Consider the following 56,564-nt stretch of genomic DNA (forward strand, 5'->3'; position numbering starts at 1 on the left):
CGGCGGCGGTAGCTGGCCGGTTTCGCCACGACGGAGTTTCATAAACGCCTGCTGCATCGAGGTGAAAAGAAATTCGGCATCGCGATTACTGTCGGCGGCAATGATGTTGATGCATACCATTGCATACGGCTTTGCCAGCCGCGCCGAAGGTTTGAACTGGCTACGATACAGATGCAGCGCCTGATGCAGCATATCCGGAGCAAAGTGCGAGGCGAAGGCAAACGGCAGGCCAAGCTGTGCCGCCAACTGTGCACTATACAAGCTGGAACCTAATAACCAGACTGGGATCTGCTCGCCGTATCCAGGCACCGGGCGTACATGGGGGTTCGGGTCGCGGGCGTCGAACCAGTCCACCAGTTCGGCCACGTCGCGTGGGAAGTTATCGATATCTCCACTCATATGGCGGCGCAGCGCGCGCATCGTTGGCTGATCGCTCCCCGGCGCGCGGCCAAGCCCGAGATCGATGCGTCCCGGATACAGTGTATTTAGGGTACCGAACTGCTCGGCGATCACCAGCGGCGAATGGTTGGGCAGCATCACGCCGCCAGAACCCAGATGCAGCGTGGTGGTATTGGCAGCCAGATAACCAATCAGAACTGAGGTTGCGGCGCTGGCGATGCCAGTCATGTTGTGATGTTCTGCCAGCCAGTAGCGGTGATAGCCGCGCTTTTCAGCCAGCCGGGCGAGATCAAGCGAGTGCGTAAAGGCTTCTTTTGCCGAAGATCCTTCAGGGATCGGTGCCAGATCCAGCACCGAGAACGGAATAGTTTTGTCAGTCATAACGGCTCACTTTGTTACCGGTTAATCATTTAATACTGCATTAAAATTTGATTAACGTTGTTAACAAAGTGAGCTTTATGAGACTGACGGCAAAAACAAGGCCCGATGGCGCTGCGCTTATCGGGCCTACGGGATCGCTATTTGTAGGCCGGATAAGGCATTTATGCCGCCATCCGGCGAGGTTTTATCAGGATTGCAGCTCCAGCCCGGCCAGACGTTTCCAGTAACCGTTGCAGTCGCTATGAGCGGCGAGCGGTAATGGGGCAGTGCCATTTTCATTGGCGCGGAAGGCATCAAGCATATCGAATGTTTCCGTGCCAGAAGGTGACAGGCGCACAATATCCACCAGACCCTGCATGGATGTCAGCTCGTTACCGAGGTTATAAACATAGCCGCTCATGGTCTGGATCCCGTTGAGAACAAAGACCTGCTGATTCTCCTGCGACAGCACATCTCGCCCGTTCGGGTATTTGATGCAGCAGGTTTCACATTCGTCTTTTGGTCGGTCTTCGGAGCGCGCCGTAAAGCAGCGGGCAGAGTACGCCAGCGGCAGATGGCCGTAGCTCAATACCTCTACTTCAAACTTATCGCGGATAGCCAACTCTTCACATTGGTTGAGCAGATTGATCAGCCAGTCGCGAGATAATTCTACCGGCATACACCAGCGCACCATCCCTTGTTTGAGCAGTAAACGCAGCGTCACCGCGTTGTAGCAGTTGAGCGCGTGTCCGGCGACAAACGGCAGCTTACGCTCGGCGCACATGTTTACCACGCCGAGATCGCTGGCTTCCAGCAGGAAGTCGCCGTTTTCAACGTAGCGCTTTAATTCGCCCAGCTCAGATGAGGCTTGCACCAGCGCCAGCGTCGACAGTACCACCTGTTTACCGCTACCAGCGAGCGACTTCGCCATATCGATCCAGTCGCCCACTTTGGTGGCACGGCGTTTACTGCATACCGCTTCGCCAAGATAGATAATGTCGGCCTGGCTGGCGGCGGCCTGCTGATAAAAATCTTCCAGCGTTTCTTTTGGCCAGTACCATAGCACCGGCCCTAAGGAATATTTCATTGCTTCTCTCACTGCCATTTACGGTGATACGCGCCAAGCGTGGTCTGCGTGCCTTCGGACATGGAACCGAGCGTTTCCATCCATGCCGCCTGTGGTGCGTAGTTTTGCGGGTCGGCTATACAGCGATCGATCGCCTGACGCCACACTTTCGCCACCTGGCTGACGTAGGCAGGGCTACGCTGGCGTCCCTCGATTTTTACCGAGGCAATATTGGCCGCCAGCAGCTCCGGCAGCAGCTCCAGCGTGTTCAGGCTGGTGGGTTCTTCCAGCGCATGATAGCGCTCGCCGTCAACCAGATAGCGGCCTTTACACAACGTCGGATAACCGGCGTTTTCTCCGTCCTGATAGCGGTCAATCAGCACTTCATTCAGACGGGATTCCAGGCCCTGTTGGGTCTGCTGCCAGCGAACAAAACGCGCGGGAGAGCAGGCGCCAACCGTGTTAGGCGATTCGCCCGTCAGGTAGGATGAAAGATAACACCGGCCTTCCGCCATAATGCACAAACTACCAAAGGCGAACACTTCGAGTGGAACAGGCGTGACGCGAGCGAGCTGTTTCACCTGATGAATAGACAACACGCGCGGCAGCACCACACGGGCGACATCAAAGTTGCGATGATAAAAATTAATCGCCTCTTCGTTGGTAGCAGATGCCTGAACAGAGACATGGCGCTCAATATGCGGATAGCGCTCTGCGGCATACTCAAGCATGGCAAGATCGGCAAGGATCAGCGCATCCGCACCCAGTTGCGCCGCCATATCTACGGCACGCTGCCAGCGCGCATAACCATCCGGATGCGCAAAGGTGTTAATCGCGATGTGCAGCTTACGGCGGTGTTGATGGACAAAACTCACCGCTTCCTGCAATTTTTTCTCGGTAAAATTAAGGCCGGCGAAATGACGGGCGTTGGTATCATCTTTCAGCCCGATGTAGACAGCATCAGCGCCGTTCTCGATGGCCGCCTTAAGCGCCGGGAGATTTCCGGCAGGGCAGAGCAGCTCCATAATTTATCCTGAACGTTGCGCCGTGAAAGGCGCAGAAATGTTAACGAAGAGGGATTTTAGTTAACCTTGCTGAGACAATTTTTGATTTGAGGCAGTTAAAGTCGTATTGGTGACAGCAATAAAGAGGTAACAATTTCGCATCGAATTGTTGATTTATGCCGCTATGTCGTTTATTTGATATGGCAAAATAGCAGGACTATTGAAACAGGGAGTAAAGCTCGTGTTGGATAAACTGCGTTCACGCTTAGTACATTTTGGTCCTTCTCTGATGAGTGTACCGGTTAAACTGACGCCCTTTGCGCTGAAGCGCCAGGTCCTGGAGCAGGTTCTGAGCTGGCAGTTTAGCCAGGCGCTGGCTGATGGAGAGCTGGAGTTTCTCGAAGGCCGCTGGCTAAGCATCCATGTACGTGACATTGGTCTCAAATGGTATACCTCTGTTGAGAACGATAAACTTATCGTCAGCCAAAATGCCGATGCGGATGTGAGTTTTAGCGCTGACGCCAGTGACTTACTGATGATTGCGGCACGTAAGCAGGATCCGGATACGCTTTTCTTCCAGCGTCGCCTGGTAATTGAAGGTGATACAGAATTAGGGCTGTATGTAAAAAATCTGATGGACGCCATCGAGCTGGATCAGATGCCTAAAGCGCTGCGCGTCATGCTGATGCAGTTGGCGGACTTTGTTGAGGCGGGAATGAAAACAACGCCAGACACCAAACAGACCTCGGTAGGTGAGCCATGCTGATTCGAGTTGAGATTCCCATTGATGCCCCTGGTATTGATGCGTTGCTGCGTCGTTCATTTGAGAGCGATGCGGAAGCGAAATTAGTGCACGACCTGCGTGAAGATGGTTTCTTAACGCTGGGTCTGGTTGCGACCGATGACGAAGGTCAGGTAGTGGGTTACGTCGCGTTTAGTCCTGTCGATGTTCAGGGCGAAGATCTGCAATGGGTCGGCATGGCGCCGCTCGCGGTGGATGAAAACTACCGGGGGCAGGGGCTGGCGCGTCAGCTGGTCTATGAAGGACTCGATTCCCTGAACGAGTTTGGCTACGCCGCAGTGGTTACGCTGGGCGATCCGGCACTGTACAGCCGCTTTGGCTTTGAGCTGGCAGCGCATCATGACCTGCGTTGCCGCTGGCCGGGCACCGAAAGCGCGTTCCAGGTTCATCGCCTGGCGGACGATGCGCTGGAGGGCGTGACGGGCCTGGTGGAATACCACGATCACTTCAATCGTTTTTAACATCCGGGGCTTGCAGGCTGCTCAGTAGAGCCTCAAGCCCTTCGCCTTCTACAAGGCGCTCTTTCTGACGCTTTGTGAGCTGTTTGACGCGATACTCGATGCGCAGAGCCAGCGAACGGTCGCCGACCTGCGCCGCAAATGCCAGGGAGAGTTCCCCCTTTCCACGCAGCGCCTTCGCGCCTTTCCCGCTCTGATGTTGCTTATATCGGCGCTCCACATCGGTGGTTATTCCGGTGTATAAGGCGTTGTCCGCGGTACGGATCAGGTACAGATACCAGGGTGTCATTGTCACCATCGACGTGATAATTTTCAGGCCTACAGTATAAAAGAGAACAGAAATGGAAACACTGACTGCGGTGACCCGCTGGCTGGCGAAGCAGCATGTCGTGACCTGGTGTGTACATCATGAGGGTGAATTGTGGTGCGCGAATGCGTTTTACCTGTTTGATGCTCAGAAGATGGCATTCTATGTGCTGACCGAAGAGAAAACGCGCCATGCTCAGATGTCCGGCCCGCGCGCGCCCGTTGCCGGCACGGTAAACGGCCAGCCCAAAACGGTCGCCCTGATTCGTGGGGTACAGTTTAAAGGGGAAATCCGCCGTCTTGAGGGAGAGGAGAGCGACGTTGCGCGTAAAGCGTATAATCGCCGCTTCCCCGTGGCCAGAATGTTGCCTGCACCCGTGTGGGAGATTCGGCTGGATGAAATCAAATTCACCGATAACACGCTGGGCTTTGGCAAAAAGATGCTCTGGCTACGTGATTCACGCCCCGAGAATACGTAATGCCTCACGGTTAAACGCCGGAAGATCGTCCGGTGTTCGGCTGGTTATCAGCTGATCGTTATCATTCACCATTTCCTGATCGTAAAATTCGGCGCCCGCATTTTTTACATCAATGATGATAGGTTTCACGGCGGTAAGTTTACGGCCACGAATGACATCCGCGCTGATCAGCAACTGTGGGCCATGGCAAATAGCAAACACCGGCTTGCCGCTGTTAACAAAATCCCGGGTAAAGGTCACGAAACGATCGTCCCCGCGCAGGTAGTCCGGCGAGTGACCGCCTGGCAGTAGCAGGGCGTCAAAATCGGCAGGGCGCACATCCTCGATCGCTTTATCGATGGTGACGCTGGCTTCACCTTTTTTCCCCTTCACCGTTTTTCCTGCCTGTTTTTCAATGGTGATGACTTCATGCCCGGCCTGGCGGAATTCTGCTGCTGGTGATGTAAATTCTGAATCTTCAAACTCATCAGTGATTAAAACGGCAATCTTCTTGCTCATGTTTCCTCCGTTGAGTTGGTTGCGAATAAGGCAGAATTTCCATGTTGACGGATAATTACCTCACGGACTATTAAGTCTGGTCGCTAAGGCTGAGAGTGCAAGACGGACAATTCTGTAAAGGAGCGAGGATGAGTCAGGTGTTAATAACAGGCGCAACGGGGCTGGTAGGCGGAAATTTGCTGCGTATGTTGCTTAATGAACCCCGGGTCAACGCCATTACGGCGCCGACGCGTCGACCGCTGGCTGATACGGTTGGCGTTTATAATCCCCATGATCCGCAGCTAACCGATGCTCTGGCACAAGTCACCGATCCGGTCGATATCGTTTTTTGTTGTCTGGGAACCACCCGACGTGAAGCCGGCTCGAAAGAGGCGTTTATCCACGCTGACTATACGCTGGTGGTGGACACCGCCCTGACGGGACGTCGGTTAGGCGCTCAGCATATGCTGGTGGTGAGTTCGATGGGCGCGAATGCGAATTCACCGTTTTTTTATAACCGGGTGAAAGGGGAAATGGAGCAGGCGTTAATCGCGCAGAAATGGCCGCGCCTGACGATTGTCCGACCTTCGATGCTACTGGGAGAACGGGATAAGCAGCGGACGAATGAGAAGTTTTTAGCGCCGTTGTTCAGGCTGCTGCCGGGTAACTGGAAGTCGATTGACGCGCGGGATGTTGCACGGGCAATGTTGGCAGAAGCGCTGGCGCCAGGAGATGAGGGCGTTACCATCCTGACCTCTTCCGAGCTACGCGAAAGGGCAAAATAAAATGCCGGGTGGCGCTGACGCTTATCCGACCTACAAACGATGACGTCCTGTAGGCCGGATAAGACGCTAATGCGTCGCTATCCGGCATCGGTATTACTTAATAAACGTAAAGGCCGTAGTGACGCGTTTCACGCCGCTTACCCGGCTGGCGATATCTGCCGCCGCCTTCGCTTCACGTTCAGTAACCAGACCCAGCAGGAACACTTCCCCGTTCTCGGTGGTGACTTTCACGTTAGAGGATTTCACCTGATCGCTGGTCAGCAACTGGGAACGTACTTTGGTGGTGATCCAGGTATCGTTGGACGCATCGCCCAGACCGATTGGCTGACCCTGACGGATCTCATTAAAGACCTCAGTGGTACCTTCTACGCCCATTGCAATCTGTTTTGCCCGCGCAGACAGTTCGCTATTCGGTGACTGACCGACCAGCAGAACCTTGCCCTGATAGGCGCTAACGTTGATACGCGCTTCTTTCTTGATCTGGGCATCTTTCGACAACGCCGTATTGACGCGTAATTCCAGGGTTCCGTCATCTACCTGAGTGCCGACACTACGCGGATCCGTCGCGGCTTTAGTCCCGACGGCTGCGGTTCCGACCACGGCGGCAGCTACACAGCCTTGCAGCAGCAGTGCAGCGATAATCACAGCAAGCGGCGAAAATGCCTTCATGTGTACTCCTTAATCATCCTGGTGAGGAAAAAGCGTGTTATCGATGAGATCGCAAAGGCAGTTGACCGTCAGCATATGCATTTCCTGAACGCGGGCACTGTGGTGTGAGGGAATGCGGATTTCAACATCCTGCGGCCCCAGCAATCCGGCCAGCTCCCCTCCGTCATACCCGGTCAGCGCGACGATTGTCATGTCGCGTGTCACGGCGGCTTCAACAGCTTTTACGATATCGCGGCTATTACCACGCGTAGAGATTGCCAGCAGAACATCACCTGCATGTCCCAGCGCACGGACTTGTTTTGCATAAACTTCGTCGTGCAGGCGATCGTTGGCAATCGCAGTTAAGACCACATTATCAGTATTTAGTGCAATAGCAGGTAAACTTGGTCGTTCCGTTTCAAAACGATTGATCATGCTGGCAGCAAAATGCTGTGCGTTGGCAGCGGACGTCCCATTACCACAACAGAGAATTTTGTTGCCATTGAGCAGGGACTGAACCAGCGTCATGGCTGCACGGGAGATCGCATCCGGGAGCGCTTCAGCCGCAGCTATCTGAGTTTGAATGCTTTCTGTAAAGCAGACTTTAATTCTATCTAACACGCTAATCCTTAAGAACCAGGCTCTGAATCTTCAACTATGAGCGGTCGTTGAACGCGTCTTTAAACCACTCAACATCATTTCCGGTGAAGGCTAACACATCGAACCGGCAATCCACAGTATCAAAACTCCCATTGTGGCGCGCAAGCCACAAGCGGGCGGTCTGTAATAATTTGTGTTGTTTGCTCCGGGTCACACTCGCCGCCGCGCCGCCAAACTGGGCTGAACGCCGATAGCGAACTTCAACAAATACGGTGGTGTTGCCTTCACGCATTATCAGGTCGATTTCGCCGCCACGTTCGCGCACGTTGGCGGCGATGAAATGCAGTCCCTTGCTGTGCAGCCAGTCACGCGCAACAGCTTCCCACGCGTCACCGGTCTGTTTACTCGTTAACTGGCGGGGACGACCTGTCCTTGCTGGTATTTGAGCCATGATAACTTCCTGTTAATCACACAATCCTGATTTGCGGTTAATGCGCCAGTGTTGCCGTTAATTTCGAAGCCCTGCACCTGACGCATTTGCGAGAAGTGGTTGGCAAGCGACCAGGCATCGACACCCATTGCGTACATACGCGCCAGCGAGTAGTCGTTACGCACCGCGCCAAGCGCCTGCTGCATGAGAGGCGTGTTAGCGCCTGCCAGCATTGGGATTTCGCTGTACTGCAAGCCTTCCATTTCCAGACGGAAGTCCGGGCCAGCGGTTCCCTGAGCGCTACGGGAGCTGGCATACAGCGATGCTCCGCTCTGGCTGCCGTTACGCATAGCGATCATCGGTTTTATAAAGGCGATTTCTTCCGGCGTCGCCAGAATATACACGGCGTCAACACGACCACTGCCGCCGGTGATTTGTGCATCTGTAGGCGCTGCCGGAATCGTCAGACCGCCAATCGTCACGCCAGGCTGCGCAGGTACAGAAGAGGCTACCGGGCTGCCCGTCAGGGAAATGCCAGAGCCGCCGTTGACACCCATTTTCAGCTCAGCCGTGGAGCCGAACTTCTGCTGCAGCACTACGCCGCCGCCCAGTTTTTGCCATTCCTGTGCAAAAGCATTAGCCACGCGATCGCCTAACGAACTGCGTGGGAGCAACAGCAGCGGCGTTTGTTTGCCTTGATCACGGATGTGGCGTGCGGCATCGCGCGCTTCATCTTCTGGCGACAGGGCAAAGTAGCAGACGTTCGGCAGGTTTTTCACCGCCTCCGGCTGGTTAAGCGCCAGGACGTTCAATGGCGTGTTGCTTTTCATCAGCTCTTCAACATTATTCTTCAACAGCGGGCCAACCACGATGCTGGCGCCATCCTGCTGTACCTGGGTCAGGATCTGATTCAGCGGCTGCGACGAGGTGTCGTAGATTTTCAGCTCAGCGGACGGATTTGCCGGCGCGCTGGCGGTTGTTGGTTGTGCAGGCGCGGTAGGCTGTGGGGCTGTCGTTTCTGGCTGTGCAGGCTCCTCATTGGTCAGATCGCTTACTGATGCCTGAGAAGGGCTGGCAACACCGTCTGTCGTTTGCGGTTGTTCCGTAGTCGCAGCAGCAGAGGCATCCGCAGCAGGCGCGGCGGCAACAGGAGCTGCTACCGGTTGAGTGCCCATGTTTTTCGCGGCTTCAAAGCCTTGCTGAATAGTACGACCAAATACAGCGGCCTGACCGTTCAGCGGCAGCAGCAGGGCAATTTTGCTGGTGGAAGCTGGCTTAAAGCTCTGCACGTTAACCAACTGCGTTGGCAGCAGTTTTGCCCCCGGGTTTTGTGGGTAACGTTTTTGCCAGTCGGCAATACCGGCTTTCATCATGTCCGGGTCGTTACGGTTATCGAACCAGACGCGCTGGAGGTCCAGCCAGCCTTGCAGTACGTTTTCATCAGCATTGATGACCAGCGTCTGAGCTTGTTCCTGGGTCATGGACGACAGCGCTTGCCAGGTTGCATCTATGTTTTTCTGCTTAGCGTTCGCGGCCAGCAGTGGTTCCTGTGCGATCAGGGCGCGCAGCAGAGTCAGCGACGGGCGGCCCTGATTGGCGTCGATTTGCGCCTGCCAGTAACGCGCCTGCTGGTTTTGGTCGAAATCGGCGGGCGTGAGTTTATCCAGCAGGGCCTGTGCTCCCGCGACATCTTTCTGCGCGAGCTTGATCTCGACGGCCAGCAGTGACTGCTCACGACGCTGGGCATCGTTTAGCTTCTGCGGTAACTGGTTGAACAATTCGATAGCCTGCTGGCTCTTGCCTTCTTTCAGCAGTGCACGAATGGCGAGTAATTGCCAGTTGGTCTTGCTATCATCTGAGCTTTGCTGCATCTGTTGCAGATAAAAGCCGGAATCAGCCTGCGCAGTGCCCTGCATATGGGCTGCACTCTGGTCTGGCGCCTGGGTGCCACAGCCTGCGAAAATCAATGCTGCCAGAATGACTGGTAGCGCGCGCGCGGCTTTCAAACGAGAAAATGTTGAGGGTACCATACTGTATCCAGTGATATTTTTTTACGCAATGCTCAATATTAAATCGGCAATACGGACGACACAATGAAACAACACGAATCGGCGGATAATTCTCAAGGCCAACTCTTTATTGTACCTACTCCTATCGGAAATTTGGCTGATATTACCCAACGAGCGCTCGAAGTTTTACAAGCCGTTGATTTAATTGCCGCTGAAGACACCCGACATACCGGATTATTGTTACAACACTTCGCGATTAACGCCCGTTTGTTTGCCTTACACGATCACAATGAGCAACAAAAAGCCGAGACGCTGGTGGCAAAGCTTAAAGAGGGGCAAAACATCGCGTTGGTTTCCGATGCCGGAACGCCGCTGATTAACGACCCAGGCTACCACCTGGTGCGCACCTGTCGCGAAGCAGGCATCCGCGTGGTACCGCTGCCTGGCCCGTGCGCGGCGATTGCCGCGCTGAGTGCTGCTGGTCTGCCATCTGACCGCTTTTGTTACGAAGGCTTCCTGCCTGCGAAATCAAAAGGCCGCCGCGATGCGATGAAAGCCATTGAAGCAGAACCGCGTACGCTTATTTTTTATGAATCCACCCACCGTTTACTGGATAGCCTGGAAGATATGGTCGCCGTCTGGGGAGAATCCCGTTATGTGGTGCTGGCACGCGAACTGACCAAAACCTGGGAAACCATTCACGGCGCGCCGGTCGGCGAACTGCTGGCGTGGGTCAAGGAAGATGAAAACCGTCGTAAGGGCGAAATGGTGCTGATTGTCGAAGGGCATAAAGCGCAAGAAGATGACCTCCCGGCTGATGCGCTGCGTACGCTGGCGTTGTTACAAAAAGAGCTGCCGCTGAAGAAAGCGGCGGCGCTGGCAGCGGAAATTCACGGCGTGAAAAAGAATGCGCTGTATAAATACGCGCTGGACCAGCAGGGGGAGTAAGAGTGAGCACCTACCAACCACCTTTCGTCGTCACTCCAATGATCCTTAATCAAGTCATTGAAATTGGTGAGTTGATGGGGCATTGGGCCGCGATGGCTGGTAGGGCATCTCCTCTTTTGCGCAAAGAGAATCGTATTCGCACCATTCAGGCCTCTTTAGCGATTGAGGATAATTCATTGACTACGGAACAAGTCACTGCACTGATGGAAGGAAAACGTATTCTGGCTCCTGCTAAAGACATACAGGAAGTGAGAAATGCGATTCTGGCCTATGAAAAGATGTCGGAATGGAAAAGTGATCAATTATCCGACCTTTTACAAGCACATCGGGTCCTTATGCTCGGTCTGGTCGATAATCCAGGCCAGTTACGCACCGGCAATGTTGGTGTTTACAGGGAAAAGCAGCTTATTCACATGGCTCCTCCGGCCTCACAAGTTTTACGTTTGATGAATGATTTACTGGGCTGGTTAAAAACGACAGAGCTCCACCCGCTGATTGCTGGCGCTGTTTTCCATTATGAATTTGAATTTATTCATCCTTTTGCCGACGGTAATGGACGGATGGGGCGGCTGTGGCAGACATTAATCCTCCGTGAGTGGCGATCGGAACTGGCGTGGTTACCCGTAGAGACACTGATCCACTACCAACAGGACCGCTATTACCAGGTGTTAGGGCAGTGCGATCGGCAAAGTAGCTGCACGCCCTTTATAGAGTTTATCCTGGAAAACATCATCTCTGCTTTGCAGGAGGGATTGGGAAAACCATCAACCCTGTCGGAAGAAATGTCGGAAGAAATGTCGGAAGAAATGTCGCCTGATTTACTGGATATTGAAAAACGCATTCTACAAATCTTGTCGAACCAGCCGGGCAGATCTGCCAAAAGTATCGCTGAAGAGTGTGCAATCTCAGCCCGCACCGTAGAGCGGTATCTGAAAGCGTTGCAGCTAAAAGGCAAACTGCAACGCGTTGGCGCGACAAAAGGGGGGATGTGGCGGGTAGTTTAAACGACCAGCAGTTCGACGCCTGTTTTGGTCAGCGCTGTTTTATCTTGTTTGCTGATACTGTCGTCGGTTATTACGCAGTTAATCTTCTCCATCGGCAGCACCTGATTAAAACCTCGTCGGTTAAACTTCGTCGCATCCAATACGGCAATGACCTTATGTGCCGCAGCTGCCATTACGCTGCTAATCGAATAGCCCTCGTTGAATGTCGTAATACCATTTGTAGCATCAATTCCGTCAGCGCCCACAAACATCAGATCAGCGCTAATCCCTTGCAGAGAGCGTTCAGCGATAGTGCCATGCATCGAATGCGTTTTGTGGCGCACTGTTCCACCACAGACAACCAGCGTAATGTCTTTGTTTTCCGATAACGTAAACGCAGCGGGCAGACTGTTAGTAATAACGGTGATATTACTTTTTCGGTTTAGCGCCTCAGCGATCAGTAAGGTAGTGCTTCCGCTATCCAGAATCACGGTCATTCCTTCCTCGACCATTGCCGTTGCAGCCTGGGCGATCCGTTTTTTAGGATCGCTGGCAAGCTGATACCGATCTTCCAATACCACTTCCTGATTGTCGCCTTCAGCCAGATGGCTTCCTGGTTTAGCCGCACCGCCGTGAAAACGAGTGACCAGACCTTTCTCTTCTAATAACCGCAGGTCGGCGCGAATGGTGACTTCAGATATACCAAAGGTATTCGAAAGGTCCATTACCAATACGCTGCCTTGCGTATTAATCAGGTCGACAATTTTATTCCTTCTCTCAAATGAGTTCATATTGATTTGCCTGATAATTTGACTATCACTAGTTTAATCGAAGGATTGCGAAAGGTGAACGCTAAATTTCGAAAGTAAATGTGAGCCAGCGCAGGTTGCTGGCTCGTGGGTTCAGGAGAGTTTGAGTAAAATTTTTCCCTGCATCGGTGCGCCATGGAGTGACTTGACGGCGCTGGCAAAGCTTTCGGCATCGCCACTGTGGGCAATTAATGGCCTCAACTGCAAGCGTTTTTCCGTTAGCAAGCGCGCAGCGGTTTCCCATTCTTCTCCAGGCCATGGGCTGGAATAATTCATCCAACTGCCAAGAATGGTTAACTCTTTACGCAATATTTGTCCAAATACACCTGCAGAAAGCGCAAGATCGTGATGCAACGTACCGACTAACGCCAGTTGAGCACGAGGCCCAGCAATCTCAATCGACAGAGCCACGGTTTGTGGGGTTCCCGCGGTTTCCAGTATGAGTTGGTCAAATTGAATATCCTCCAGACCTGTGTGGATCTCAGCCGCACTCATCTCCCGACTATTAAACACATGGGTTGCCCCCAGTTCTTTTGCTAATGCCAGCTTTTGCGGGTTGATATCAATCGCTGTAATACTTTTTGCACCGAGTTCACGAGCACATTGCATTGCCAGTAAACCGATCGTACCCGCCCCAACGATAATGACGTGTTTGCCTTCGCATCCCTGCGCCAGGTGAAATGCATGCAGGCCGACGGTAATGGGTTCGATGAATGCGCCATCATCAATCGGCATATCTGAAGGCAGGCGGAATAAGTTAGCGCGTTTTACCACTACATATTCTGCGTTGCCACCTTCGCTGCGTGAACCAACAAACTGATATTGCTTACACAATGAGAAATATCCACGCTCGCACTGAGGGCAATGGAAGCAGGGAAGTAGTGGTACGCAGGCAACAGCATCGCCGGGTTGTAAGTCGGTAACGGCTGCACCGTAGGACTCAACATAGCCGCTGAACTCATGCCCCAGCGTTATCGGATAATAGTGAGCACCATGATTAAAGATACGGGGAATGTCTGAGCCGCAAAGCCCTGAGCTAACCACCTTGACCAGTACATCTTCATCAGCCTGCAGTTGCGGAATAGGACGTTCTTCAATGCGTACGTCGCCCTCAGCGTGAATCACCACTGATTTCATAAATGTCTCCAGAAATGTGAAGGGGAGCAAATGCTCCCCAGAAATTAAGATGCGGTCTGGCTTTCTGTTATGGCTGCTGCTTTTTCAGCCGCCACGAAATTACGTGCCCGACGCCATGTCAGTAGTACACCCAACAGGTAAATCGCAGCGATGATGATGAAGCCCACAACGTTCTGCCAGGTGAAGAGTTGAATCAACAGCCAGGTGATTGGGGAACCGCCCTGATCCATCGATGCAACCATGCCACCGGCTTTCAGTGCGCCTGCATTGGCAGCAAGCTGGGTATGTAGACCAATAGTTTGCGTGGCTATCCACAAGGTGATACCCATGATGATGACGCCGGAGATCAACGTACGGAACAAGTTCCCCTGATGAACGGCTACCGCCATGGCAACAAAGAAACCAATGGTCGCGAGATCGCCGAATGGCAGTACCTGATTACCTGGTACGAGGACGGCAATCAGAATAGTCAGCGGAATAAAGATCAGGCTGGCGGAAACCACCGACGTATGGCCGAGCAGCAGCGCAGGATCCAGACCAATTAAGAATTCCTGTCCGCCAAATTTCGCCTGCAGGCGTTTACGGGCGTGTTTCGCAATGGGGGTTAAGCCATCCATAATAGGTTTAATAACGCGTGGCATCAGCAGCATAACGGCAGCCGTTTTCACCGCCAGTTGTAGAACGGCTTTGACGTCATATCCTGCCAGCATGCCGATCACTAAACCCATCACGAAACCGACGGTCACGGGTTCGCCGAAGGGGCCAAAGCGTTTCTGCACATCATCCGCGCTAAAATGAATACGATTCAGGCCGGGGATTTTTTCAATAATAGTATCAACCAGGACGGCAATTGGACCGAGGTACGCTGATGAACCGTGTGGAATGGCAATACCTTCAAGGCCAAAAAAGTCACGCGTGTCCTTTGCAAACCAGTCGCCCAGTTTGTAGACGAAGGCGGCATGAACAACCACGCCCAGAATGCCCAACCAGTATGAACCGGTCGCCAGATGTAACATCGCGCCGGTAAACGTCATATGCCAAATGTTCCAGATATCGACGTTTACTACGCGGGTCATGCGGGTGACCAGCATCAGGATATTCACCCCAATGGCGACAGGAATCGCAATTAATGCAATTTGTGAAGCCCAGGTCATTGGTGATGAACCCGGCCAGCCAACGTCGATCACATGCAGGTTGATTTGAAACTGTTCCGCCATCGCTTTTGCGGCAGGGCCGATAGAGTCAAGCATCAGGCCAATGACCAGTCCGATACCGACAAAGCCAATACCAATATGTAGGCCGGATTTAAAACAATCCCCGAGCTTCATTCCCAATAATTTGGAGAAGATGATGATCACTAACGGCAGCATAACCGTTGGACCTAAGTCGAGGATATAACGCATTATTTCGCTAAACATGGCGTTACCCCACGAGGATAGTCAGTATTTTTTGCTGCAACGCTTCGATACCCACGCCTGAGACAAAAGGCATGCCGTGAACGACCGGGATATCGCCAAACGTACGGTCAACGCGGGCTGTGGTACAAATAAGATCCGCGCCATCCATATAGGTTTCGATTTCTGTTACCCGGCACTGAACCAGGTCGAGTTGGATATTGTTGGCTTCACAGAGTTCTTTAATTTCTTCAGCTGCCATTGTTGAAGTTGCTACAGCACCGCCACAAGCCACAATTACTTTACGTTTCATAGGGTATTCCTTTTATTATCAGTATCTTTTCAAGCCTGTGCGCAGGGCTCAGACTCAAGGATTTTTTCCCGAAACAGCATTGCCAGTTCTGCATCGGGCGCATTCAACAATGCTTCAATGGTGTTCGGGTTTTGTAGCTCACTAAACAGACGACGCAGGAGCTTCAGTTGCGCCGTTGGGTTCTCAACAATCAGGGCAATAATTAAAGAGACGGCTATCTTTTCGTCATCATCCGCTTGTTGAAAGTTGACCGGTGTATCCGGGCGAATCAGATAGATTGCAGGCGATTTCGCATGAATAGCTTCACAATGCGGAATCGCGACGGCATGACGTTCCAACGCTATTCCGGTTGGAAAAGTTGCTTCACGCTCAATCAGGGCCTGCGGATAGCTTTCATACACGACCCCTTTGGCCAGCATCTCCTCTCCAATATGTGTCAGCGCATGCTGACACGAGCTAAAGTTAATTCCTGTTCGAACAAAAAGTTGGCTCATATATTCTCCAGATTTCAGGCACTTGCTGGTGCGCAACCAAAGCGATAGGCGCGCAGAACGTCCTGGATTTTGTCGATAATCAGATTATGTGGTGTGGCGGTTAACGTCCCTTCAGTCAGGCGTTCAAATTGCACGGGCATAAACTGGCTAATGAGTCCCAGTGGTAAAGCAACGTCATTAAGGTTGGTGATTAATTTCTCTACACTTTGACGAATGCGAGGATGCGGCCAGTAGTAACGAATACGGTCGGAGAGGCTGAAGTGAATATCGACCATCGCCTGGCTCCAGGTTGGACGATAGTATTTTTTCCAGTAGTCCGGTTCATTCAGCATAACTTCGTCAATTACTTCCATAACCCGGCTCCGTTGCTCTGGAGAAACCAGTTCATTTTCCATTTGCGCTAGCGCAAAAATGGCTTCACGCAGCGCGAAGGTCAGCGCTGGACCCACTTTTAAAATTGCATAGTGATCGCGTACCAGGGCGCGGTATGCCTGGCGGGTTTGATAATCTGTTGAATGCGCTTCATAGACCATTGGAGTTTCTTTAATCCAGGCTGAAAGCGCTTCTGCAGCCTGTGGCTGATAATGAATGATCTGAGTGTGATCGAATTCGACGCCGGGTTGGACAACAATAGCGATCACGCGAGTTAGCGCTTCTTCAAGTCCTAATGCTCTAAAGGCAATTTGATGGGTTTCCAGTGTACGGGCGGCATCTTCTTCGCGTGTGACATGAACGGTGCCAATGGTACTGGCTTCGCCACCGGGAACAGGAACCTCAGTACCAATCACATAAGTCAGTTGGTGTTTCTGTTCTTCGGTTGCCGTAGCTTCTGCGGCCTGGCAAAGTACGGCAGCTCGCTGAGCAACAACCATAGGGTCCAGCGGCGTGGGATCGTCAGCACAGGACATTGAAGCATCGAGGTGGATTTTGCTGAACCCTGCGGCAACGTAGGCTTTAATTAAGGCTACGGATTTCTCCATCGCTTCCGCCGCAGGTTCATTTTGCCAGCAGTTAGGGCCGAGGTGATCGCCACCCAGGATCAGCCTTTCACGTGGGAAACCAATCTCTTGTGCGATGCCATAGACAAAATCACGGAAATCGGCGGGTTTCATTCCGGTATAACCACCAAACTGATTAACCTGATTAGACGTTGCTTCGATCAGAACTTTACTATCCGTGTCGAGATCAAAACGTAATGCGGATTCAATGACCAGCGGATGTGCTGAACAAACAGAACAAATACCTAAATGTTCACCTGCTTTATGACGAGAGATTATTTCTTTCACTTCTATCTCCGATATCTTTTGTTTATCTTCATAATATTTTTGGATTTAAGGCAAAGGGTAAAAGCATCTTTCGTGATCCAGCTTTAAAAACAGTCCTTTGTCAGAATCCGTCCAATTCAAATCGATTACAGCTTTCCTTCGCAGCCGCAGTCAGCGATGACTTTACGTACAACTTCTTTCATGGCGGCTTTTGCGGGCATCATGTAATGGCGTGGGTCATTTGCATCAGCATGCGCACTCAGGTAGGTTTTGAGTGCGCCAGCAAAGGCGATTTTGAGTTCGGTAGCAACGTTGACTTTACAGATTCCTAAGGAGATCGCGCGTTTAATATCATGTGCAGGTAGGCCAGATGCGCCATGTAAAACCAGCGGAATATCAACGCACTGACGAATCTCTGTAAGCCGTTCAAAATCCAGTTTTGGTTCTGCGCTATATAGGCCATGAGCAGTGCCAATTGCGACCGCCAATGAGTCGATACCTGTTTTTTCTACGAACTCGCGAGCCTGTTCTGGGTGGGTATAAAGCGCATCTTTTCCGTCTACGATCAGATCATCTTCCTGCCCACCCAGGCGTCCCAGTTCAGCTTCCACGCTGACGTCATAGCGGTGGCAGTAATCTGTCACCTTTTTAACTAACGCAATGTTGTCGGCAAACGGCAGATGGGAACCATCAATCATGACGGAGCGAATACCTGTAGCGACTTTCGCTTCAATATCAGGGACGCTTTCATGGTGATCGAGATGGATGGCGAGCGGGTGATTCCAGTTTCTTGCCAGTTCACTGGCGATAGCAACTATGTTACCAACCCCGGCATAGCTAAAAGTGCCAGGCGTGCCGGCGACGATCAACGGAGAGCGTAGTTCGGCAGCTGTTTCCACAACAACCTGTAAGGTCTCCAGGTTGTGAATGTTAAATGCTGGTACGGCATAACCTTCTTGCTGCGCCTTCTTCAGCATTGTTTTGCTTGAGATGATAAACATACTTCCTCCGAAGTCTTTCGATTTCTTTCTTCGAAATAAAGTATAGGGTTTCGTAATGTTTTTTTGTGATTTTGATCTGATAAATGAAAGTTTCGAAAGAAAGGGGAGGGTTGCGAAAGTTATAGCGAAAAAAAAGGCATGTCAGAAGACATGCCCTTGAAGAAAATATTGCGGACAATCAGGTCACTGGCGCCGGGTTAAACACCGCCAGTTGGTTATGCAGTCCCCACTGATCCGAGAAGGTTTTCTTACGCCCGCTGGCGACGTCGAGAATAAACTCGAACAATTTCAGCCCCACGTCTTCAATGGTTTCTTCTCCGGTAGCGATGGTACCTGCGTTGATGTCCATCAGGTCAAACCAACGATTGGCCAGCTCAGTACGCGTCGCCATTTTTATCACCGGCACCGCCATCAGGCCGTACGGCGTACCGCGACCGGTGGTGAATACCTGCACGGTGATCCCGGAAGCAACCTGCTGCGTACCGCAGACAAAATCGCTGGCGGGCGTTGCGGCGTAAATCAGACCTCGTTTGGTTGGACGCTGGCCCGGCGACAATACTTCGACGATGGCGCTCTTGCCAGATTTGGCGATTGAGCCCAGCGCTTTTTCCACCACGTTTGCCAGACCGCCTTTCTTGTTGCCCGGTGAAGGGTTGGCGCTGCGGTCAGTCTTGCCCATATCCAGGTAGTTATCGTACCAGGCCATCTCTTCGAGCAGGCGCTTACCTACTTCTTCGTTAATCGCGCGCGGGGTCAGAAGGTGGATGGCATCGCGCACTTCGGTCACTTCCGAGAACATCACGGTCGCGCCGCAGCGTACTAACAGGTCGGAGGCATAACCCACCGCTGGGTTGGCCGTCACGCCGGAAAAGGCATCGCTACCGCCGCACTGCATTCCGACCACCAGTTCTGATGCCGGGCAGGTTTCACGTTGGCGTTGGTTGAGCTTTGCCAGATGGCGTTCTGCCACTTGCAAAATATCAGCAACCATCGATTGAAAGCCGACGTGCTTTTCATCCTGCAGACTGACGATGCTGGCGCTGTCGACCGGGATACTTTGGACATCATGAGTTCCTTCCAGCAGTCGCTCCGGTTGCAGTTTTTCGCAGCCGAGGCCAATAACCATCACTTCACCGCCAAAGTTGGGGTTCAGCGCAATATTATGGATGGTGCGAATCGGCACAATGGCGGCCGGAGCGTTAATCGCCACCCCGCAGCCGTACAGGTGATTAAGCCCCACCACGCCGTCAACGTTCGGGTATTTGGGGAGCAGATCGCGCTCAATGATTTTCACCACATAATCCACCACGCCCGCAACGCAGTGCACGCTGGTGGAGATGCCGAGCAGATTCTTGGTGCCGACGCTGCCGTCTGCATTGCGATAGCCTTCGAAGGTATAACCCTCAAGAGGCGGCAGCGGCTCTGGCACTTTGGTTGCCAACGGCAGCGTCTCCAGCGGCGGGGCTTTGGGTAGCTCAACCATGGATTCATCAATCCAGCTGCCGCGCGGGATATCGCGAACGGCATAGCCTATCACTTCGCCGTAACGCACTATTTCGCCGTGAACAGGAATATCGCATAGCGCCACTTTATGACCCTGGGGAATATGTTCAATGAGTTCGAGTCCGTCTGGAAAACGCGTTCCGGCTTTCAGACCATTGTCATTGACAATAATCGCCACATTATCTGTTGCGTGAACTTTAATATAAAACGCCGTTGGCGATTGTTGTCTGATTTCGATGTCGGCCATTGTCCAGTATTCTCCAGCAAGGTGGTGATAATAGTGTGGATATTTATATTTTGAATCTAATTATTAGTAATAAATATTCGGTATCGTGAAATAAGAATGTCAGGAGTTTAAAATTAAGAATGTGATCATGATCACTTAAACTCAGCAGGACCGTACCACCAAGGGGACTAATCAGTAAATGTGTGCATTAGCGCCCATGGGTGTGTGCATATGCCCAAAATATTGTTTTAATAAGGCGTGATTAGTGAGCTTCTGCACAATGATTAACGTTGCTCTGCTGATTATACTAAATCACGGTTTCATAACGTCTGATAAATTATTATGTGTTTTTATTATCGGTAATTTATCACCAGGGATAGCTAACAAATAATAATAAAAATTTTTATGTGCCCGAGGTAAATAGAATGATTCTGGATGCAATTGTCGAGCAAAAGAAAGTTACACATACCCGCTATTTAATATTACTGATAATTTTTATTGTTACTGCCGTTAACTATGCGGACCGTGCGACGCTGTCAATTGCCGGCACGGAAGTGGCGAAAGAGTTGCACCTCAGCGCCATCTCAATGGGTTATATTTTTTCCGCTTTCGGATGGGCTTATCTGTTGATGCAAATCCCCGGCGGCTGGCTGCTCGATAAGTTCGGCTCGAAGAAAGTCTATACCTGGAGCCTGTTCTTCTGGTCACTATTTACCTTCCTGCAGGGCTTTGTCGACATGTTCCCGCTGGCCTGGGCGGGTATTTCAATGTTCATCATGCGCTTTATGTTGGGCTTCTCGGAAGCGCCTTCCTTCCCGGCGAACGCCCGTATCGTGGCGGCCTGGTTCCCGACCAAAGAGCGCGGTACGGCATCCGCGATTTTTAACTCTGCACAGTATTTTTCCCTGGCGCTGTTTTCGCCGCTGCTGGGCTGGCTGACCTTCGCCTGGGGCTGGGAACACGTCTTTACAGTGATGGGAGCGATTGGTTTTGTGCTCACCGGGCTATGGGTAAAGTTTATTCATAACCCAACCGATCACCCGCGTATGTCGCAAGAAGAGCTGAAGTTTATCTCTGAAAACGGCGCGGTCGTGGATATGGACCATAAGAAGCCGGGCGATGTGAAGTCAGGTGGTCCTAAGCTGCATTATATCAAGCAGTTGCTCACCAACCGTATGATGCTTGGCGTGTTCTTCGGACAGTATTTTATTAACACAATTACCTGGTTTTTCCTTACCTGGTTCCCGATTTACCTGGTACAGGAAGAAGGTATGTCGATCCTCAAAGTTGGTCTGGTGGCGTCTATTCCGGCGCTATGTGGATTCATTGGCGGCGTACTGGGTGGGGTGTTCTCTGATTATCTGATTAAACGTGGCTCCAGCATCACCCTGGCGCGTAAGCTGCCGATTGTGCTCGGCATGCTGCTCGCATCGACCATTATTCTGTGTAACTACACCGATAACACCGCTCTGGTAGTAGCACTGATGGCGCTGGCGTTCTTCGGCAAAGGCTTCGGGGCGTTGGGCTGGCCGGTGATTTCCGATACCGCGCCGAAAGAGATTGTCGGTCTGTGTGGTGGCGTCTTTAACGTATTTGGCAACGTGGCCTCCATTGTTACTCCGTTGGTGATTGGGTATCTGGTGAGCGAGTTGCACTCATTTAATGCCGCGCTGATGTTTGTAGGGTGCTCAGCGCTGATGGCAATGGTTTGCTACCTGTTTATTGTCGGTGACATTAAACGTATGGAATTGCAGAAATAAACAAAGGTATAGGCGATGAATAACACGATTTTCCCGAATAAATTTAAAGCGGCCCTCGCGGCGCAGCAGATTCAGATTGGCTGCTGGTCTGCATTAGCCAGTCCAATCAGCACTGAAGTTTTAGGTCTGGCGGGTTTCGACTGGCTGGTGCTGGACGGCGAACATGCGCCGAACGATATCTCGACGTTTATCCCGCAATTGATGGCGCTTAAAGGTAGCGCCAGCGCGCCGGTGGTACGTGTGCCGACCAACGAGCCGGTGATCATTAAGCGTCTGCTGGATATCGGGTTTTACAACTTCCTGATCCCGTTTGTTGAGACCGAAGAAGAGGCGGTGAACGCGGTGGCGTCAACCCGCTATCCACCGGAAGGGATTCGCGGCGTGTCCGTATCCCACCGCGCCAATATGTTTGGCACGGTGCCGGACTATTTTGCGCAGTCGAATAAGAACATCACCATTATTGTGCAGATCGAAAGCCAGCAGGGCGTTGATAACGTTGATGCAATCGCGGCGACTGAAGGCGTTGACGGTATCTTCGTCGGCCCCAGCGATCTGGCCGCGGCGTTAGGCCACCTCGGCAATGCGTCCCATCCTGACGTGCAGAAAGCTATCCAGCACATTTTCGCCCGCGCGAAAGCCCACGGTAAACCAAGCGGCATTCTGGCCCCGGTAGAGGCGGATGCGCGGCGTTATCTGGAGTGGGGCGCGACGTTTGTTGCCGTCGGCAGCGACCTTGGCGTGTTCCGTTCAGCCACGCAGAAACTGGCTGATTCTTTTAAGAAATAACCACCATCGACAGTAGAGAGAGATAAAGACATGACAATGAAAGTTGGTTTTATTGGCCTCGGTATCATGGGTAAACCAATGAGTAAAAACCTCCTCAAGGCAGGTTACTCGCTGGTGGTTGCCGACCGTAACCCAGAATCTATTGCGGAAGTGATTGCCGCAGGCGCAGAAACCGCCGCCACGGCGAAAGACATTGCCGAGCAGTGTGATGTGATCATCACCATGCTGCCGAACTCTCCGCATGTGAAAGAGGTGGCGCTAGGCGAAGGCGGCATCATTGAAGGGGCGAAACCGGGGACGGTACTGATCGATATGAGTTCCATCGCACCGCTAGCCAGCCGTGAAATCAGCGAGGCGCTGAAAGCGAAAGGTGTGGATATGCTGGATGCGCCGGTCAGCGGCGGCGAGCCAAAAGCGATTGATGGCACGTTGTCGGTGATGGTCGGCGGTGATAAAGCGATTTTCGACAAGTACTATGATCTGCTGAAAGCGATGGCGGGTTCCGTGGTGCATACAGGTGAAATTGGCGCGGGTAACGTCACCAAGCTGGCGAATCAGGTGATTGTGGCGCTGAACATTGCCGCGATGTCTGAAGCGCTGACGCTGGCAACCAAAGCGGGTGTGAACCCGGATCTGGTGTATCAGGCGATCCGTGGCGGGCTGGCGGGCAGCACCGTACTGGATGCGAAAGCGCCGATGGTGATGGACCGCAACTTCAAGCCGGGCTTCCGTATCGATCTGCACATTAAAGATCTGGCCAATGCGCTGGATACCTCGCATGGTGTTGGCGCTCAGTTACCGCTGACGGCTGCAGTCATGGAGATGATGCAGGCGCTTCGCGCAGATGGTTTGGGCTCCGCCGATCACAGCGCACTCGCATGCTACTACGAAAAACTGGCGAAAGTGGAAGTCACTCGCTAACAAGAAGGGCGCGGATGCGCGCCCTGTATTTCTTGCCTTGCGCGGCACTGTCAGGCTACATAACTATGAAAATCGTAATTGCCCCAGACTCTTATAAAGAAAGCCTTTCTGCCACCGAGGTAGCTCAGGCAATAGAAAAAGGATTTCGGGAAATTTTCCCCGATGCGCAATATGTGTCTGTTCCGGTTGCCGATGGCGGCGAAGGAACGGTCGAAGCCATGATTGCTGCCACGCAAGGGCGTGAACATTCCGCGTGGGTGACGGGGCCGCTGGGCGAAAAAGTGAATGCCTGCTGGGGCATGTCCGGGGACGGTAAAACCGCGTTTATCGAAATGGCGGCAGCCAGTGGTCTGGCGCTGGTTCCTCCTGAAAAGCGCAATCCGTTAGTCACTACGTCGCGTGGTACCGGAGAGTTGATTTTGCAGGCGCTGAACAGCGGCGCACAGAGCATCATTATCGGCATTGGCGGTAGCGCGACCAACGACGGCGGCGCGGGTATGGCGCAGGCGCTGGGAGCGAAACTCTGTGACGCCAACGGAACTGAAATTGGCTACGGCGGTGGTAGCCTGATGAGTCTGAACGCCATCGATATCTCGGGCCTGGATCCTCGCTTAAAAACCTGTTCAATTCGCGTAGCCTGTGATGTGACCAATCCACTCACCGGCGACACTGGTGCTTCACGTATCTTTGGCCCGCAGAAAGGGGCAACGGAAGAACGTATTCTCGAACTGGACCGTAATCTGTCTCACTATGCTGAGATCATTAAAAAATCGCTGCGGGTCGACGTGAAGGACGTTCCCGGCGCCGGTGCGGCTGGTGGGATGGGCGCAGCGTTAATGGCTTTTTTAGGCGCGGATCTGCGCAGTGGGATAGAGATTGTGACTCAGGCGCTTAATCTGGAAGAACATATTCACGATTGCACGCTGGTAGTGACTGGCGAGGGGCGGATCGACAGCCAGAGTATTCACGGCAAAGTGCCGGTAGGTGTGGCGAATGTCGCGAAGAAATACCACAAGCCAGTGATTGGTATTGGCGGCAGCCTGACGCATGATGTGGCGGTGGTGCATCAATATGGTATCGATGCGGTGTTTAGCGTATTGACCAGTATCAGCACACTGGAAGAGGCGTTCCGTGGGGCATTTGATAATATTTATCGTGCTTCAAGGAACATTGCCGCCACGCTGGCGATAGGAATGCGCAGTGCGGGGTGACATTGCCCCGCAAACCCTCTATACTGCGCGCCGAAGCTGACCAGACAGTCGCCGCTTCGTCGTCGTCCTCTTCGGGGGAGACGGGCGGAGGGGAGGAAAGTCCGGGCTCCATAGGGCAGGGTGCCAGGTAACGCCTGGGGGGGAAACCCACGACCAGTGCAACAGAGAGCAAACCGCCGATGGCCCACGTAAGTGGGATCAGGTAAGGGTGAAAGGGTGCGGTAAGAGCGCACCGCGCGGCTGGTAACAGTCCGTGGCACGGTAAACTCCACCCGGAGCAAGGCCAAATAGGGGTTCACAAGGTACGGCCCGTACTGAACCCGGGTAGGCTGCTTGAGCCAGTGAGCGATTGCTGGCCTAGATGAATGACTGTCCACGACAGAACCCGGCTTATCGGTCAGCTTCACTCTTTATAAAACCCCGCTTCGGCGGGGTTTTTGCTTTCTGAGTAGGTTGTCATGCCTGATGGCGCTGCGCTTATCAGGCCTACTGGGTGTATGGAACGGGTTTTGTAGGCTGGATAAGGTGGTTACGCCGCCATCCGGCAAATGTTTTCCTGATGGCATTGCGATTGATTCACCACAAATCTGACGTTTATTTCCCACTCATCTAACCTTTATTTCGTTCTTATTAATGTTCCTGATTTCTTTTATAAGAGGAAATGTCTCTCGGGATATTTCTGGTTTTGTGATGAGCAACACAAAACGCTATGCGATACGTTTTTATCGAGAATAATCACGCGAAATCGATCGCCATCACAAAATTAGTTGCTGACAAAGCGCGCAAAATCAGTGTTAATATAATGTTGCATATGATGATGGTTTGTTTTCATTGGTTTAAATATTGATAAATGCAATGTTTTTTTACAAACAAACAAGGCAAAAAAATGTGATGCATGGCGTTATTTAAACACCATAAACGATAAAATATAATTATATTTGATAAATTACTTATTAAATTTAAACGCATTTTTTACCGGTAATTACTCTGTAATTGATTGAAATATAGCCTTTCATGGTTCGAAGAAATAACAGAGAAAATGATGTCGTTATAGCCATAAAAAATCGTTATCCCCCCATCTTTTTTTGATTAAAGTCAGGGTTAAGTGAGATTAATATTTTCTATCTCTATGATTAATAAGCAATTATCAATTTAATAATAATCTTACAAAATGTAAGGGAAGGGGATTTGTGAGTGGTCGCACATATCCTCGTTTGCTTAATTTGGTACACTTCCTGCCGTCAACAAAGTTATTAGAGCAGGACGATATGAATACTATTTCTCTCCCTAAAACACAGCACTTAGTGGTCTTTCAGGAAGTCATTAGAAGTGGTTCTATCGGTTCGGCTGCAAAAGAATTAGGTTTAACTCAACCAGCGGTCAGCAAAATCATTAATGATGTTGAGGCTTATTTTGGTATTGAGTTAGTGGTGCGTAAAAATACCGGTGTTACTTTGACTCAGGCAGGCCAGGTGATGCTCTCATGGTCTGAATCCATTACTCGTGAAATGAAAAACATGGTTGATGAGATGAACAGCATGACGAGTAACGCGGTGGTTGATGTGTCGTTTGGCTTTCCTTCACTGATCGCCTTCACCATCATGTCCGGCATGATTAAAAAATTTAAAGAGGTGTTTCCGAAGGCGCAGGTTTCCATGTATGAAGCGCAGCTCTCCTCGTTCTTACCCGCGCTTCGTGATGGGCGCCTCGACTTCGCTATCGGTACGCTGAGTGATGAGATGAAACTACAGGATCTCCATGTTGAGCCGCTCTTTGAGTCAGACTTTATACTGGTCGCCAGCAAGTCCCGAACATGCACCGGCATCACCTCGCTGAGCGCGTTGAAAAACGAACAGTGGGTGTTGCCACAAACGAATATGGGATACTACCGCGAACTTCTAACTACGTTACAAAATAATGGCATCAGCAGTGAAAACATCGTTAATACTGACTCCGTCGTCACCATTTATAATCTTGTTCTCAATGCTGATTTCTTAACTGTAATTCCCTGTGACATGACCACACCGTTTGGCTCAAACCAGTTTATTACTATCCCGGTACAAGAGACGTTACCCGTCGCGCGTTATGCCGCCGTGTGGTCGAAAAATTATCGAATTAAAAAAGCAGCATCTATTTTGGTGGAATTAGCCAAGGAATATTCATCATATAATTGTCGAAGACGAAGGCAATTAGTTGAAGTTGATTAAAGATTGAATTTGTTTTAACACGGACTCAACGCCATCTGTCTATATCTGACAATGGTTACGGCTATCTATTTACTTTAATACCCAGGTAAGAGGTTCTAATGCACATTACATACGATCTCCCAGTTGCAATTGAAGATATCCTCGAAGCGAAAAAAAGACTGGCGGGGAAAATATATAAAACGGGAATGCCTCGCTCTAACTATTTTAGTGAACGTTGCAAAGGGGAAATTTTCCTCAAGTTTGAAAACATGCAGCGTACCGGTTCATTTAAAATCCGCGGCGCTTTTAACAAGCTCAGTTCATTAACCGAAGCTGAAAGATGTAAAGGCGTGGTGGCTTGCTCTGCAGGGAACCATGCGCAAGGGGTTTCTCTCTCCTGCGCCATGCTCGGAATTGACGGCAAAGTGGTGATGCCGAAAGGCGCGCCGAAGTCTAAAGTGGCGGCAACCTGCGATTATTCCGCAGAAGTTGTGCTGCACGGCGACAACTTCAACGACACCATCGCGAAGGTTAGCGAGATTGTGGAAACGGAAGGCCGTATCTTTATTCCGCCATATGATGACCCGAAAGTCATTGCCGGTCAGGGCACTATTGGTCTGGAAATTCTCGAAGATCTGTACGATGTCGATAACGTGATTGTGCCAATTGGCGGCGGCGGACTGATTGCAGGTATTGCAGTGGCAATTAAATCGATTAACCCGACCATTAAAATTATTGGCGTACAGTCTGAAAACGTTCACGGCATGGCGGCTTCTTTCCGCGCTGGAGAAATAACCACGCACCGAACGACCGGCACCCTGGCGGATGGTTGTGACGTCTCTCGCCCGGGTACTTTAACGTATGAAATCGTTCGTGAGTTGGTGGATGACATTGTCCTGGTCAGCGAAGATGAAATTCGCAACAGCATGGTGGCATTAATTCAGCGAAATAAAGTTGTAACTGAAGGTGCCGGTGCGCTGGCATGCGCAGCATTATTAAGCGGGAAATTAGATAGCTATATCCAGAACAGAAAAACAGTCAGCATTATTTCTGGCGGTAATATCGATCTTTCTCGTGTATCTCAAATTACTGGTTTAGTTGACGCTTAATATACTTCGTTGAGGATAGGATATGAGTACTACTGATAGCATTGTATCCAGCCAGACAAAACAGTCGTCCTGGCGCAAATCGGACACCACCTGGACACTGGGTTTATTTGGTACAGCCATCGGCGCAGGGGTGCTGTTCTTCCCTATCCGCGCAGGTTTTGGCGGACTGATCCCCATTCTGATCATGCTGGTGTTAGCATACCCCATCGCTTTCTATTGCCACCGTGCGCTGGCACGCCTGTGTCTTTCCGGTTCTAACCCTTCCGGTAACATCACAGAAACGGTTGAAGAGCACTTTGGTAAAACGGGCGGCGTGGTAATCACGTTCCTCTACTTCTTTGCGATTTGTCCGCTGCTGTGGATTTATGGCGTCACCATTACCAACACCTTTATGACCTTCTGGGAAAACCAGCTGCAGATGCCCGCGCTAAACCGTGGCTTCGTGGCGCTGTTCCTGTTGCTGCTGATGGCATTCGTCATCTGGTTTGGTAAAGATCTGATGGTTAAAGTGATGAGCTACCTGGTATGGCCGTTCATTGCCAGCCTGGTGCTTATCTCTCTGTCACTGATTCCTTACTGGAACTCTGCGGTTATCGATCAGGTTGATATCAGCAATATCGCCCTGACTGGCCATGACGGCATCCTGGTTACCGTATGGCTGGGTATTTCCATCATGGTGTTCTCTTTCAACTTCTCGCCAATCGTTTCTTCCTTCGTCGTCTCTAAACGCGAAGAGTATGAGAAAGATTACGGTCGCGAATTCACCGAGCAGAAATGTTCTAAAATCATCTCCCGCGCCAGTATGCTGATGGTTGCGGTAGTAATGTTCTTCGCCTTTAGCTGCCTGTTCACGCTCTCTCCGGCAAACATGGCGGATGCGAAAGCGCAAAACATTCCAGTGCTGTCTTACCTGGCGAACCACTTCGCTTCACTGTCCGGTACGAAGTCTACCTTCGCCACCATTCTGGAATACGGTGCTTCAATCATCGCCCTGGTTGCTATCTTCAAATCTTTCTTCGGCCACTATCTGGGGACGTTGGAAGGTCTGAACGGTCTGGTGCTGAAGTTTGGTTACAAAGGCGATAAAACCAAAGTTTCCATGGGCAAGCTCAACACCATCAGCATGATCTTCATCATGGGTTCCACCTGGGTTGTGGCATACGCCAACCCGAACATCCTGGACCTGATTGAAGCAATGGGAGCGCCGATTATTGCCTCTCTGCTCTGCCTGCTGCCGATGTATGCCATCCGTAAAGCGCCATCACTGGCGAAATACCGTGGCCGTCTGGATAACGTGTTTGTTACCGTGATTGGTCTGCTGACCATCCTGAACATTGTCTACAAACTGTTTTAATCCTTAAGCTCAGGATGAGCGGAGTAGTGAAATGAATGAGTTTCCGGTAGTACTGGTTATTAACTGTGGTTCATCTTCCATTAAATTCTCAGTGCTCGATGCAGCAAACTGTGAAGTTTTAATGGCGGGAATTGCAGACGGTATTAACTCTGAAAATGCGTTCATAGCAATTAATGGAGGAGAGCCAGCTAAGCTGGCTCACCACAGCTACGAAGACGCATTAAAAGCGATTGCCGTTGAACTGGAAAAACGTAATTTAATGGACAGTGTGGCCTTAATTGGCCACCGCATTGCCCACGGCGGAAATATCTTTACCGAATCAGCAATTATTACTGAGGAAGTTATCGACAATATTCGCCGGGTATCGCCATTAGCACCGCTACATAATTATGCGAATCTGAGCGGGATTGAATCTGCTCAGCACCTTTTCCCAGGCGTGCAGCAGGTCGCGGTATTTGATACCAGCTTCCATCAGACGATGGCCCCAGAAGCCTATCTGTACGGTTTACCGTGGAAATATTTTGAGGAGTTAGGCGTTCGTCGTTACGGTTTCCACGGCACGTCGCATCGCTATGTTTCGCAACGAGCGCATGAACTTCTGGATCTGCAGAATGATGATTCAGGTCTGGTTGTGGCGCACCTGGGCAACGGCGCGTCTATCTGTGCGGTACGTAACGGGCAGAGCGTTGATACCTCGATGGGCATGACGCCGCTGGAAGGGCTGATGATGGGCACACGCAGCGGCGACGTGGATTTCGGCGCGATGGCGTGGATTGCCGCTGAAACCAACCAGACGCTCGGCGACCTTGAGCGCGTAGTGAATAAAGAGTCCGGTTTGCTGGGTATTTCCGGTCTGTCCTCTGACTTACGTACGTTAGAAAAAGCCTGGCACGAAGGACATGAGCGCGCGCAACTGGCGATTAAAACGTTTGTGCATCGTATTGCGCGTCACATCGCCGGACATGCCGCATCGCTGCATCGTCTTGATGGCATTATTTTCACCGGCGGAATCGGTGAGAATTCAGTATTAATTCGCCGTTTGGTTATCGAGCATTTGGCCGTTTTAGGTGTAAATATCGATAGCGAGATGAATAGTCTGCCAAATTCCCATGGCGAAAGAATTATCTCTAATAAGGATGCTCGTGTTATTTGTGCGGTGATTCCCACAAATGAAGAGAAAATGATTGCTCGTGATGCCATTGCGTTAGGCAAAATTAATATCCCAGTAGCATTTGCATAATTAATTTTCAGCAGAGAGATTATTTTTCATGAAGGTAAATATCGATACCAGCGATATGCTGTATGCCGAAGCCTGGAATGGCTTTAAAGGTACGGACTGGAAAGAAGAAATTAATGTCCGTGATTTTATTCAGCACAACTACACGCCTTATGAAGGGGATGAATCTTTCCTCGCCGAAGCAACGCCAGCAACTACGGCGTTGTGGGAAAAAGTTATGGCGGGCATCCGTATTGAAAACTCGACCCATGCGCCGGTTGATTTCGATACCAATATTGCCACCACGATAACCGCGCATGACGCCGGTTATATTGAACAAGAACTGGAAAAAATCGTCGGTCTGCAAACGGATGCGCCGCTCAAGCGCGCCCTGCATCCGTTTGGCGGCATCAACATGATCAAAAGCTCTTTTGATGCTTATGGTCGTGAGATGGACGCTAATTTTGAATACGTGTTTACTGACCTGCGTAAGACCCACAACCAGGGCGTATTCGATGCCTACTCTCCGGATATGCTGCGCTGCCGTAAATCCGGCGTACTGACCGGTCTGCCGGACGGCTATGGTCGTGGCCGCATCATCGGTGACTACCGCCGCGTTGCGCTGTACGGTATCCGCTACCTGGTGCGTGAGCGTGAACTGCAGTTTGCCGATCTTCAGTCGAATCTGGAGTGGGGGCAGAATCTTGAAGCCACGATTCGTCTGCGTGAAGAACTGTCTGAACACCGTCGCGCTCTGCTGCAAATGCAGGAAATGGCAGCGAAATACGGCTGCGATATCTCTCGTCCGGCGCGTAATGCGCAGGAAGCGGTGCAGTGGGTTTACTTTGCTTACCTGGCTGCGGTGAAATCGCAGAACGGCGGCGCTATGTCGCTGGGCCGTACCGCTTCGTTCCTCGACATCTACATTGAGCGCGACTTCAAAGCGGGAATTTTAAACGAGCAGCAGGCGCAGGAGCTGATCGACCACTTCATTATGAAGATCCGTATGGTGCGCTTCCTGCGTACGCCGGAATTCGACACCCTGTTCTCTGGCGACCCTATCTGGGCGACCGAAGTCATCGGTGGTATGGGGCTGGATGGTCGTACGCTGGTGACCAAAAACTCGTTCCGCTACCTGCATACGCTACACACCATGGGGCCGGCGCCTGAGCCGAACCTGACGGTACTGTGGTCCGAGCAGCTACCGATTGCCTTCAAAAAATATGCCGCTCAGGTGTCCATCATCACCTCGTCTTTACAGTACGAAAACGATGATCTGATGCGTACTGACTTTAACAGCGATGACTATGCCATTGCCTGCTGTGTCAGCCCGATGGTTATCGGCAAGCAAATGCAGTTCTTCGGTGCGCGCGCCAACCTCGCCAAAACGTTGCTGTACGCAATCAACGGCGGTGTGGATGAGAAACTAAAAATCCAGGTCGGACCGAAAACTGCGCCGCTGATGGATGACGTGTTGGATTACGACACGGTGATGGAGAGCCTGGACCACTTTATGGACTGGCTGGCCGTGCAGTACATCAGCGCGTTGAACATCATCCACTACATGCACGACAAGTACAGCTATGAAGCTTCGCTGATGGCGCTGCACGATCGTGATGTTTATCGCACGATGGCCTGTGGAATGGCGGGGCTGTCCGTGGCGGCGGATTCGCTGTCGGCTATCAAATACGCCCGCGTGAAACCGATTCGTGATGAAAACGGTCTGGCGATCGATTTTGAAATCGAAGGCGACTATCCGCAATACGGTAACAACGACGAGCGCGTAGACAGCATTGCCTGCGACCTGGTCGAACGCTTTATGAAAAAAATTAAGGTGTTGCCAACCTACCGTAACGCGGTGCCGACGCAGTCCATTCTGACCATCACCTCCAACGTGGTGTACGGCCAGAAAACAGGTAACACGCCGGATGGACGTCGCGCAGGTACGCCGTTTGCGCCAGGGGCAAACCCGATGCACGGCCGCGATCGCAAAGGTGCGGTGGCGTCGTTAACCTCGGTCGCCAAACTGCCGTTTACCTATGCCAAAGACGGTATTTCGTACACCTTCTCCATTGTGCCGGCTGCGCTGGGCAAAGAAGATAGCGTGCGTAAAACCAACCTGGTCGGGCTGCTGGATGGTTACTTCCACCATGAAGCGCATGTGGAAGGTGGGCAGCATCTGAACGTTAACGTTATGAACCGTGAAATGTTGATGGATGCCATTGAGCACCCGGAAAACTATCCGAACCTGACGATCCGCGTGTCTGGTTATGCGGTGCGCTTCAACGCGCTGACCCGCGAACAGCAGCAGGACGTTATTTCACGTACTTTCACCCAGGCGCTGTAACGCCGGAGGGGTTATGAGAAAAGTTATTGCAACCGAATGTGCGCCAGGGGCGATTGGACCTTACGTACAGGGTGTGGATCTGGGCAGTATGGTGTTGACCTCAGGTCAGATTCCGGTGTGTCCACAGACCGGTGAAGTGGCAGAAAACGTGGCCGATCAGGCGCGTCAAAGCCTGGAAAACGTGAAAGCGATTGTCGAGTCCGCCGGTTTGAAGGTGAGCGATATCGTCAAGACCACCGTTTTCGTTTCTGACCTGAACGACTTCGCCACCATTAACCAGGTGTACCAGCAGTTTTTTGATGAGCACAAGGCAATCTACCCTACGCGCAGCTGCGTACAGGTCGCCCGCTTACCAAAGGATGTGAAGCTGGAGATTGAAGCCATCGCCGTGCGTGGCGATACGCTGTAATCCCTTGCGGGGCGATCGCAGGATCGCCCCGATCCTTAATGAGTGTGAAACCTGGTCTTCACTGAACGGCAATCCGAGGGTGTGGATATGATTAGCGCATTCGATATTTTCAAGATTGGCATTGGACCTTCCAGCTCCCATACCGTGGGGCCAATGAACGCAGGTAAAAGCTTTATCGATCTGTTGGTCAGCAGCGGGGAACTCTTCAGGACCACGCATATCGTGGTCGATCTTTATGGATCGCTCTCTCTGACCGGCAAAGGTCATGCGACAGACGTCGCCATCATGATGGGACTGGCCGGTAACAGTCCGCAAAACGTTAATATAGATTCAATCCCTGGTTTTACTCAGGAAGTGGCCCGTACCGGACGTTTGCCGGTTGCTCAGGGTACGCATATTGTCGATTTCTCCCCAGACGAAAATATTCTCTTTCATAGCGAAACGCTGCCGCGCCATGAAAATGGTATGCGTATTACCGCGTGGCATGGTAACGAGACACTGTTAAGTAAAACCTATTACTCCATCGGCGGCGGTTTTATCGTCGAAGAGGAGCAATTTGGTCAGGTGCATGACGTTGAAACACCCGTACCCTACAATTTTCATTCCGCCAGCGAACTGCTGAAGCTGTGCGAGCGCAACGGGCTGTCTGTTTCCGGCCTGATGATGCAAAACGAACTGGCGATGCGCAGCAAAGAGGAAATCGATGCTGGTTTTGCCGCCATCTGGGACGTCATGCACGCCGGGATTGAGCGCGGCATGAACACCGAAGGCGTCCTGCCGGGCCCGTTGAACGTCCCGCGTCGCGCCGTGGCGCTGCGGCGACTGTTGGTTTCCAGTGATAATCTGTCCAGTGACCCGATGAACGTGATCGACTGGATCAACATGTTCGCGCTGGCCGTGAGCGAAGAAAACGCCGCCGGGTGTCGGGTTGTTACCGCGCCAACCAACGGCGCATGCGGGATAATTCCCGCCGTGCTGGCCTATTACGACAAATTCCGCCGTCCGGTGAATGCGAACTCGATTGCCCGATATTTGCTGGCAGCAGGAGCGATAGGCGCGCTGTATAAGATGAATGCTTCTATTTCTGGTGCCGAAGTGGGCTGTCAGGGAGAGATTGGCGTAGCCTGTTCCATGGCGGCAGCCGGGCTGACGGAGTTGCTTGGCGGTAGCCCTGCGCAGGTATGCATTGCGGCGGAAATCGCCATGGAGCATAACCTGGGGCTGACCTGCGACCCGGTCGCCGGACAGGTGCAAATACCGTGCATCGAACGCAACGCGATCAACGCGGTAAAAGCCGTGAACGCCGCGCGTATGGCGCTACGCCGGACGTCTGAGCCACGCGTTTCGCTCGATAAAGTGATCGAGACCATGTACGAAACGGGCAAAGATATGAATGACAAGTACCGTGAAACTTCGCGCGGTGGCTTGGCGATTAAAGTGGTTTGTACCTGAGATGAAAGGGTGCGTTTGTAGGCCGGATAAGGCGTAAGCGCCGCCATCCGGCAATGAATCCATCAATTTGGCATGATAGAAAAGGTGCACTTTGATGTAATACCTCTCAGCTAAGTATGTATGGTGAGTATGTGATTCTTGCTCAGGGTTCCGTTCACCTCAGCGGTGTCATTTCTCTGAAACGCCGTTACCCGTGAACGTGCAAGGGAGGCTCACCGCCGCCTCCCTTGCATCCCAGGCTCCCGGCGGGAAAATCGTCGCTGCGCGAGCTATTCGTCTTATTCCGTCTGCCTGTCGGGTCGGGGCCGAGCCTGCATCCATGCAGGCCGTCCCCTCTGCCCGCATCCCTGCGGGCAGTCCCGGTCAGCCGTCAACGCCTCATCGATTTTCAGCCGGACCGGGGTCATCGCTTCAACGCTCTGACTTCCAGTTAAATCTGTTTTGCTGTTTTAACAAAAAACGCAGAAGGTGAGGTGTTAACTGATCAGCATTAGCACTTTAGTGCGCATTTTTTGTTGTGATCTGCTTCAAAAATAGAATTTAAATTCTACATATGCATATAAAAGAGAAAATATTTCTTAACTTTTAGAAATTACAGGGGTTTGTTTGTGAAGTTTTTCTCTGATCCTGCGCGTATGATTTCTTCATTACTCCAATAGCTCACCTGCACCTTATGTACTGCGTATCGCATTAAGCAGTACGAAAAAAATAAAAAAACCTCTACCTACACATTGAGCGGGAAATTATGGAAACGGCAACGAATAGCAGCGTAATACTCGACGCATCTGCTCCGGCACGTCGGGCGGGAATGACCGAAAGTGAATGGCGCGAAGCCATTAAATTCGACAGTACGGACACCGGCTGGGTCATTATGAGTATCGGTATGGCAATCGGCGCGGGGATTGTTTTTCTTCCCGTCCAGGTAGGACTGATGGGGCTGTGGGTATTCTTACTCTCCTCTATCATCGGCTACCCTGCCATGTATCTGTTCCAGCGTCTGTTTATCAATACGCTGGCTGAATCCCCAGAATGCAAAGACTACCCGAGCGTGATCAGCGGCTACCTGGGTAAAAACTGGGGCATCCTGTTGGGTGCATTGTATTTTGTGATGCTGGTCATCTGGATGTTCGTCTATTCCACCGCCATCACTAACGACAGCGCCTCCTATCTGCACACGTTTGGCGTAACTGAAGGCTTACTGTCCGACAGCCCGTTCTATGGCCTGGTGCTAATTTGCATCCTGGTGGCCATCTCGTCGCGCGGGGAAAAACTGCTGTTTAAAATCTCTACCGGTATGGTACTGACCAAGCTGCTGGTGGTAGCGGCGCTTGGCGTGTCGATGGTAGGGATGTGGCATTTATATAACGTAGGTTCGCTGCCGCCGATGGCGCTGCTGATCAAAAACGCGATTATCACGCTGCCGTTTACGCTGACCTCGATTCTGTTTATTCAGACTCTTAGCCCAATGGTTATCTCATATCGTTCTCGCGAAAAATCCATTGAGGTGGCGCGTCATAAAGCGCTGCGCGCTATGAATATCGCGTTTGGTATTCTGTTCGTTACGGTCTTTTTCTACGCCGTTTCCTTCACGCTGGCGATGGGCCATGACGAAGCGGTTAAAGCCTATGAGCAGAACATTTCCGCTCTGGCGATTGCTGCGCAGTTTATCAGCGGCGATGGTGCTGGCTGGGTGAAAATCGTCAGCGTTATCCTGAACATCTTTGCCGTAATGACTGCCTTCTTCGGCGTCTATTTAGGCTTCCGTGAAGCTACTCAGGGGATCGTGATGAACGTGCTGCGCCGTAAAATGCCAGCCGAGAAAATCAATGAAACCCTGGTGCAGCGCGGCATTATGGTTTTCGCCATTCTGCTGGCCTGGAGCGCAATTGTGCTCAATGCGCCGGTACTGAGCTTCACGTCTATTTGTAGTCCAATCTTCGGCATGGTGGGTTGTCTGATCCCGGCGTGGCTGGTCTACAAAGTTCCTGCACTGCACAAATACAAAGGCGCTTCCCTGTATCTGATTATTATCACGGGCTTGCTGCTGTGCGTTTCTCCGTTCCTGGCATTTTCCTGAGTTATCTGAGCAAAGGTTGTTGTTATGTTTGAGACTACATTGAATCCATTATGGGATAGTTTTATTCGCGCAGTGCAGGAAGAAGTGAAGCCCGCGCTGGGCTGCACGGAACCTATCTCTCTGGCTCTGGCGGCGGCGGTCGCATCGTCTGAGCTGGACGGCGCGGTTGAACGCATTGATGCGTGGGTCTCGCCAAACCTGATGAAAAATGGCCTGGGTGTGACCGTTCCGGGGACTGGCATGGTGGGGTTACCGATTGCCGCCGCGCTGGGCGCGATCGGTGGTAACGCCAAAGCCGGGCTGGAAGTGCTGAAAGACGCTTCGGCTGAGGCGGTGGCGCAGGCCAAAGCGATGCTGAGCGCCGGGAAGGTTACGGTGATGCTGCAAGAGCCTTGCGAAGATATTCTTTTTTCCCGTGCGAAAGTGTACAGCGCTGAAGGATGGGCGTGCGTGACCATTGTTGGCGGCCATACCAACGTTGTGCGCATTGAAACCAACAAAGGCGTGGTGTTCGCGACAGAAGAGAGCACTCAGGAAGAGGAGCAGGAGTCACCGCTGGCGGTGCTGTCTCACACGTCGCTGGAAGAGATTCTGGCGTTTGTGAATGCGGTGCCGTTTGCGTCAATCCGTTTTATTCTCGATGCGGCAAAACTGAACGGGGCGTTGTCTCAGGAAGGGCTGCGCGGTAACTGGGGTTTGCACATCGGAACCACGCTTGAGAAGCAGTGCGCACGAGGCCTGCTGGCAGACGATCTATCTACCGCCATTCTGATCCGTACCAGTGCGGCATCGGATGCGCGAATGGGCGGGGCGACGCTGCCAGCGATGAGCAATTCCGGCTCCGGTAATCAGGGTATTACCGCCACTGTTCCGGTGATGGTGGTTGCTGAGCACTTTGGCGCGGATGAGGAAAAACTGGCGCGTGCGCTGATGCTGTCTCACCTGAGCGCAATCTACATCCATCATCAGCTTCCACGTTTGTCCGCACTGTGTGCGGCAACCACGGCGGCGATGGGCGCTGCGGCGGGTATGGCATGGATTGTCGATGGGCGCTACAACACCATCGCGATGGCGATCAGCAGCATGATTGGCGACGTGAGCGGAATGATTTGCGATGGCGCCTCAAACAGCTGCGCGATGAAAGTTTCAACCAGCGCATCTGCGGCGTGGAAAGCGGTGCTGATGGCTCTGGACGATACTGCTGTAACGGGTAACGAAGGGATTGTGGCGCATAACGTGGAGCAATCTATCACTAACCTGTGCGCGCTGGCGTGTCGGTCAATGCAGGAAACCGACAAGCAGATCATTGAGATCATGGCCAGTAAAGCGCATTAATCTGTAGGCTGGGTAAGGCGTAGCCGCTACCCAGCATCAGCCTGAGCCGCCTTTTCAGGCGGCTTCTTCGTCTTCGAGCCGTAGCTCGGCATCGGCCACAATCGCTTCCAGTTCTGTCAGCATTTCTTCATAACCGAAAGTCGCCGTGTCCTGTTTTTGCGGCTGAACCTGCGGCTGGCGTTTTTTTGTTTTTTTCTTGCTCAATAGTCGTACTCCATTGTTTTCCATGACTATACGGGCAAATCTATCAGCAAAGCACGCAGCGGGGTATCGGCGACTAACGTTATGTTAGTTTCGTCACGAATAAATGCGCCATCGCCGCAGGTGAGTGCTTCTTTTTCGGCTCCAGCCGTCACCGCATGGAATCTGCCGTGGATCGACTGGAGATAAGCGCGAGGCCCATGTAACTGAAAACTAAGCGATTCGCCTTGTTGCAGCTCAACATGATGTACCCAAACCTGTTGGCGCAGATGCAGGCTGCCTTGCTCACCGTCCGGCGAGGCCAGCAGTTGATGCTTACCGGCACTCAGCGTGGCTTTCTGCACGCAGGCATTTTCGCGCTGCGGGCAGGCATCCAGCCAAAGCTGCATTCTGGTTAACGGCTTATCTTTACTGATATTGTGTTCGCTATAGCTGATCCCGGGCTGTGTCGCGAGCAATAGCACTTCGCCCGCTTTAGCCTGGATATGGTTGCCTTCGCTGTCGCGGTACTCAGCTTCCCCTTCGAGGATCAGGTTGACGATATCCACTTTCGGATAGGTACGTGGCTGGAAAGAGGCCCCCGGTGCCAGAACTTCCTGGTTCAGAACACGCAGCGAGGCATAACCCAGCAGTTTAGGATCAAAATAGTGTCCAAAGGAGAAGGTATAACGGGCCTGCAGCCAGCCGTAGTCTGCCTGTCCGCATTGTTTGGCTGTACGGGTAGTAATCATAGTTCTTGACCTCTCTTTACTTCCTTTTATGTTAAATGGCTAGACGCTGCATTGTTAGCCAGATATTCTGCCTGGTATGTTCAAATTTCCTGAATGAGAACGAGATGGCCAAAGAAAGGGCTTTAACGCTTGAAGCGTTACGCGTCATGGACGCAATAGACAGACGCGGTAGCTTTGCCGCCGCGGCAGATGAACTGGGGCGGGTTCCTTCAGCCCTCAGCTATACCATGCAGAAGCTGGAGGAAGAGCTAGACGTCGTCTTGTTTGACCGTTCAGGTCATCGCACAAAATTCACCAACGTCGGGCGTATGCTGCTGGAGCGTGGACGCGTCCTGCTGGAGGCTGCGGATAAGCTGACTACTGATGCCGAAGCACTGGCGCGTGGGTGGGAAACGCATCTGACCATCGTGACCGAAGCGTTGGTGCCGACGGCGGCGTTTTTCCCGCTGATCGACAGGCTTGCCGGGAAGGCCAATACCCAGCTTTCCGTTATCACTGAAGTTCTGGCCGGGGCGTGGGAGCGTCTGGAGCAAGGGAGAGCGGATATCGTGATTGCGCCGGATATGCATTTTCGCTCATCTTCCGAAATCAACTCGCGCAAGCTGTACTCGTTGATGAACGTGTATGTGGCGGCACCGGATCATCCTATCCATCAGGAGCCGGAACCATTATCGGAAGTCACCCGCGTGAAATACCGTGGTATCGCGGTGGCGGATACCGCTCGTGAACGCCCGGTGTTGACCGTGCAACTGTTGGATAAACAACCTCGTCTGACGGTGAGTTCGATAGAAGATAAACGTCAGGCGCTGTTAGCCGGACTGGGTGTGGCGACGATGCCGTACCCGCTGGTGGAAGAGGATATTGCGGCTGGTCGGTTGCGGGTAGTAAGCCCTGAGTCGACAAGTGAAATTGATATCATTATGGCCTGGCGGCGAGACAGTATGGGCGAGGCAAAATCCTGGTGTCTGCGGGAAATCCCCAAACTGTTTGTGGGTAAATAGCCGGACTGTTACGCCGGATGCGGTGCGAAGCACCTTATCCGGCCTGGAAGACGGAGTATGTTGTAGGCCTGATAAGCGCAGCGCCATCAGGCATCTACATATGCTACGTCAGGATAACTGTTTGGGATCGGGCCCGAAGCGGTTACTCCCCTGAGTCCCGTTTTGACAGTTGAAAATGATGATAATCAACCAGCCAACGATCGGGATCAGCAGCACCAGCAGCCACCAGGCTGAACGATTGGTGTCATGCAAACGCCTGAACTGTACCGCCCACCAAGGGATAAACACCAGAACCCCATAAATCGTTGTTAGTATGCCTTCCCCTCCGGCGCGTTCCCAGCCAAGCATTCTGTCCAGGATACCCAGCACGAACGTGAAGATGATGTTGACCAGCACAAACATCCAGTATTCTTTACGACGCGCGCGACCACCAAAACCAAAGTAATTCTTTAATACGTTTAAATACCAATCCATTTTTGCCTCGTTCTGCATTCAATTACTTGTTTTTAAAGTAATCAAATTAAGAATAGCCGCGAATGAAATGATGGTAAATATTTACGGTATTAATTATTTAGCCCCCAAATGGGGGCCTGTGTAAATCAGGCGAAACGCTCGTCACGCCCGTGGGGTTCGTTAAGGTCCTGCCACGGCCCAACAGAAATAATACCAGTCGGGTTAATGGTTTTATGGCTACGGAAGTAGTGATTACGGATGTGATCGAAATTGACGGTTTCCGCAATGCCCGGTATCTGGTAGATGTCGCGCAGGAAACCGTACAGGTTCAGATAGTCGCTGATCCGGTGTTTGTCGCACTTGAAATGGGTTACATACACGGGATCAAAACGTACCAGTGTGGTCCACAGGCGAATATCTGCTTCTGTTAACTGGTTGCCGGTCAGGTAGCGATGCTGCCCCAGGATTTGCTCCAGTCGCGCCAGGGATTGGAAGACTTTTTCCACGGCGTCGTCGTACGCTTCCTGGCTGGTGGCAAATCCGGCTTTGTACACACCGTTATTGACGTTGTCATAAATCCAGCCGTTCAGCTCGTCGATTTGACTTTGCAGGGCTGGCGGATAGTAATCCCCAGCTTTTGCGCCCAAAGCATCAAAAGCGGTGTTAAACATGCGGATGATCTCCGCAGATTCGTTGCTGACAATGGTGTGATTTTTTTTATCCCACAGCACCGGGACGGTTACCCTACCGCTGTAATGCGGATCGGCGTGCAGATAGAGCTGGTAAAGAAACTCGTGTTGATACAGCGTATCGCCGGTTGCAGCCGGGAAGGTATCGTCAAAGGTCCAGCCGTTTTCCAGCATCAGCGGATGTACAACGGAGACGGAAATAAACGGTTCCAGCCCTTTGAGCTTACGCAAAATCAGCGTACGGTGCGCCCACGGACAGGCCAGAGAAACGTAGAGATGATAGCGGTCTTTTTCGGCAGCGAATCCCCCTTCGCCCGTTGGACCTGGTGCGCCATCCGCGGTGAGCCAGTTGCGGTAAGCCGATGCTGAACGTTGAAATTTTCCCCCGGTTGATTTGGTATCATACCAGGTGTCATGCCATACGCCGTCAATCAGTTGTCCCATTTTATCGCCTCCTCAGATAGCAAAAGCGAGGAGATGTCCCCTCGCTTTTTGGTGTGTTCAGTATAGCTCGCTTACCACTTTTTATTCAGAACGCGGTCGATGCTGAATGCGCCCGGACCGGTGATAGCCAGCAGCAGGAAACCGCCTGCGATGGTCAGGTTTTTCATGAACATCAGAGAGTTCACGCCTTCCGCAAAGTTGCTGTGGAAGATAAATGCTGTCAGCAGCGTGAAGCCTGCGGTGAACAGCGCGGTTGTGCGGGTCAGGAAGCCGAACAGGATTGCCAGACCGCCGCCAAACTCAAGCAGGATAACCAGCGGCAACATAAAACCAGGCACGCCCATGGCTTCCATATACTGTTGGGTACCCGCATATCCGGTGATTTTTCCCCAGCCTGCGGAAATAAACAGGATTGGCATCAGAATGCGCGCTACCAGTACACCAACATCTTCTAATTTCTTCATCATTCACTCCAGGAAACCACTCAGGCGGCTTATTGTGTTTTGTGTGCAACGACGCTGCAGAGCGCGTCGTTGCTGTCGATGGAGAGAATCATAAACGTGCTAAATGACAATTGTTAGCAAGGAAAACTGTCAAATTTTTTCAAAAATTTTGAGGTTAGGGGGAGTGGGAGAGATTAGCCGCGCAGTTGCTGCTGTCTGATGGTCGCTTTAACCAGACGCCAGATGCTCCAGACGCTAAAACCGCGCTTAGCCCAGCGTACCAGCAGATTAGGATTACGAATGGTACGAACTGCCATGATACTGCTACCCACTAACACCCAGCCACGTAGGTTCAACAGCGTTTTCCAGCCACGATCGTAGACTTCGGTGGCCTCCAGCCAGTCGCGGCGAGTGGCAGACAGATCCAGCCGTTGCTGCTGGATCTGTCCAAGCAGTTGCGCCTTACGTTGTTGACGTTCGACTTTACTGCCCATTATGCATCATCCTCCAGGGCCTGCCTGTCGTTTGCGAGTTCGTGGCGCGTATGGCGTAGCAGCGTTGTTTTGCGAGCTTTACGCAGAGTCCATATCCCGCCAATAAGCGCCATAACCAACAGCACAACGGTGGTGGCAATCATTGCGTTCAGGCGGTATTGCGGGTCAATGGCCCAGATGATAAGCACCATCAGGCTCATCAGCCCAAACGCCGCGAACAGCATGGTCAGCCCAAGCATCAGCAGGATCTGGATGAGATTTGATTTTTCCTCTTCCAGTTCCACAACGGCTAGCCGCAACCGCGTTTCTACGATCTCAACGAGAATCGTCAGGATCCGCTGTCCAATACCCAGTACGCTTTTGCCTGGACCTTGTGCGTGTTGAGAGTCAGCCATTGTTAACGGCGCGACAGCAGTACACCAAGCACCACACCGACTGCAGCGCCAATCCCGACGCCAGTCCATGGGTTTTCGCGTACATAGTTATCGGCTTTGGCCGCGGCTTCACGGGTCTGTTTGGCAATCACATCGCTGGTTTCACTGAGGCGATGACGGCTCTCCCGCAGGGCGTGTTCGGCTTTGCTGCGAATTTTACTCATCTCTTCCTTCGACTTATCGCCAGAGGAGCTAAGTACTTCTTCAAGCGTATCCGCAAGAGATTTCAGCTCAGCGCGCAGGTTGTCCGTAGCATTATCTTTCGACATAGTTTTCTCCAGTTGAGTGGGTAGTTACCGTACTTAGTAATCGCGTGATTCGAGTTCTTTCAGCTCATTCTGAGCTTCGGCAAGCTTACGTTCGCGTTTGGCAATTTTATCCGCATCGCCTTTTTGCTTCGCCTCGGCTAAATCATCTTGACGCTCGGCTATCTCATCTTTCTGCTCTGCGATTTTTTTCTGATGGTCGGCGCGCAGTTTGCTGTCAGTACAGTTAGCCCGAACCTCGCTAAGCGCTTTGTTCAGACCATTGATGCGGTTCTGATTGTTGTGCTTTTCGGCATAGCTAATCTCCCGCTGAATATCCTGTTCTTTTTCCTGACAGAGGGTGGTGGCGTAACTGCCGGCACTGAGAGCGAAAAGGCTAATTGCCAAAGCGATGCGGTATTTCATTCTTGAACCTTCCATTGTGATTCGACGTTGTGGCTTGCGGTCGATGCTCCAGATTAATAAAACGTTGGGCCATAATCCCAGTTTATTAATCATAGGCGCTAAACGGTGAAATCACCAAAGTGAGTGATCTAATTCAGATTCCTGGAGATTAACCAAAACGGTGCGGGGTATCACGTAAGCGGGATAACCACTGCACCGCCTGATTATCATCATCCTGCTGAGCAATAACGAAACCATGTGGCAACGTACGGTCCAGCACCACTTTGGCGGCTGCGCTCTGCGCGCTGGAATCAAAAGTGATCAGCAGCGCGTCATTTTGCGGGGTAATGCTTTTAAAGCGGATGCCGTTGGCATCCAGGTGATGCCAGATAGAGAAGCCATCAGGCATGCTGGCTCCCTGGTTTACTGCGCGAATGGCAAGCGTTGACTCCTGCTGACGAATAACCGACCAGGTCAGGAGCAGCGCGCCGATAAACAGCATAAAGGTAGTGGTCCAGGCAAGTCGTCGGAACGTTATGCATGATTTCAGCATAATTTATCCTCGGTTCCCGTATTTCTTTTTCCACAGCACAACCAGTGAACCTGCCAGACCAAACACCAGTAACACCACAGGAAGCAGCATCAGGCAAGACATGAGCTGATCTTCATACTTAAGAAATACCGGCGTTTTACCCAGCAGATAGCCAAGCGTTGTGAGGATCAGGACCCAAAGCAATCCGCTCATCCAGTTAAAGAACTGAAAGCGCGCATTATTCAGGCCGGATAACCCTGCGATGGTCGGCAATAATGTTCTGACAAACGCAATGAAGCGACCAACCAGCAGCGCAGACAAGCCATGCTTATGAAAAAGATGATGTGCGCGCTGATGATAATGCGCAGGAAGGTGCGACAACCAATTTTGTACGGTGCGGGTATTCCCCAGCCATCGCCCCTGGATATAACTGAGCCAACAGCCGAGGCTGGCCGCGGTGGTGAGTAGCAGTACTGTTTGCGGAAAACCCATTGCGCCTTTGGCAATAAGTACGCCGACCAGTACCAGCAAACTGTCGCCGGGTAAAAACGCTGCTGGCAGCAGTCCATTTTCCAGAAACAAAATGGTAAATAGTACAAAATAGAGCATGCCAATCATGGAAGGATTGGCCAGAGTTTCAAAATCCTGAGCCCATAAAGCATTCAGTAATTGAGTCAGTAGTTCCATTCAATATTCCTGGAGAATCGGTTATCGTCATGCCGGTTTTTCTGGATTTTGTAACACCGCGATTTTATTGATGTTTTTTGCAAGGTGCGCGGTCTGATACAAATTCACGGCCTGAACTGTTCCCTGTGAAGTTGTGAAGTTAGCAAGCTCTTAAACACAAAAATTCAAATAGCATCTAATTGTAACAAAGGTCAACGTTGTCCGTTATAGAAATTACGGTTGCTGAACTCTGATTTTGCTTATCGCATTAGAGGGAGGCGAGAGGATTTACACAGGCTGACATTTTATACCTAATGCTTACCAAGCAGCAGGTACAGGCGCGCCGTCACGCCTGTATCGATAAGATTGATTATTTTGCGCCGTTAGCGGCCGTATCGAGATGAACGACCGGATTTTCAGTAAAAAGGTAACGGTCCGCGTTGAACTCAAAATCATCGCTGGTTTCGTTAAACAGCATCTGCTTCGTATTCTCAAGGTGCTGCCACATCGCCAGTTTAGCGGCATGGGGATCTTTGCGAATCAGCGCCCGTAGGATCTGGTCATGGTCATCGCACCAGTTATCGACCGTACGCGAGTCGATGTGGTCGTGCAGTTTTTTCCAGTAGGGGTTATGGATACGCTGAGTCCACATTTTTTCCACGATGGCGGCCAGGGCGGAGTTCTGCGTGGCCAGCGCAACCTGCACATGGAACTGGAGATCCCACTCGGAGTCACGAAAGCTTTTTTCGTTGCGCGACTTCTCCTGGATTTCCATCAGTTTCATAATGTCCTGCTTGGTCACCTGGGTGGCGGCAAACTCGGCGATGTTGCTCTCAATAAGTTGACGCGCTTGCAGCAATTCAAAAGGACCGTAGCTGGCGAATTCCAAACCTTCGTCGGGAGCAACATAATGTTTGGGTTGGTTAGAGATGACGTGGATCCCCGATCCTTTACGCACCTCAACATAGCCCTCAACTTCCAGCATGATAATCGCTTCACGAACCACGGTACGGCTGACATTTTTTTCATCGGCGATAAAGCGCTCAGCGGGGAGTTTGTCACCCACCAGATAGACGCCTTGCTCGATGCGTTCTTTAAGATCAGCGGCAAGTTGTTGGTATAAACGGCGTGGTTCGGTGATTTCCATATGCGCTCCAGGCATGATACGGCAGACTATATTTGTTATACCACTTTTGCGATTACGCCTCCACTCGCGAGGACAAAAAAGCCGCCAGATAACTGACGGCTTAGCATTATATAACCTTTTTGTATCGCATCCGGTTAACTTTGCGTCGCGGGATCGCCAGTTTGCGGACCTGAATCTATCTCGCTGGCTGATTTGTTCTGCAGTACCGTCCAGATGACTAACGCGCCAAGCAGGTCGAATACCGCCAGCACGGCGAACAGCGGGCTAAAGCCGATGGTGTCGGCCAGCGCGCCAACGACCAGGGCAAACAGCGTACTGGCAAGCCAGGCGGACATACCGGTCAGACCGTTCGCGGTTGCCACTTCATTACGGCCAAATACGTCAGAGGAGAGCGTAATCAGCGCACCGGACAGCGCCTGGTGAGCAAAGCCGCCGACGCACAGCAGGGCGATAGCAATGTATGGGCTGGTGAACAGACCAATCATCCCTGGGCCAATCATCAGCAGCGCGCCCATGGTGACCACCATTTTACGGGACACGATCAGGTTCACGCCAAACCAACGCTGGAACAGCGGTGGCAGGTAACCCCCAACGATACAGCCCAGGTCAGCAAACAGCATCGGCATCCAGGCAAACATGGCGATTTCTTTCAGGTTAAAGCCGTAGACTTTAAACATGAACAGCGGGATCCAGGCGTTGAAAGTCCCCCACGCCGGTTCAGCCAGGAAACGCGGCAGCGCGATGCCCCAGAACTGGCGGTTACGCAGGATCTGGCCGAGCGACATTTTCTTCGAGGTCGTGTTTTTATGCTGTGATTCCTGGCCGTTCAGAATGTAATCACGTTCTTCGTCAGACAGTTTTTTCTGGTCGCGTGGGTGTTTATAGAACACCAGCCAGGACATCGCCCAGATGAAGCTCAGGGCACCGGAAATAATGAATGCCATTTGCCAGCTGTGCATGACGATCGCCCAGACCACCAGGGGCGGAGCGATCATCGCGCCGATAGAAGAACCGACGTTGAAGTAACCGACGGCAATTGAACGCTCTTTTGCCGGGAACCATTCAGAACTGGCTTTCAGACCGGCCGGGATCATTGCGGCTTCAGCGGCACCTACCGCACCTCGCGCCAACGCCAGGCCACCCCAGCTGCCAGCCAGTGCGGTCGCGCCACAGAAGACGGCCCACAGAACGGCGAACATCGCGTAACCTATTTTCGTGCCGAGAACATCAAGCACGTAGCCAGCAACGGGTTGCATTACGGTGTAAGCAGCAGAATACGCTGCGATGATATAGGAATACTGTTGAGTGGAGATGTGTAACTCTTCCATCAGAGTCGGCGCAGCTGCCGCCACAGTGTTACGTGTCAGGTAACCCAACACGGTGCCAAGCGTCACCAGTGCGATCATGTACCAACGTAACCCTTTAATTTTACGCATGTAAAACCTCATCGTTTTGTTATGTCCGCGAACGAGCGGTCATCTTCCAGTTCAGAGCGGAGGATGTTCTTTTACGAGGGGGGAACCGAAAAAAAGCCGGTACTCCCCGAACGTTGCCATGTCAATAGTTGTGCTAATTCGGTTTCCGTACCGGTCAATCCGATGGTGATACATCGGTAATTTGCATTCCGTCGGCTTATGTATCGCGACGGCCAAAAGATAACTTGTCATACAACTTTAAAAGGTGAGTGCCATCACAAAAGTGTGAATCTTCGTGTGGTCATTATTTCGATTCAGCAAAGCCAGTGCTGGCGCGGCTTGAGGCATGATTTACCTCTTTGAGAGTAATTTTTTTGTCATCATTTGTTGATCTAACTCACGAAAATATCTTCAGTGTGTGGAAATTGGTGTGATAACTTTGTCAACATCAAAACATAAGCAATCTGACGCACTCGTTGAGAGGAAGACGATAATGACCCCGTTTATGACAGAAGATTTCCTGCTGGATACCGAATTTGCCCGCCGTCTGTATCATGATTACGCCAAAGACCAGCCGATCTTCGATTACCACTGCCATTTACCACCGCAACAAATCGCTGAAAACTACCGTTTTAATAACCTGTATGACATCTGGCTGAAGGGTGACCACTATAAGTGGCGTGCGATGCGTACCAACGGCGTTGCTGAGCGCCTGTGTACCGGCGATGCCTCCGATCGTGAGAAGTTTGATGCCTGGGCCGCTACGGTTCCGCACACTATCGGTAACCCGCTGTACCACTGGACCCACCTTGAGTTACGTCGCCCGTTTGGTATTACAGGTAAGTTGCTGTCTCCGGCAACGGCTGACGAAATCTGGAACCAGTGCAACGAACTGCTGGCGCAGGATCAATTCTCTGCGCGCGGTATCATGAAGCAGATGAACGTGAAAATGGTCGGCACCACCGATGACCCGATCGATTCTCTGGAGCACCACGCGGCCGTTGCTAAAGACGGCTCCTTCGACGTAAAAGTGCTGCCAAGCTGGCGTCCGGATAAAGCCTTCAACATCGAACTGGCGACCTTTAACGATTACATGGCCAAGCTCGGTGAAGTCTCTGACACCGATATCCGTCGTTTCGCTGACCTGCAGACCGCGCTGACCAAACGCCTGGACCACTTCGCCGCTCACGGCTGTAAAGTGTCTGACCACGCGCTGGACGTTGTCCTGTTTGCGGAATCCAACGAAGCGGAGCTGGACAGCATCCTGACGCGTCGTCTGGCTGGTGAAACCCTGAGCGAGCACGAAGTGGCGCAGTTCAAAACCGCCGTGCTGGTGTTCCTCGGTGCAGAATACGCCCGTCGCGAATGGGTACAGCAGTACCACATCGGCGCGCTGCGTAATAACAACCTGCGTCAGTTCAAACTGCTGGGCGCGGACGTTGGCTTCGACTCCATCAACGACCGTCCGATGGCGGAAGAGCTGTCCAAACTGCTGAGCAAGCAGAACGAACAAAACCTGCTGCCGAAAACCATTCTGTACTGCCTGAACCCGCGCGATAACGAAGTGCTGGGCACCATGATCGGTAACTTCCAGGGCGAAGGCATGCCGGGCAAGATGCAGTTCGGTTCCGGCTGGTGGTTCAACGATCAGAAAGACGGGATGGAACGTCAGATGACACAGCTGGCACAACTGGGCCTGCTGAGCCGCTTCGTCGGCATGCTGACCGACAGCCGTAGCTTCCTGTCTTACACCCGTCACGAATACTTCCGTCGTATTCTGTGCCAGATGATCGGTCGTTGGGTTGCTGCGGGCGAAGCCCCAGCCGACATCCAACTGCTGGGTGAAATGGTGAAAAACATTTGTTTCAACAATGCGCGCGATTACTTCGCCATTGAATTGAACTAAGAGCCTATCCATTAGGCTATTTTACTTGCCAGTTTGAACCTGGGCAGTGCTCAAAATCCTCACGTACTGCGTGTACGCTCCGGTTTTTGCGCGCTGTCCGTGTCCAAACGGGCTGCGACAATATACGCCTACTGAAATAGGCTCTAAGGTCCGGGGTTGATATGCAATACATCAAGATCCATACGCTGGATAACGTTGCGGTAGCGCTCGCTGATTTGGCTGAAGGAACCGAAGTTACCGTTGACGGGCAGGCGGTAACCCTGCGCCAGGCGGTCTCTCGTGGGCATAAGTTCGCGCTTTGCGATATCGCGCAGGGTGAGAACGTCATGAAATATGGCCTGCCAATCGGCCATGCTCTGGCTGATATCGCGGCGGGCGAGCATATTCATGCTCATAACACGCGTACCAATCTGAGCGATCTGGATGAATATAGCTATCAACCCGACTTTCAGGAACCTGAGGCGCAACCGGCGGATCGTGATGTACAGATCTACCGTCGTGCCAACGGCGATGTTGGTGTGCGTAATGAACTGTGGATCCTGCCGACAGTAGGCTGCGTCAACGCCATGGCCCGTCAGATGCAGAATCGCTTCCTGAAAGAGACCAACGATGCCGAAGGGATCGACGGCGTGCATCTCTTCAGCCACACCTACGGCTGCTCGCAACTGGGTGACGACCATATCAACACCCGCACCATGCTGCAAAACATGGTGCGCCACCCGAACGCGGGCGCAGTGCTGGTGGTCGGTCTCGGCTGTGAAAACAACCAGGTTGACGCTTTTCGCGAAACCTTAGGCGAGTACGATCCCGATCGCGTTCACTTTATGGTCTGCCAACTCCAGGAAGATGAAGTGGAAGCGGGGATCGAACATCTTCACCAGTTGTACAACGTGATGCGTAACGATAAGCGTGAACCCGGTAAGCTGGGCGAGCTGAAGTTTGGTCTCGAATGCGGCGGCTCTGACGGCCTGTCCGGTATTACCGCCAACCCGATGCTGGGCCGCTTTTCCGACTACGTGATTGCCAACGGCGGCACCACCGTGCTGACCGAAGTACCGGAAATGTTCGGCGCCGAGCAACTGTTGATGGACCACTGCCGTGACGAAGAAACGTTCGGCAAGCTGGTCACTATGGTGAATGACTTCAAACAGTACTTCATTGCTCACGACCAGCCGATCTACGAAAACCCATCGCCGGGCAACAAAGCGGGCGGTATCACCACCCTGGAAGATAAATCTCTCGGCTGTACCCAAAAAGCAGGCTCCAGCCAGGTGGTGGACGTACTGCGCTACGGTGAACGCCTGAAAACGCACGGCCTGAACCTGCTGAGCGCGCCGGGTAACGACGCAGTCGCCACCAGTGCACTGGCTGGAGCGGGCTGTCATATGGTGCTGTTCAGTACCGGTCGCGGTACGCCGTACGGTGGATTTGTGCCGACGGTGAAAATTGCTACCAACAGCGAGCTGGCAGCGAAGAAAAAGCACTGGATCGATTTTGATGCCGGACAACTGATCCACGGCAAAGCGATGCCGCAGTTACTGGAAGAATTTGTCGATACCATCGTCGATTTTGCCAACGGCAAGCAAACCTGCAACGAGCGGAATGATTTTAGAGAGTTAGCGATATTTAAAAGCGGCGTAACGTTGTAGTAAATACCTGATGGTACCTGCATACAGGTCTGCGCAAACCGTAGGCCTGATAAGCGCAGCGCCATCAGGCACAAACCGTTGCCGGATGGTGGCGAACTCGCCTTATCCGGCCTACGAGATAGAATTGGGGTTGCTTGCATGACCGCGTATTGGCTGGCCCAGGGCGTAGGTGTCATCGCCTTTCTAATCGGCATTACCACCTTTTTCAATCGCGATGAGCGTCGGTTCCGGCTGCAACTCGCTGTCTATAGCGCTACCATTGGCGTGCATTTTTTCCTGATGGGCGCCTGGCCTGCAGGAATGAGCGCTGAGCTCAATACCATCCGCACACTCGTCTCGATGCATACCCGTAAACTGTGGGTAATGACCGTTTTTATTATCCTCACCCTGGTTCTCGGGCTGGCGAAATTACAGCATGCGATGGAGCTGTTGCCGATAATCGGCACGCTGGCCAGCACCTGGGCGCTGTTTCGCTGCCAGGGGTTAACCGTGCGTTGCGTTATGTGGTGCGCAACCGCTTGCTGGGTTATCCATAACTTCTGGCTGGGATCGATTGGCGGGACGATGATTGAAGGGAGTTTTCTGGTGATGAACGGCTTGAATATTATTCGCTTCCGGCGGATGCAAAAACGCGGAATTGATCCGTTCAAAATTGAAAAAAGCGTACAAGATAGTAACCCCTCCGCCCGATGACGGAGGGGAGCAGAGATTAGCCGCGCAGGGCGTTGTTGGCCAGACGTTCGTCTTCTGCCTGACAGGCAGCAGCGGTAAACAGGACGTCTGTAGAAGAGTTTAATGCCGTTTCACAGGAGTCCTGCAGCACGCCGATGATAAAGCCAACGGCAACCACCTGCATGGCGATATCATTCGGAATCCCGAACATGTTGCATGCCAGGGGGATTAACAGCAGAGAACCGCCCGCCACGCCCGATGCGCCGCAGGCACACAGCGAAGCCACCACGCTGAGTAACAGCGCTGTCGGTAAATCGACCGGAATACCCAGCGTATTCACCGCCGCCAGCGTCAGCACGGTAATGGTGATCGCAGCACCCGCCATATTGATGGTGGCCCCCAGCGGAATAGAAACCGAGTAGGTATCACGATCCAGATTCAACTTCTCACACAGCGCCATATTCACCGGAATGTTTGCCGCGGAGCTGCGGGTAAAGAAGGCATACACGCCGCTTTCACGCAGACAGGCCAGCACCAGCGGATACGGGTTACGGCGAATTTTCCAGAATACCAGCAGCGGGTTAACCACCAGCGCTACCAGCAGCATACAACCTACCAGCACGGTCAGCAGCTGAGCGTAGCCCCAAAGCGTGGCAAAACCGGTGGTTGCCAGCGTGGAGGAGACCAGGCCGAAGATCCCAATTGGCGCGAAACGAATCACCAGCTTCACCATAAAGGTGACGGCGTTGGACATATCATTGACCAGATTTTTGGTCGTTTCATTCCCATGACGCAGCGCAAAGCCCAGGCCGACGGCCCATACCAGAATGCCGATATAGTTGGCGTTAAGCAGGGCATCAATCGGGTTCGAAACCATACTCATCAGCAGGCCACGCATCACTTCGACAATGCCGGACGGCGGTACGATGTCGCTGGCGCTGCTGGAAAGATGCAGTGTGGACGGGAAGGCGAAGCTGAAGACAACCGCCGCTAACGCTGCGGAAAAAGTACCGAGCAGGTAAAGGAACAGGATTGGACGGATATTGGTTTTTTGTCCGTGCTGGTGGTTGGCGATGGACGCCATAACCAGCATCAGGACCAGAACAGGGGCCACGGCTTTTAATGCGCCAACGAACAGCGTACCCAACAGCCCGACGGCTTCTGCAGCAGGTTTTGACACTAGCGCCAACAATATCCCCAGTACCAAACCGATCAAAATTTGTTTAACCAGGCTCCCTTGCGCCAAACGCGAGAATAGCCCCGATGAACGTTGCGTAGTCATGTAGTAATCCTTTCATTGTGTTGTTGCCCATCCTGTGTGCATTCTGATGATGCATCTTTCTGGATGTAACAAAGTGTTTGCCTGGTTGAGTATAAGGAAAGATGAAGTCCCGGGAAGCGAAATCTCCTGATTTTTGCGTTCAGATCATGTTTTATAACTTTAAATTAACATTAATTTGACATGATAAACAAAAAGCCCGACGCACGCAGTGTGCTGTCGGGCTTTTTCAGCTAGCGGATGAAACTTACTGTATTTGCTGCTTTTTATCGTGCTGGTGATTAACCCACGCATTCACGACCAGCGTAACGAACAGAATACCGAACACCACGCCTAACGAGATAGCGATTGGGATATGATAGAAATCGACGATCAGCATCTTAATACCGATAAACACCAAAATGACCGACAAGCCGTATTTCAGCATGGAGAAACGCTCTGCCACGCCAGCCAGCAGGAAGTACATCGCACGCAGACCCAAAATAGCAAACAGGTTTGAGGTCAACACGATGAACGGGTCGGTTGTGACGGCGAAGATTGCCGGAATACTGTCGACGGCAAAAATGACATCACTCAGCTCAACCAGAATCAACACCAGCATCAACGGCGTGACGAACAGCAGTCCGTTTTTACGCACGAAGAATTTTTCGTCTTCGATGGTATCGGTCATGCGTAAATGACTACGCAGCCAGCGGACTAACGGTCTGTCGCCGATACCGGAAGCATCTTCTTTCGCCAGTGCCATCTTCACGCCGGTAAACAGCAGGAACGCGCCAAACACGTACAGCAGCCATTCGAACTGGGCGATAAGCCAGCTACCTGCGAAGATCATAATCGTACGCAGCACAATCGCGCCCAGTACGCCGTACACCAGTACCCGACGCTGTAACGCAGGCGGTACCGAGAAGTAGCTGAACAGCATCAGCCAGACAAAGACGTTATCTACCGCCAGTGATTTCTCGATCAGATAGCCGGTAAGAAACGCCAGCGCCTGTGGGTCGGCAACGGCGCGGCCCTGCGTTTGGGCCAGGTACCACCAGAATGCGGCGTTAAACAGTAACGACAGCGTTACCCAGACGATTGACCAGGCCGCAGCCTGCTTCATCGACATGGTATGTGCGCCACGACGACCCTGTAGCAGCAGGTCGATGGCCAACATAATCACCACCACAACAGCGAAGCCGCCCCACAACAACGGTGTGCCGACAGTATTCATAATTCCCCCATGCATAAAAAAACGGCCAACGCCGAATGACGTTAGCCGCTGCTTTTTATGCATAGACCTTGCCATTCGGCAAGGTCTCACTTACAACAACAAAGGAATACGCTAGCGTATTCCTTTGTTGTTGCCCGGTGACCGGATGTGGTTTTGCACACATCGTAATGACGATCAACCGACAACGAAGTTACTCCCCTTTGCGGGTTACAAAATATTACAGGCCAAGCATGCAGTCAATGGCCTGCAACATTTGTTTTACATACCTTTACGCAGTCAGCGATGTTACCGTTTCATCTGCCGGGAAAATCACGCCGGTCTGACGGCGAATTTCCGTTTGCAGTTTGGCGGTGATACGGCTGACGTTCAGTGCCGGATGATCCACTTCGCCGGATTCAACCAGATGAGCAAAAGTCTCTGCCTCATACAGCATAGTATTGATATGCTGAGGCACCGTCAGCTCCTGCGTTTTGCCACCACGCGCAACGAAGCATACTTTCTGACACTCAGAGATATGCTCAATGACCAGCGAACCCGACTCGCCCTGAATTTCACTGGCTAATACCGAGTCGCTGACTTTGGAGTGCTGGAGTGTGACGCTGAAATCACCGTAATTAAGCACGACCACGCCGTGGGCATCCACACCACTTTCCAGCAGGCTGGCGCTGGCCTGAACGCTCTGCGGTTCGCCCCAAAGCGCAACCGCTGAGGCCAGGCAGTAAAAGCCGATATCCATAATCGAACCGTTAGAGAACGCCGGATTAAACGTATTCGGATTTTCACCGTCCAGATAACGCTGGTAACGCGAGGAGTACTGGCAGTAATTGATAAAGGCTTTCCTGATTCTGCCCACTTTGGGTAACGCTTGCTGCAGCAGCAGGAAGTTAGGCAGGCTGGCGGTCTTAAATGCTTCAAACAGCACGACCTGATTTTCGCGCGCGCAGGCGATAGCGGCTTCAGCTTGCGCCAGATTTGAGGCCAGCGGCTTTTCGCAAATGACATGCTTTTTGTGCTGCAAAAATAGCTCTGTCTGCGGGAAGTGCAGGGAGTTTGGACTGGCGATGTAGACGGCGTCAATCGCATCACTATTGGCCATCGCCTCCAGCGAGGTAAACAGGTGCTCGACGGGGTAATCGTTGGCGAAGGTCTGTGCCTGCTCAAGACTGCGGGAATAAACTGCGGTTAACTTATACTTGCCGGTTTCATGGGCGGCATCGACAAACTGGCGGGTGATCCAGTTTGTGCCAATTACTGCGAAACGTATCATAAAGGCCTTCAGGCTGCTAAAAGGGATCCTTTCGTCAATTTAGCATGCCTTGAAGACAAAGCCAGTGCGCGACTACGCACTTTGCTTTAACGATTGTTGCGTTAACCACAGGCGGGTATCGAACTCCAGTTGATGGTACTGAGGTTCCATATGACAGCACAGTTGGTAAAACGCTTTGTCATGCTCTTTTTCTTTCAGATGTGCCAGTTCATGGACCACGATCATTCGCAGGAAGGGTTCCGGGGCATTGCGAAAAACGGTCGCCACGCGGATCTCCGCTTTGGCTTTTAGCTTGCCACCCTGCACGCGGGAGACGGCGGTATGCAGCCCCAGCGCATTCTTCAGGACGTGGATCTTGCTGTCGTACATCACCTTATTCAGCGGTGGAGCATTGCGCAGAAACTGGTTTTTCAGATCCTGGGTGTATTGCCACAGCGCTTTGTCGGTCGCGAAGTCATGCGTACCCGGATAGCGCTTCTCCAGCACTGCGCCCAGACGCTGCTCGCTAATCAAGGTTCGAACCTGGGCGAGTAAGTGCTCAGGATAGCCCTGGAGATAAGTTAGTTGGTTCATTAATGTCCACGCAAATCATAAAAGTGTATACTCACGCACCCTTTTCAGGGATATGCCGAAATTTTACCATTCAGGAGGGCCGATGAGCCACATAGACAACGGTTTCCGTTCGCTGTCACTTAAACGTTTCCCGGAGACGGATGACGTTAACCCGCTGCTGGCGTGGGAAGCGGCGGATGAATATCTGCTGCAACAGCTGGACGATACCGAGATTAGCGGCCCGGTGCTGATCCTGAATGATACCTTTGGCGCGCTGGGCTGTGCGCTGGCGGAGCACACGCCGTACAGCATTGGCGACTCCTATTTAAGCGAGTTGGCCACGCGCGAGAATCTGCGTCACAACGACATCGCCGAATCGAGCGTCAAGTTCCTCGACAGCACCGCTGACTATCCGCAGGCGCCGGGCGTGGTGCTGATTAAAATTCCTAAAACCATGGCGCTGCTGGAGCAACAGCTGCGCGCGCTGCGTGAAGTGGTGACGCCGCAAACGCGGATTATTGCCGGAGCGAAAGCACGCGATATTCATACCTCGACGCTGGAGCTGTTTGAAAAGGTGTTGGGTCCAACCACCACGACGCTGGCGTGGAAAAAAGCTCGTCTGATCAACTGTACGTTCAGCAAACCTGAACTGGCCGCTGCTTCG

The 56,564-nt window shown here is 52.1% G+C and carries 58 protein-coding genes and 1 other RNA gene (2 of these 59 cut by a window edge); 25 read left to right on the top strand and 34 right to left on the bottom strand.

What is annotated here, in order from left to right:
• The 3 genes from FDX14_RS14130 to ubiU form a co-directional block, all read right to left on the bottom strand.
• Window positions 1–780: the 5' portion of a luciferase-like monooxygenase gene (locus FDX14_RS14130; RefSeq protein ID WP_061382514.1), read on the bottom strand. Its footprint begins 228 nt before the window's first position; only the first 780 of its 1,008 coding nucleotides appear in the window; the start codon lies at window positions 778–780; its stop codon lies beyond the left edge, outside the window.
• 187 nt (window positions 781–967) lie between these two features.
• Window positions 968–1,846 carry a U32 family peptidase gene (locus FDX14_RS14135; protein ID WP_414438415.1) on the bottom strand — a complete coding sequence of 293 codons (879 nt, stop codon included), beginning with the start codon at window positions 1,844–1,846 and terminating at the stop codon, window positions 968–970.
• 8 nt (window positions 1,847–1,854) lie between these two features.
• The gene (ubiU, locus tag FDX14_RS14140) at window positions 1,855–2,850 is read right to left on the bottom strand and encodes a ubiquinone anaerobic biosynthesis protein UbiU (protein WP_006687898.1); all 996 of its coding nucleotides are present in this window, start codon (window positions 2,848–2,850) and stop codon (window positions 1,855–1,857) included.
• Window positions 2,851–3,070: 220 nt separating this feature from the next.
• On the opposite strand from ubiU, the gene ubiT reads away from it, so the two are divergent.
• Both ubiT and FDX14_RS14150 read left to right on the top strand, forming a co-directional pair.
• Window positions 3,071–3,595: a ubiquinone anaerobic biosynthesis accessory factor UbiT gene (gene ubiT, locus FDX14_RS14145; RefSeq protein WP_042311251.1), complete on the top strand. Its 525-nt coding sequence runs from the start codon at window positions 3,071–3,073 to the stop codon at window positions 3,593–3,595.
• Window positions 3,589–4,092 (top strand): GNAT family N-acetyltransferase, encoded by a 504-nt coding sequence (locus FDX14_RS14150; RefSeq protein ID WP_003024966.1) that lies wholly within the window; start codon window positions 3,589–3,591, stop codon window positions 4,090–4,092. Before ubiT ends, FDX14_RS14150 begins: the two co-directional genes overlap by 7 nt.
• Here FDX14_RS14150 and FDX14_RS14155 read toward each other — a convergent pair.
• Entirely contained in the window at window positions 4,079–4,387 is a 309-nt protein-coding gene (locus FDX14_RS14155) for a GIY-YIG nuclease family protein (RefSeq protein WP_094301043.1), read from the bottom strand. The two genes, FDX14_RS14150 and FDX14_RS14155, sit on opposite strands and share 14 nt — an antisense overlap.
• 43 nt (window positions 4,388–4,430) lie before the next feature.
• Here FDX14_RS14155 and FDX14_RS14160 point away from each other — a divergent pair, with 43 nt between their 5' ends.
• A complete protein-coding gene (locus FDX14_RS14160; RefSeq protein ID WP_079225936.1) occupies window positions 4,431–4,874 on the top strand; it encodes a YhbP family protein in 444 nt (147 codons plus the stop codon).
• Here the strand turns inward: FDX14_RS14160 and FDX14_RS14165 are convergent.
• Window positions 4,854–5,372, bottom strand: coding sequence for a type 1 glutamine amidotransferase domain-containing protein (locus FDX14_RS14165; RefSeq protein WP_038634164.1), 519 nt, complete (start codon window positions 5,370–5,372; stop codon window positions 4,854–4,856). The genes FDX14_RS14160 and FDX14_RS14165 overlap by 21 nt on opposite strands.
• Before the next feature lie 128 nt (window positions 5,373–5,500).
• Between FDX14_RS14165 and FDX14_RS14170 the strand changes: the two genes are divergently transcribed.
• On the top strand, window positions 5,501–6,136 hold the full coding sequence (locus FDX14_RS14170; RefSeq protein ID WP_061382511.1) for an NAD(P)H-binding protein: 636 nt from the start codon (window positions 5,501–5,503) through the stop codon (window positions 6,134–6,136).
• 93 nt (window positions 6,137–6,229) lie between these two features.
• Here FDX14_RS14170 and dolP read toward each other — a convergent pair whose 3' ends face one another.
• From dolP to FDX14_RS14190, 4 genes are read right to left on the bottom strand one after another with little or no spacing between them, the layout of a single operon-like run.
• The gene (gene dolP, locus FDX14_RS14175; RefSeq protein WP_003024954.1) at window positions 6,230–6,805 is read right to left on the bottom strand and encodes a division/outer membrane stress-associated lipid-binding lipoprotein; all 576 of its coding nucleotides are present in this window, start codon (window positions 6,803–6,805) and stop codon (window positions 6,230–6,232) included.
• A 9-nt stretch (window positions 6,806–6,814) separates the two neighbouring features.
• A complete protein-coding gene (diaA, locus tag FDX14_RS14180; RefSeq protein WP_003024948.1) occupies window positions 6,815–7,405 on the bottom strand; it encodes a DnaA initiator-associating protein DiaA in 591 nt (196 codons plus the stop codon).
• A 34-nt stretch (window positions 7,406–7,439) separates the two neighbouring features.
• The gene (locus tag FDX14_RS14185) at window positions 7,440–7,835 is read right to left on the bottom strand and encodes a YraN family protein (RefSeq protein WP_038634160.1); all 396 of its coding nucleotides are present in this window, start codon (window positions 7,833–7,835) and stop codon (window positions 7,440–7,442) included.
• Entirely contained in the window at window positions 7,793–9,844 is a 2,052-nt protein-coding gene (locus FDX14_RS14190) for a penicillin-binding protein activator (RefSeq protein WP_061382509.1), read from the bottom strand. Before FDX14_RS14190 ends, FDX14_RS14185 begins: the two co-directional genes overlap by 43 nt.
• A 63-nt stretch (window positions 9,845–9,907) precedes the next feature.
• Here FDX14_RS14190 and rsmI point away from each other — a divergent pair, with 63 nt between their 5' ends.
• Window positions 9,908–10,771, top strand: a complete 864-nt coding sequence (gene rsmI / locus FDX14_RS14195) for a 16S rRNA (cytidine(1402)-2'-O)-methyltransferase (RefSeq protein WP_038634156.1) — start codon at window positions 9,908–9,910, stop codon at window positions 10,769–10,771.
• Window positions 10,772–10,773: 2 nt separating this feature from the next.
• Complete coding sequence (locus tag FDX14_RS14200; RefSeq protein WP_137349704.1) at window positions 10,774–11,775, top strand: Fic family protein; 1,002 nt, start codon at window positions 10,774–10,776, stop codon at window positions 11,773–11,775.
• Here FDX14_RS14200 and FDX14_RS14205 read toward each other — a convergent pair.
• From FDX14_RS14205 to garD, 8 genes are all read right to left on the bottom strand, one after another.
• Window positions 11,772–12,545 carry a DeoR/GlpR family DNA-binding transcription regulator gene (locus tag FDX14_RS14205; protein WP_061382507.1) on the bottom strand — a complete coding sequence of 258 codons (774 nt, stop codon included), beginning with the start codon at window positions 12,543–12,545 and terminating at the stop codon, window positions 11,772–11,774. The genes FDX14_RS14200 and FDX14_RS14205 overlap by 4 nt on opposite strands.
• A 111-nt stretch (window positions 12,546–12,656) precedes the next feature.
• The gene (gene gatD, locus FDX14_RS14210) at window positions 12,657–13,700 is read right to left on the bottom strand and encodes a galactitol-1-phosphate 5-dehydrogenase (RefSeq protein WP_061382506.1); all 1,044 of its coding nucleotides are present in this window, start codon (window positions 13,698–13,700) and stop codon (window positions 12,657–12,659) included.
• A gap of 44 nt (window positions 13,701–13,744) precedes the next feature.
• The gene (locus FDX14_RS14215) at window positions 13,745–15,118 is read right to left on the bottom strand and encodes a galactitol-specific PTS transporter subunit IIC (RefSeq protein ID WP_003828618.1); all 1,374 of its coding nucleotides are present in this window, start codon (window positions 15,116–15,118) and stop codon (window positions 13,745–13,747) included.
• Between the two features lie 4 nt (window positions 15,119–15,122).
• Window positions 15,123–15,407 (bottom strand): PTS galactitol transporter subunit IIB, encoded by a 285-nt coding sequence (gene gatB, locus FDX14_RS14220; protein WP_003828616.1) that lies wholly within the window; start codon window positions 15,405–15,407, stop codon window positions 15,123–15,125.
• Between the two features lie 29 nt (window positions 15,408–15,436).
• On the bottom strand, window positions 15,437–15,901 hold the full coding sequence (gatA, locus tag FDX14_RS14225) for a PTS galactitol transporter subunit IIA (protein WP_137349705.1): 465 nt from the start codon (window positions 15,899–15,901) through the stop codon (window positions 15,437–15,439).
• A gap of 14 nt (window positions 15,902–15,915) precedes the next feature.
• Complete coding sequence (gene gatZ / locus FDX14_RS14230) at window positions 15,916–17,187, bottom strand: tagatose-bisphosphate aldolase subunit GatZ (protein WP_087051137.1); 1,272 nt, start codon at window positions 17,185–17,187, stop codon at window positions 15,916–15,918.
• Between the two features lie 125 nt (window positions 17,188–17,312).
• A complete protein-coding gene (locus tag FDX14_RS14235) occupies window positions 17,313–18,167 on the bottom strand; it encodes a tagatose bisphosphate family class II aldolase (protein WP_061382503.1) in 855 nt (284 codons plus the stop codon).
• A gap of 178 nt (window positions 18,168–18,345) precedes the next feature.
• Window positions 18,346–19,917 carry a galactarate dehydratase gene (gene garD / locus FDX14_RS14240; RefSeq protein WP_137349706.1) on the bottom strand — a complete coding sequence of 524 codons (1,572 nt, stop codon included), beginning with the start codon at window positions 19,915–19,917 and terminating at the stop codon, window positions 18,346–18,348.
• Window positions 19,918–20,321: 404 nt separating this feature from the next.
• Here garD and FDX14_RS14250 point away from each other — a divergent pair, with 404 nt between their 5' ends.
• The 14 genes from FDX14_RS14250 to FDX14_RS14320 all read left to right on the top strand — a co-directional run bounded on the left by FDX14_RS14250 (window position 20,322) and on the right by FDX14_RS14320 (window position 38,059).
• Window positions 20,322–21,656 carry an MFS transporter gene (locus tag FDX14_RS14250; protein ID WP_137349707.1) on the top strand — a complete coding sequence of 445 codons (1,335 nt, stop codon included), beginning with the start codon at window positions 20,322–20,324 and terminating at the stop codon, window positions 21,654–21,656.
• Window positions 21,657–21,671: 15 nt separating this feature from the next.
• Window positions 21,672–22,442: a 2-dehydro-3-deoxyglucarate aldolase gene (garL, locus tag FDX14_RS14255; protein WP_038634122.1), complete on the top strand. Its 771-nt coding sequence runs from the start codon at window positions 21,672–21,674 to the stop codon at window positions 22,440–22,442.
• Between the two features lie 30 nt (window positions 22,443–22,472).
• On the top strand, window positions 22,473–23,363 hold the full coding sequence (gene garR, locus FDX14_RS14260) for a 2-hydroxy-3-oxopropionate reductase (RefSeq protein WP_042311198.1): 891 nt from the start codon (window positions 22,473–22,475) through the stop codon (window positions 23,361–23,363).
• A 65-nt stretch (window positions 23,364–23,428) separates the two neighbouring features.
• On the top strand, window positions 23,429–24,574 hold the full coding sequence (gene garK / locus FDX14_RS14265; protein WP_061388437.1) for a glycerate 2-kinase: 1,146 nt from the start codon (window positions 23,429–23,431) through the stop codon (window positions 24,572–24,574).
• A gap of 32 nt (window positions 24,575–24,606) precedes the next feature.
• An RNA gene (gene rnpB / locus FDX14_RS14270) (RNase P RNA component class A) lies at window positions 24,607–24,983 on the top strand.
• Window positions 24,984–25,842: 859 nt separating this feature from the next.
• Window positions 25,843–26,781 carry a transcriptional regulator TdcA gene (gene tdcA, locus FDX14_RS14275; protein ID WP_038634113.1) on the top strand — a complete coding sequence of 313 codons (939 nt, stop codon included), beginning with the start codon at window positions 25,843–25,845 and terminating at the stop codon, window positions 26,779–26,781.
• A gap of 98 nt (window positions 26,782–26,879) precedes the next feature.
• A complete protein-coding gene (tdcB, locus tag FDX14_RS14280; RefSeq protein ID WP_042311192.1) occupies window positions 26,880–27,869 on the top strand; it encodes a bifunctional threonine ammonia-lyase/L-serine ammonia-lyase TdcB in 990 nt (329 codons plus the stop codon).
• Window positions 27,870–27,891: 22 nt separating this feature from the next.
• Window positions 27,892–29,223, top strand: a complete 1,332-nt coding sequence (gene tdcC / locus FDX14_RS14285; RefSeq protein WP_006687934.1) for a threonine/serine transporter TdcC — start codon at window positions 27,892–27,894, stop codon at window positions 29,221–29,223.
• A gap of 31 nt (window positions 29,224–29,254) precedes the next feature.
• Window positions 29,255–30,463, top strand: coding sequence for a propionate kinase (gene tdcD, locus FDX14_RS14290; protein ID WP_038634108.1), 1,209 nt, complete (start codon window positions 29,255–29,257; stop codon window positions 30,461–30,463).
• A 28-nt stretch (window positions 30,464–30,491) separates the two neighbouring features.
• Window positions 30,492–32,786: a 2-ketobutyrate formate-lyase/pyruvate formate-lyase gene (tdcE, locus tag FDX14_RS14295; RefSeq protein ID WP_061382497.1), complete on the top strand. Its 2,295-nt coding sequence runs from the start codon at window positions 30,492–30,494 to the stop codon at window positions 32,784–32,786.
• A gap of 13 nt (window positions 32,787–32,799) precedes the next feature.
• Window positions 32,800–33,195 (top strand): enamine/imine deaminase, encoded by a 396-nt coding sequence (locus tag FDX14_RS14300; protein WP_003828585.1) that lies wholly within the window; start codon window positions 32,800–32,802, stop codon window positions 33,193–33,195.
• Window positions 33,196–33,282: 87 nt separating this feature from the next.
• On the top strand, window positions 33,283–34,647 hold the full coding sequence (tdcG, locus tag FDX14_RS14305) for an L-serine ammonia-lyase (RefSeq protein WP_042311189.1): 1,365 nt from the start codon (window positions 33,283–33,285) through the stop codon (window positions 34,645–34,647).
• A 745-nt stretch (window positions 34,648–35,392) separates the two neighbouring features.
• Window positions 35,393–36,724 carry an SLC5/6 family protein gene (locus FDX14_RS14315; protein ID WP_038634097.1) on the top strand — a complete coding sequence of 444 codons (1,332 nt, stop codon included), beginning with the start codon at window positions 35,393–35,395 and terminating at the stop codon, window positions 36,722–36,724.
• Window positions 36,725–36,748: 24 nt separating this feature from the next.
• Window positions 36,749–38,059: an L-cysteine desulfidase family protein gene (locus FDX14_RS14320; RefSeq protein WP_061382494.1), complete on the top strand. Its 1,311-nt coding sequence runs from the start codon at window positions 36,749–36,751 to the stop codon at window positions 38,057–38,059.
• A gap of 54 nt (window positions 38,060–38,113) precedes the next feature.
• Here the strand turns inward: FDX14_RS14320 and FDX14_RS25195 are convergent, their stop codons facing one another.
• Entirely contained in the window at window positions 38,114–38,263 is a 150-nt protein-coding gene (locus FDX14_RS25195) for a protein YhaL (RefSeq protein ID WP_094301042.1), read from the bottom strand.
• Window positions 38,264–38,289: 26 nt separating this feature from the next.
• The gene (locus FDX14_RS14325) at window positions 38,290–38,991 is read right to left on the bottom strand and encodes a pirin family protein (protein WP_005131482.1); all 702 of its coding nucleotides are present in this window, start codon (window positions 38,989–38,991) and stop codon (window positions 38,290–38,292) included.
• 104 nt (window positions 38,992–39,095) lie between these two features.
• Here FDX14_RS14325 and yhaJ point away from each other — a divergent pair, with 104 nt between their 5' ends.
• The gene (gene yhaJ / locus FDX14_RS14330; protein WP_042311140.1) at window positions 39,096–39,992 is read left to right on the top strand and encodes a DNA-binding transcriptional regulator YhaJ; all 897 of its coding nucleotides are present in this window, start codon (window positions 39,096–39,098) and stop codon (window positions 39,990–39,992) included.
• A gap of 108 nt (window positions 39,993–40,100) precedes the next feature.
• Here yhaJ and FDX14_RS14335 read toward each other — a convergent pair whose 3' ends face one another.
• From FDX14_RS14335 to FDX14_RS14385, 11 genes are all read right to left on the bottom strand, one after another.
• A complete protein-coding gene (locus FDX14_RS14335; protein WP_079226206.1) occupies window positions 40,101–40,466 on the bottom strand; it encodes a DUF805 domain-containing protein in 366 nt (121 codons plus the stop codon).
• Window positions 40,467–40,591: 125 nt separating this feature from the next.
• On the bottom strand, window positions 40,592–41,578 hold the full coding sequence (yqjG, locus tag FDX14_RS14340; RefSeq protein WP_061382491.1) for a glutathionyl-hydroquinone reductase YqjG: 987 nt from the start codon (window positions 41,576–41,578) through the stop codon (window positions 40,592–40,594).
• A gap of 71 nt (window positions 41,579–41,649) precedes the next feature.
• On the bottom strand, window positions 41,650–42,042 hold the full coding sequence (locus FDX14_RS14345) for a DoxX family protein (RefSeq protein ID WP_032940735.1): 393 nt from the start codon (window positions 42,040–42,042) through the stop codon (window positions 41,650–41,652).
• A gap of 173 nt (window positions 42,043–42,215) precedes the next feature.
• Window positions 42,216–42,515, bottom strand: coding sequence for a YqjK-like family protein (locus tag FDX14_RS14350; RefSeq protein WP_137349708.1), 300 nt, complete (start codon window positions 42,513–42,515; stop codon window positions 42,216–42,218).
• Window positions 42,515–42,910: a phage holin family protein gene (locus FDX14_RS14355; protein WP_038634082.1), complete on the bottom strand. Its 396-nt coding sequence runs from the start codon at window positions 42,908–42,910 to the stop codon at window positions 42,515–42,517. The genes FDX14_RS14350 and FDX14_RS14355 overlap by 1 nt, the downstream gene beginning before the upstream one ends.
• Before the next feature lie 2 nt (window positions 42,911–42,912).
• Window positions 42,913–43,218, bottom strand: coding sequence for an ElaB/YgaM/YqjD family protein (locus FDX14_RS14360; RefSeq protein ID WP_006687949.1), 306 nt, complete (start codon window positions 43,216–43,218; stop codon window positions 42,913–42,915).
• Between the two features lie 33 nt (window positions 43,219–43,251).
• A complete protein-coding gene (locus FDX14_RS14365) occupies window positions 43,252–43,620 on the bottom strand; it encodes a DUF1090 domain-containing protein (protein WP_038634079.1) in 369 nt (122 codons plus the stop codon).
• 148 nt (window positions 43,621–43,768) lie between these two features.
• On the bottom strand, window positions 43,769–44,152 hold the full coding sequence (gene mzrA / locus FDX14_RS14370; RefSeq protein ID WP_042311135.1) for an EnvZ/OmpR regulon moderator MzrA: 384 nt from the start codon (window positions 44,150–44,152) through the stop codon (window positions 43,769–43,771).
• A 3-nt stretch (window positions 44,153–44,155) separates the two neighbouring features.
• Window positions 44,156–44,818, bottom strand: a complete 663-nt coding sequence (gene yqjA / locus FDX14_RS14375) for a DedA family general envelope maintenance protein YqjA (RefSeq protein ID WP_003024820.1) — start codon at window positions 44,816–44,818, stop codon at window positions 44,156–44,158.
• A 349-nt stretch (window positions 44,819–45,167) separates the two neighbouring features.
• A complete protein-coding gene (gene exuR / locus FDX14_RS14380; protein ID WP_038634073.1) occupies window positions 45,168–45,944 on the bottom strand; it encodes a transcriptional regulator ExuR in 777 nt (258 codons plus the stop codon).
• A 134-nt stretch (window positions 45,945–46,078) separates the two neighbouring features.
• On the bottom strand, window positions 46,079–47,380 hold the full coding sequence (locus FDX14_RS14385) for an MFS transporter (RefSeq protein WP_042311133.1): 1,302 nt from the start codon (window positions 47,378–47,380) through the stop codon (window positions 46,079–46,081).
• Between the two features lie 472 nt (window positions 47,381–47,852).
• Here FDX14_RS14385 and uxaC point away from each other — a divergent pair, with 472 nt between their 5' ends.
• The 3 genes from uxaC to FDX14_RS14400 all read left to right on the top strand — a co-directional run bounded on the left by uxaC (window position 47,853) and on the right by FDX14_RS14400 (window position 51,607).
• Window positions 47,853–49,265, top strand: a complete 1,413-nt coding sequence (gene uxaC, locus FDX14_RS14390; protein ID WP_137349709.1) for a glucuronate isomerase — start codon at window positions 47,853–47,855, stop codon at window positions 49,263–49,265.
• A 161-nt stretch (window positions 49,266–49,426) separates the two neighbouring features.
• Entirely contained in the window at window positions 49,427–50,914 is a 1,488-nt protein-coding gene (locus FDX14_RS14395; protein ID WP_137349710.1) for a UxaA family hydrolase, read from the top strand.
• A 138-nt stretch (window positions 50,915–51,052) separates the two neighbouring features.
• Entirely contained in the window at window positions 51,053–51,607 is a 555-nt protein-coding gene (locus FDX14_RS14400) for a YgjV family protein (protein ID WP_042311125.1), read from the top strand.
• A gap of 16 nt (window positions 51,608–51,623) precedes the next feature.
• On the opposite strand, the gene sstT is transcribed toward FDX14_RS14400, so the two are convergent.
• The 4 genes from sstT to FDX14_RS14420 all read right to left on the bottom strand — a co-directional run bounded on the left by sstT (window position 51,624) and on the right by FDX14_RS14420 (window position 55,921).
• Window positions 51,624–52,868, bottom strand: coding sequence for a serine/threonine transporter SstT (gene sstT / locus FDX14_RS14405; protein ID WP_061382487.1), 1,245 nt, complete (start codon window positions 52,866–52,868; stop codon window positions 51,624–51,626).
• Window positions 52,869–53,112: 244 nt separating this feature from the next.
• Window positions 53,113–54,081 (bottom strand): TerC family protein, encoded by a 969-nt coding sequence (locus tag FDX14_RS14410; protein WP_038642882.1) that lies wholly within the window; start codon window positions 54,079–54,081, stop codon window positions 53,113–53,115.
• 268 nt (window positions 54,082–54,349) lie between these two features.
• Window positions 54,350–55,348 (bottom strand): Gfo/Idh/MocA family protein, encoded by a 999-nt coding sequence (locus FDX14_RS14415; protein WP_061382486.1) that lies wholly within the window; start codon window positions 55,346–55,348, stop codon window positions 54,350–54,352.
• A 72-nt stretch (window positions 55,349–55,420) separates the two neighbouring features.
• A complete protein-coding gene (locus FDX14_RS14420; protein ID WP_042311118.1) occupies window positions 55,421–55,921 on the bottom strand; it encodes a M48 metallopeptidase family protein in 501 nt (166 codons plus the stop codon).
• 82 nt (window positions 55,922–56,003) lie between these two features.
• Here FDX14_RS14420 and rlmG point away from each other — a divergent pair, with 82 nt between their 5' ends.
• On the top strand, window positions 56,004–56,564 hold the 5' portion of the coding sequence (gene rlmG, locus FDX14_RS14425; RefSeq protein ID WP_137349711.1) for a 23S rRNA (guanine(1835)-N(2))-methyltransferase RlmG. The gene runs 576 nt beyond the window's last position; the window shows 561 of its 1,137 coding nt (coding positions 1–561); the start codon lies at window positions 56,004–56,006; the stop codon falls past the right edge of the window.

The sequence above is a fragment of the Citrobacter sp. wls710 genome, assembly GCF_005281115.1.
Lineage (GTDB): Bacteria > Pseudomonadota > Gammaproteobacteria > Enterobacterales > Enterobacteriaceae > Citrobacter > Citrobacter werkmanii.

What these genes read in the sequence shown, in the direction of transcription:
- FDX14_RS14135 (WP_414438415.1), bottom strand. Translation starts at nt 1,846, where the DNA reads ATGAAATATTCCTTAGGGCCGGTGCTATGGTACTGGCCAAAAGAAACG.
- ubiU (WP_006687898.1), bottom strand. Translation starts at nt 2,850, where the DNA reads ATGGAGCTGCTCTGCCCTGCCGGAAATCTCCCGGCGCTTAAGGCGGCC.
- FDX14_RS14150 (WP_003024966.1), top strand. Translation starts at nt 3,589, where the DNA reads ATGCTGATTCGAGTTGAGATTCCCATTGATGCCCCTGGTATTGATGCG.
- FDX14_RS14155 (WP_094301043.1), bottom strand. Translation starts at nt 4,387, where the DNA reads ATGGTGACAATGACACCCTGGTATCTGTACCTGATCCGTACCGCGGAC.
- FDX14_RS14160 (WP_079225936.1), top strand. Translation starts at nt 4,431, where the DNA reads ATGGAAACACTGACTGCGGTGACCCGCTGGCTGGCGAAGCAGCATGTC.
- FDX14_RS14165 (WP_038634164.1), bottom strand. Translation starts at nt 5,372, where the DNA reads ATGAGCAAGAAGATTGCCGTTTTAATCACTGATGAGTTTGAAGATTCA.
- FDX14_RS14170 (WP_061382511.1), top strand. Translation starts at nt 5,501, where the DNA reads ATGAGTCAGGTGTTAATAACAGGCGCAACGGGGCTGGTAGGCGGAAAT.
- dolP (WP_003024954.1), bottom strand. Translation starts at nt 6,805, where the DNA reads ATGAAGGCATTTTCGCCGCTTGCTGTGATTATCGCTGCACTGCTGCTG.
- FDX14_RS14185 (WP_038634160.1), bottom strand. Translation starts at nt 7,835, where the DNA reads ATGGCTCAAATACCAGCAAGGACAGGTCGTCCCCGCCAGTTAACGAGT.
- FDX14_RS14190 (WP_061382509.1), bottom strand. Translation starts at nt 9,844, where the DNA reads ATGGTACCCTCAACATTTTCTCGTTTGAAAGCCGCGCGCGCGCTACCA.
- rsmI (WP_038634156.1), top strand. Translation starts at nt 9,908, where the DNA reads ATGAAACAACACGAATCGGCGGATAATTCTCAAGGCCAACTCTTTATT.
- FDX14_RS14205 (WP_061382507.1), bottom strand. Translation starts at nt 12,545, where the DNA reads ATGAACTCATTTGAGAGAAGGAATAAAATTGTCGACCTGATTAATACG.
- gatD (WP_061382506.1), bottom strand. Translation starts at nt 13,700, where the DNA reads ATGAAATCAGTGGTGATTCACGCTGAGGGCGACGTACGCATTGAAGAA.
- FDX14_RS14215 (WP_003828618.1), bottom strand. Translation starts at nt 15,118, where the DNA reads ATGTTTAGCGAAATAATGCGTTATATCCTCGACTTAGGTCCAACGGTT.
- gatB (WP_003828616.1), bottom strand. Translation starts at nt 15,407, where the DNA reads ATGAAACGTAAAGTAATTGTGGCTTGTGGCGGTGCTGTAGCAACTTCA.
- gatA (WP_137349705.1), bottom strand. Translation starts at nt 15,901, where the DNA reads ATGAGCCAACTTTTTGTTCGAACAGGAATTAACTTTAGCTCGTGTCAG.
- FDX14_RS14235 (WP_061382503.1), bottom strand. Translation starts at nt 18,167, where the DNA reads ATGTTTATCATCTCAAGCAAAACAATGCTGAAGAAGGCGCAGCAAGAA.
- garD (WP_137349706.1), bottom strand. Translation starts at nt 19,917, where the DNA reads ATGGCCGACATCGAAATCAGACAACAATCGCCAACGGCGTTTTATATT.
- FDX14_RS14250 (WP_137349707.1), top strand. Translation starts at nt 20,322, where the DNA reads ATGATTCTGGATGCAATTGTCGAGCAAAAGAAAGTTACACATACCCGC.
- garL (WP_038634122.1), top strand. Translation starts at nt 21,672, where the DNA reads ATGAATAACACGATTTTCCCGAATAAATTTAAAGCGGCCCTCGCGGCG.
- garR (WP_042311198.1), top strand. Translation starts at nt 22,473, where the DNA reads ATGACAATGAAAGTTGGTTTTATTGGCCTCGGTATCATGGGTAAACCA.
- garK (WP_061388437.1), top strand. Translation starts at nt 23,429, where the DNA reads ATGAAAATCGTAATTGCCCCAGACTCTTATAAAGAAAGCCTTTCTGCC.
- tdcA (WP_038634113.1), top strand. Translation starts at nt 25,843, where the DNA reads ATGAATACTATTTCTCTCCCTAAAACACAGCACTTAGTGGTCTTTCAG.
- tdcB (WP_042311192.1), top strand. Translation starts at nt 26,880, where the DNA reads ATGCACATTACATACGATCTCCCAGTTGCAATTGAAGATATCCTCGAA.
- tdcC (WP_006687934.1), top strand. Translation starts at nt 27,892, where the DNA reads ATGAGTACTACTGATAGCATTGTATCCAGCCAGACAAAACAGTCGTCC.
- tdcD (WP_038634108.1), top strand. Translation starts at nt 29,255, where the DNA reads ATGAATGAGTTTCCGGTAGTACTGGTTATTAACTGTGGTTCATCTTCC.
- tdcE (WP_061382497.1), top strand. Translation starts at nt 30,492, where the DNA reads ATGAAGGTAAATATCGATACCAGCGATATGCTGTATGCCGAAGCCTGG.
- FDX14_RS14300 (WP_003828585.1), top strand. Translation starts at nt 32,800, where the DNA reads ATGAGAAAAGTTATTGCAACCGAATGTGCGCCAGGGGCGATTGGACCT.
- tdcG (WP_042311189.1), top strand. Translation starts at nt 33,283, where the DNA reads ATGATTAGCGCATTCGATATTTTCAAGATTGGCATTGGACCTTCCAGC.
- FDX14_RS14315 (WP_038634097.1), top strand. Translation starts at nt 35,393, where the DNA reads ATGGAAACGGCAACGAATAGCAGCGTAATACTCGACGCATCTGCTCCG.
- FDX14_RS14320 (WP_061382494.1), top strand. Translation starts at nt 36,749, where the DNA reads ATGTTTGAGACTACATTGAATCCATTATGGGATAGTTTTATTCGCGCA.
- FDX14_RS14325 (WP_005131482.1), bottom strand. Translation starts at nt 38,991, where the DNA reads ATGATTACTACCCGTACAGCCAAACAATGCGGACAGGCAGACTACGGC.
- yhaJ (WP_042311140.1), top strand. Translation starts at nt 39,096, where the DNA reads ATGGCCAAAGAAAGGGCTTTAACGCTTGAAGCGTTACGCGTCATGGAC.
- FDX14_RS14335 (WP_079226206.1), bottom strand. Translation starts at nt 40,466, where the DNA reads ATGGATTGGTATTTAAACGTATTAAAGAATTACTTTGGTTTTGGTGGT.
- yqjG (WP_061382491.1), bottom strand. Translation starts at nt 41,578, where the DNA reads ATGGGACAACTGATTGACGGCGTATGGCATGACACCTGGTATGATACC.
- FDX14_RS14345 (WP_032940735.1), bottom strand. Translation starts at nt 42,042, where the DNA reads ATGAAGAAATTAGAAGATGTTGGTGTACTGGTAGCGCGCATTCTGATG.
- FDX14_RS14350 (WP_137349708.1), bottom strand. Translation starts at nt 42,515, where the DNA reads ATGGGCAGTAAAGTCGAACGTCAACAACGTAAGGCGCAACTGCTTGGA.
- FDX14_RS14355 (WP_038634082.1), bottom strand. Translation starts at nt 42,910, where the DNA reads ATGGCTGACTCTCAACACGCACAAGGTCCAGGCAAAAGCGTACTGGGT.
- FDX14_RS14360 (WP_006687949.1), bottom strand. Translation starts at nt 43,218, where the DNA reads ATGTCGAAAGATAATGCTACGGACAACCTGCGCGCTGAGCTGAAATCT.
- FDX14_RS14365 (WP_038634079.1), bottom strand. Translation starts at nt 43,620, where the DNA reads ATGAAATACCGCATCGCTTTGGCAATTAGCCTTTTCGCTCTCAGTGCC.
- mzrA (WP_042311135.1), bottom strand. Translation starts at nt 44,152, where the DNA reads ATGCTGAAATCATGCATAACGTTCCGACGACTTGCCTGGACCACTACC.
- yqjA (WP_003024820.1), bottom strand. Translation starts at nt 44,818, where the DNA reads ATGGAACTACTGACTCAATTACTGAATGCTTTATGGGCTCAGGATTTT.
- exuR (WP_038634073.1), bottom strand. Translation starts at nt 45,944, where the DNA reads ATGGAAATCACCGAACCACGCCGTTTATACCAACAACTTGCCGCTGAT.
- FDX14_RS14385 (WP_042311133.1), bottom strand. Translation starts at nt 47,380, where the DNA reads ATGCGTAAAATTAAAGGGTTACGTTGGTACATGATCGCACTGGTGACG.
- uxaC (WP_137349709.1), top strand. Translation starts at nt 47,853, where the DNA reads ATGACCCCGTTTATGACAGAAGATTTCCTGCTGGATACCGAATTTGCC.
- FDX14_RS14395 (WP_137349710.1), top strand. Translation starts at nt 49,427, where the DNA reads ATGCAATACATCAAGATCCATACGCTGGATAACGTTGCGGTAGCGCTC.
- FDX14_RS14400 (WP_042311125.1), top strand. Translation starts at nt 51,053, where the DNA reads ATGACCGCGTATTGGCTGGCCCAGGGCGTAGGTGTCATCGCCTTTCTA.
- sstT (WP_061382487.1), bottom strand. Translation starts at nt 52,868, where the DNA reads ATGACTACGCAACGTTCATCGGGGCTATTCTCGCGTTTGGCGCAAGGG.
- FDX14_RS14410 (WP_038642882.1), bottom strand. Translation starts at nt 54,081, where the DNA reads ATGAATACTGTCGGCACACCGTTGTTGTGGGGCGGCTTCGCTGTTGTG.
- FDX14_RS14415 (WP_061382486.1), bottom strand. Translation starts at nt 55,348, where the DNA reads ATGATACGTTTCGCAGTAATTGGCACAAACTGGATCACCCGCCAGTTT.
- FDX14_RS14420 (WP_042311118.1), bottom strand. Translation starts at nt 55,921, where the DNA reads ATGAACCAACTAACTTATCTCCAGGGCTATCCTGAGCACTTACTCGCC.